The organism is Roseivivax sp. CAU 1753 (assembly GCF_054482575.1).
On the sequence record NZ_JBTLRF010000002.1, the window covers coordinates 389595 to 446973 of the forward strand.

Genomic DNA, 57379 nt, shown 5'->3' on the forward strand with positions numbered 1-57379 from the left:
CGCCCGAGCAGGGCGATCTGCTGCCGACGTTCCGGGGCGTGTGACAGAGGTCGCAGGTCAGGCGCCACTTCGGGACTCACGGTCGGGACACACGGTCGGGACTCACAATTGGAACAAAAGTAGAACATACTGCCGGGGAAAGCTGATGATTCCCGCATTGTGTTCCCATGTCCGTCGAACTGAGCATCACCTCGAACTTCACCTTCCTGCGCGGTGCGTCGCACCCCGAGGAATATATGGAACGTGCCGCGCTGGCGGGGCTCGACGCGATTGCCGTGGCTGACGAGAACTCGGTCGCGGGGATCGTGCGGGCCTATCAGCGCGCGCGAGAGATCGCGCGCGTGGTGGCCGAACGCGCCGATGCCGAGGCGGTGGACGGCCCCATCGGCCCGCCCGCGCCCGAGGGCTGCGCCCCGGCACCGTCGCTGGCCATCCGCAACGTGCCCCGGCTAATCCCGGCGGCGCGGCTGGTCCTTGCCGAGGGGCTGGAAATCACCGCGCTTGCCGCCACGCGCACCGGCTGGGCGCGGCTTTGTCGGCTGATCTCGAAGGGGCGGCTGCGCGCGCCCAAGGGACAGTGCGATATCCGGCTCGAGGACCTTCTGGACGACGCCGAGGGCCTGGAACTGGTCCTGTTCGGCCCCGAGGTCGCGGATGAGCCGAACTGGACGCCGCTGGCCCGCAGGCTTGTGGCGCGGTTTCCGGACCGTACGCATCTGGGGTTGGCCCCGCGCTACGACGGCGGCGATGCGGCGCGCCTCAATCGGCTGGCACGGCTGGCGGCGGCGCTGGGCATCGAGACGGTGGCCTCGGCGCGCCCGCTGATGCATCACGGGCGGCGGCGCAAGCTGGCGGACGTGCTGAGCGCCGTCAGACTGGGCTGCCGCGTCGACGCGCTGGGCCGCGCGGCGCTGGCCAACGGCGAACAGCGTCTGCGGTCGGCGCCCGAGATGCGCCGCCTGCTGGGGCGGCACGCGGACGCGCTGGACCGGGCGGGGCGGCTCGCGGCGCGCTGCACCTTCGACCTGGGCAGCCTGCGCTATGAATACCCCTCCGAGATCACCGACGGAGAGACCGCCGATCAGCGCCTCGCGCGGCTGGCCCGCGAGGGGCTGAACTGGCGCTATCCCACCGGCGCGCCCGGGAAGGTGCGCGGCCTTCTGGAGCATGAACTGGCGTTGATCGCGCAGCTGGCCTATGCGCCCTATTTCCTGACCGTGCGCGATATCGTGGCCTTCGCGCGCGACCGGGGCATCCTGTGCCAGGGGCGCGGCTCGGCAGCCAATTCGGTGGTCTGCTACGCGCTGGGCGTGACCTCGGTCAGCCCCGAGATCGGCACCATGGTGTTCGAACGTTTCGTCTCGGAGGCGCGCGACGAGCCGCCCGATATCGACGTCGATTTCGAACATGAGCGCCGCGAAGAGGTGATCCAGCACATCTACGAACGCTACGGGCGGCATCGCGCGGGCCTCTGCGCGACGGTGATCCATTACCGCGGCAAGCGCGCGGTGCGCGAGGTAGGCCGTGCCATGGGCCTCAGCGAGGACACCATCGGCGCGCTCAGCTCGCAGCTTTGGGGGTTCTTTTCGACCAATGGGCTCGAGGAGGCCCGGATGCGCGAGATCGGTCTTGATCCGGACGACACACGGCTGCGCCTGACGATGGAACTGATCTACGAGGTCATCGGTTTCCCGCGCCACCTGTCGCAGCATGTGGGGGGCTTCATCATCACCGAGGGCCGCCTTGATGAACTGGTCCCGATCGAGAACGCGACGATGGAGGACCGCACCGTCATCTGCTGGGACAAGGACGATATCGACACGCTGGGCATCCTGAAGGTGGACGTGCTCAGCCTTGGCATGCTGACCTGTATCCGCAAGGCGTTCGATCTGATGCGGCAGCATCACGGGGTCAGGCACACGCTGGCGACGCTGCCGCCCGAGGATCCGAAGGTCTATGACATGCTGTGCCGGGCCGACAGCATCGGCGTCTTCCAGGTCGAAAGCCGTGCGCAGATGAACTTCCTGCCACGCATGCGTCCGCGCAGCTTCTACGACCTGGTGATCGAGGTGGCGATCATCCGCCCCGGGCCCATTCAGGGCGACATGGTCCATCCCTATATCCGGCGGCGCAACGGCGAGGAAACGGTGAGGTTTCCGTCGGACGCGCTGGGCGAGGTGCTGGGCAAGACGCTGGGCGTGCCGCTGTTTCAGGAACAGGCGATGCAGATCGCCATCATCGGGGCGGGGTTTTCGCCGTCCGAGGCAGACCGTCTGCGCCGGGCGCTGGCCACCTTCAAGAAACATGGCAACGTGTCGGAACTGCGCGACCGGTTCCTGCGGGGGATGCGGCGCAACGGCTATGACCAGGAATTCGCCGAACGGTGTTTTTCGCAGATCGAGGGATTCGGATCCTACGGCTTTCCCGAAAGCCACGCGGCAAGCTTCGCGCTGCTGGTCTATGCCTCGGCGTGGATCAAGTGCCACCATCCCGGGATCTTTGCCTGCGCGCTGCTGAATGCGCAGCCGATGGGCTTTTACGCACCCGCGCAGATCGTGCGGGATGCGCGCGAACACGGGGTTCCGGTGCGGCCCGTGGCGATCAACGAAAGCTACTGGGACAACGTGATGGAGCCGGACGGGCAGGGCGGGCTCGCGCTGCGGCTGGGTTTCCGGCAGATCAAGGGCTTGCCCGAGGAGGACGCCGCCTGGATGTGCGCCGCGCGGGGCAACGGCTATCTGTCGGTGCGCGATGTCTGGCGGCGGGCGGGGCTGGAACCGCGGGTGGTGGCGCGGCTGGCGGAAGCCGATGTGTTCGCGGCGCTGGGGCTTTCGCGGCGCGAGGCGCTGTGGGAGGCCAAGGCGCTGGCCGGTGACAAGCCGCTGCCGCTGTTCGCGGGCGACATGGAGGGCGAGGGCATCGTCGAGCCTGCCGCCCACCTGCCGCAGATGAGCGAGGGCGAAGAGATCGTCGAGGATTACGTGGCCATGCGCCTGACCCTGCGGCGGCATCCGGTGGCCTTGCTGCGGCCACTCCTGACGCCGCAGCCGGGGTGAGGTGCCAAAATCTTGGTCAAGATTTTGAGTCGCCGGGATGTCGAGATCTCAAAAATTTGTTGAAATTTTTGCGCGCGTTCGTTCGGTTATCGACGCAGTATTCGCGTGCCGCCCCTTGGCCCCTGTTCCGACCCCCAACGGAGTACTCCAATGATCGCCATCATCTTCGAAGTGATCCCCGCCGAGGGCCGCCGCGACGATTACCTCGACATCGCCGCCGAGATGCGGCCCCTGGTCCACGAGGTCGAGGGTTTCATCAGCGTCGAGCGGTTCCAGAGCCTGACCGACACCGACAAGCTGCTCTCGATCTCGTTCTTCGAGGACGAGGCCGCGGTGCAGCGCTGGCGCACGCTTTCGGCGCATCGCAGCGCCCAGGCCAAGGGGCGCGGCGGCGTCTTTTCGGACTATCGGCTCAAGGTCTGCCACGTGCTGCGCGACTACGGCATGTTCGACCGCGAGGACGCCCCCGAGGACAGCCGCGCGGTGCATCACGCGTAGGCATAGACCAGCAGGGCAACCCCGAGACCCAGGCGGTAGATCACGTAGGGCGTAAAGCTGACCGACCGCAAGAGGCGCATCATCAGCGACAGCGCGGCCAGCGCGGCCCCGAAGGCCATCGCCGCACCGATGGCGCAATCGCGCAGCGGCAGGGGATCGGGGCTGGTGATCGCCTCGAGGCCGAGCAAGCCGCCAGAGGCAAGAATGGTGGGAATGGACATCAGCATGGCCAGCTTTGCAGCACTCTGGCGGTCATAGCCCAGCTGCCGCCCGCCGGTGATGGTGATGCCCGACCGCGAGGTGCCGGGGATCAGCGCCAGCACCTGCCACAGCCCCATGATGACCGCGTGGCGCAGGGTCCAGTTTTCAGCGCGCGCGGTTTCCGCGCCCCGGCGGTCGGCCCAGTAGAGCACCACGCCGAAGACGATCATCGCCCAGCCGATCACCGCGACCGACCGCAACGCCTCGTCAAAGCCCGACAGGCGCAGCAGCAGGCCCGCGGCCATCACCGGGATCGTCGCGATCAGCAGGCAAAGCGCCAGAAACGCGCCGGCGGTGTCGATCTTGCCGCGCAACAGTCGCATCGTGCCGGCCAGAGCCACGCGCACATCCGCCCAGAAATAAAGGATCACCGCCAGAAGCGTGCCCACATGCACCGCCACATCCAGGGCCAAACCCTGATCTTCCGCGCCGGTCAGCTGCGGCAACAGGATCAGATGGCCAGAGGACGAGACCGGCAAGAACTCTGTAATGCCCTGAATAAGCGCAAGAATCAGCAGGTGGAAAAGCGACATGAGCGATGAACCGCACTAGGGGAAAGCCTGAGGCCCTGCTATAAACGCCCTGTTTTCAAAAGGAAGCGCGAAAATAGGTAAAAAATCGGACCTAATTTTCAGCGCCAAAGCGAAAAAAAGATTGATCCGCAGTAAATTTCTTTGATAAAGGTCAGCTTTGCTGACTTTTATTCTTCTTCACCGCCGTATATCACGGCGCAATCCGGAAATACGAGGACGTCTCATGGCCAAGCAGCCGATGCTCAAGTTCGTCTCAGTCGAACGCGATATGCCCGACAAGCGCAAGGCCGAAGCGCGTCGCGAAGACTTCCATGAAATATATGCCGAGTTTGCCGACCAGAAGGCCGCCGAGCAGGCCAGTCGCTGTTCGCAATGCGGCGTGCCCTATTGTCAGACGCATTGCCCGCTGCACAACAACATTCCCGACTGGCTGCGTCTGACCGCCGAAGGCCGTCTGCAAGAGGCCTACGAGCTCAGCCAGGCCACCAACACCTTCCCCGAGATCTGCGGCCGCATCTGCCCTCAGGACCGGCTTTGCGAAGGCAATTGCGTGATCGAACAGTCGGGCCACGGCACCGTCACCATCGGCGCGGTCGAGAAATACATCACCGACACCGCCTGGGAGAAGGGCTGGGTCAAGGACATCGTGCCCGCCCAGGAGCGCGCCGAGAGCGTCGGAATCATCGGTGCGGGCCCCGGCGGACTTGCCGCGGCGGACGTACTGCGCCGCGCCGGTGTGCAGGTCACGATCTACGACCGCTACGACCGCGCGGGCGGGCTGCTGACCTATGGCATTCCCGGCTTCAAGCTGGAAAAGGACGTCGTGATGCGCCGCAACGCGCAACTTGAAAAGGCGGGCGTCACCTTCGTGATGAATTGCAGCGTGGGTGACGACATCTCGTTTGCGGACATCCACCAGAAGCACGACGCGGTGATCATCGCCACCGGCGTCTACAAGACCCGCGACCTGCAGGGCCCCGGATCGGGTGCGGCGGGGATCGTCAACGCCATCGATTTCCTGACCGCGTCCAATCGCAAGAGCTTTGGCGACGACGTGCCCGAGTTCGAATCGGGCGCGCTGAACGCCGAGGACAAGCGCGTCGTGGTGATCGGCGGCGGCGACACGGCGATGGATTGCGTCCGCACCGCGATCCGGCAGGGTGCCACATCGGTGAAATGCCTGTATCGCCGCGACCGCGCCAACATGCCGGGCAGCCAGCGCGAAGTGCAGAATGCCGAGGAAGAAGGCGTCGTTTTCGAATGGCTGACCGCGCCCAAGGGTTTCAAGGGCGATCCGGTGGAGGCCGTCATCGTCGAAAAGATGCGCCTTGGCGCGCCGGATGCCACCGGCCGCCAGTCGCCCGAGGTGATCGACGGGTCGGATTATGACGAACCTGCCGACCTGGTGATCAAGGCGCTGGGCTTTGAGCCCGAGGCGCTGCCGACGCTGTGGGATCAGCCCGAACTGACGGTGACCCGCTGGGGCACCATCAAGGCCGATTTCACCACCGGCAAGACCGCCCTGGACGGTGTCTATGCGGTTGGCGACATCGTGCGCGGGGCCAGCCTCGTGGTCTGGGCCATCCGCGACGGTCGCGATTGCGCCGATGCGGTTCTGGCGCAGTTCAACGCCGCCAGCGCCATCGCGGCAGAGTAGCGGTCATGGCGTCGAAGACCGGACATTGCCTGTGCGGGGCGGTGCAGTTCACGCTGGCGGAAGCGCCGACCGAATACGGCGCGTGCCATTGTACCATGTGTCGTCGTTGGTCGGGCGGGATCGAGCTGGGCATCGAAGCCCTGCCCGATGCGATCGCGTGGTCAGGTGAAGACAACATCCAGACCTACCAAAGCTCGGAATGGGCGGAACGCGGATGGTGCCGAACCTGTGGAACCAACCTGTTCTGGCGGCTGACCGCCCCCGGTCCGATGCATGGCATGCTTGCGCTGAGCTGCGGCGCACTGGACGACGCGTCCGGCATGACCTTCGCGCAGGAGGTCTATATCGACCACAAGCTCGACAGCCATGCATTCGCCGGCACACGAAAGAGGCTGACCGAGGCCGACATCAACGCAATGGTGGCCGCTATGCAGGAAAGCCCTTCCGAATGATCAATGCCTATCGCAGAACCGGCGCGCTATCGGGGCACTGCATGTGCGGTGCGGTCACGATCGCGATCGTTGGCGGCTATGTCGCGGCGGTCGGCCTGTGCCATTGCGGCATGTGCCAGCGCTGGAACGGCGTTGCCTTCGGCTGCTTCTCGGCGTCCCCCGAGGCGGTGACGATCAGCGGCCCGGTCAAGCGCCATGCGTCGTCGGATTTCGCAGAACGCGCGTTCTGCGCCACCTGCGGCAGCCATCTGTGGATGCGAAACACGCAGCCCGAAGACGACTACGAATTCATGCCCGGACTCTTCCCCGGTGCGGCGGATTTCCCGCTCGTCTCCGAGGTCTATGTCGATCAGGCACCGTCCTATTTGCCCTTGTCTGGCGATCACAAGCGCGCAACCCGCGCGGAATACGAAGCGAAAAACCTCTTCGTCGAAGGAGATGCTCCATGACCAAATACGATGCCAACTGGGCCGCCGAGACGGAAGCCAAGCGTAAGTGGCTCGCCGAGAACGGGCTATATTCCGAAAACGAAGAGCATTCGTCCTGCGGTGTCGGCCTAGTCGTTGCCATAGACGGCAAGAAAAGCCGCAAGGTCGTCGAGGCGGGGATCACCGCGCTGAAGGCGATCTGGCACCGGGGCGCTGTCGATGCCGACGGCAAGACCGGCGACGGGGCGGGCATCCACGTGCAGATCCCGGTGAACTTCTTTTACGACCAGATCGAGCGGACCGGCCACACGCCACGCAAGGACCGTCTGATGGCGGTGGGCCAGGTGTTCCTGCCGCGCACCGATTTCGGCGCGCAGGAAACCTGCCGGACCATCGTCGAATCCGAAGTGCTTCGGATGGGCTATTACATCTACGGCTGGCGCCATGTGCCGGTGAATGTCGAATGCCTGGGCGAGAAGGCCAATGCCACCCGCCCCGAGATCGAGCAGATCCTGATCTCGAACACCAAGGGCGTCGACGAGGAAACCTTCGAGCGCGAGCTTTACGTGATCCGTCGCCGCATCGAGAAGGCCGCCGCCGCCGCCGGTGTAAGCCAGCTTTATATCGCCTCGTTCAGCTGCCGGTCGATCATCTACAAGGGCATGATGCTGGCGCAGGACGTGGCCGAGTTCTATCCCGACCTTCTGGACAAGCGTTTCGAGAGCGCCTTCGCGATCTACCACCAGCGCTATTCCACCAACACCTTCCCGCAGTGGTGGCTGGCCCAGCCGTTCCGGATGCTGGCCCATAACGGCGAGATCAACACCCTCAAGGGCAACATCAACTGGATGAAGTCCCACGAGATCCGCATGGCCTCGAGCACGTTCGGCGACATGGCGGGCGACATCAAGCCGATCATCGCCTCGGGCGCATCGGATTCCGCGGCACTTGACGCGGTGTTCGAGGTGCTGGTGCGGGCAGGGCGCAACGCCCCCATGGCCAAGACCATGCTGGTGCCCGAATCCTGGTCCAAGCAGGCCGAGGAACTGCCGCAATCCTGGCGCGACATGTATTCCTACTGCAACTCCGTGATGGAGCCGTGGGACGGCCCCGCCGCCCTGGCGATGACCGATGGCCGCTGGGTCTGCGGCGGGCTCGACCGCAACGGCTTGCGTCCGATGCGCTACGTCGTGACCGGCGACAACCTTCTGATCGCGGGCTCCGAGGCGGGCATGGTTCCCACCGACGAGGCCACGGTGCGCGAAAAGGGCGCGCTTGGCCCCGGCCAGATGATCGCCGTCGACATGGAAACCGGGACGCTGTTCCACGATGTCGCGATCAAGGACCGTCTCGCCGCCGCGCGGCCCTTTGGCGAATGGGTCGGCAAGATCGCCGAGCTTGATGAGCCGCTGTCAAAGGTGCAGGAGACCGCGCAGCTTGAGTCGGCAGAGTTGCGCCGCCGCCAGATCGCGGCCGGCTATACCATCGAAGAGATCGAGCAGATCCTGATGCCGATGGCCGAGGACGGCAAGGAAACCGTGGTCTCGATGGGCGATGACACGCCGTCGGCGGTGTTGTCCAAGCGCTATCGCCCGCTGTCGCATTTCTTCCGGCAGAATTTCAGCCAGGTGACCAACCCGCCGATCGACAGCTTGCGCGAGTTCCGGGTCATGTCGCTGAAGACGCGGTTCGGCAACCTCAAGAACGTGCTCGACGAATCCTCGGCCCAGACCGAGATCCTGGTGCTGGACACGCCCTTTGTCGCCAGTGGCCAGCTCGAGGCGCTGAAAGGCTACTTCAACGCCGAAATGATCGAGATCGACTGCACCTTCCCCGCGGGGGCCGGGCCCAACACGCTGCGGGACAACCTGGATCGCATCCGCGCCGAAGCCGAAGACGCGGTGCGGTCGGGCGCCGGGCACATCACGCTCAGCGACTATCTGGCGGGTGCGGATCGCGTCGGCATGCCGATGATCCTGGCCACTAGCGCGGTGCACAGCCACCTGACCCGAAAGGGGCTTCGGACCTTCTGTTCGCTCAATGTCCGCTCGGCGGAATGTATCGACCCGCATTACTTCGCGGTGCTGATCGGGGCCGGTGCGACGGTGGTAAATCCCTATCTCGCGGAAGAGACCATCGCCGACCGCATCCGCCGCAACCTGATGGACGGCACCCTGACCGAGGCGATGAAGCGCTACCGCGACGCCATCGATCTTGGCGTGCTGAAGATCATGTCGAAGATGGGCATCTCGGTCGTGTCGTCCTATCGCGGCGGTCTCAACTTCGAGGCCGTGGGCCTGAGCCGCGCCATGTGCGCCGAGTTCTTCCCCGGCATGGTGTCGCGCATCTCCGGCATCGGTGTCTCGGGCATCCAGACCAAGGTCGAAGAGATCCACGCGCTCGGGTTCCGGGGCGGTCAGGACGTGATGCCCATCGGCGGTTTCTACAAGGCCCGCAAATCGGGTGAGACCCACGCCTGGGCGGCGCAGACGATGCACCTGATGCAGACGGCATGCGACAACGCCTCCTACGAGACCTGGAAACAGTATTCCAAGGCGATGCGGGCCAATCCGCCGATCCATTTGCGGGACCTGTTGAACATCAAGCCGCTGGGCGCGCCGGTGCCGCTCGAGGAGGTCGAGAGCATCACCGCGATCCGCAAACGCTTTGTCACGCCCGGCATGTCGCTGGGGGCGCTGTCGCCCGAGGCGCACAGGACCCTGTCGATCGCGATGAACCGGATCGGGGCGAAGTCCGATTCGGGCGAAGGTGGCGAAGACCCCAAGGACTTCACGCCCGACAGCAATGGCGACAACCGGTCGGCCAAGATCAAGCAGGTGGCCTCTGGCCGGTTCGGTGTGACGGCGGAATACCTGCTCGCTTGCGAAGAGCTTGAGATCAAGGTCGCGCAGGGGGCGAAGCCCGGCGAGGGTGGCCAGCTGCCCGGCATGAAGGTCACCGAGCTGATCGCCCGGCTGCGGCTGTCGACGCCGGGGGTGACGCTGATTTCGCCGCCGCCGCACCACGACATCTACTCGATCGAGGATCTGGCGCAGCTGATCTATGACCTCAAGCAGATCAACCCGCGGGCCAAGGTGACCGTCAAGCTGGTGGCGTCCTCGGGCGTCGGCACGATTGCGGCGGGCGTAGCCAAGGCCAAGGCCGACGTGATCCTGATCTCGGGCCATAACGGCGGCACCGGCGCTTCGCCCGCGACCTCGATCAAATACGCGGGCCTGCCGTGGGAAATGGGCCTGACCGAGGCGCATCAGGTGCTGTCGATGAACAAGCTGCGGTCGCGGGTCACGCTGCGCACCGATGGCGGATTGCGCACCGGGCGTGACATCGTCATGGCCGCGATGATGGGGGCCGAGGAATACGGCATCGGCACCGCCGCGCTGATCGCGATGGGCTGCATCATGGTGCGTCAGTGTCAGTCGAACACCTGCCCTGTGGGGGTGTGCACGCAAGACGAAGCGTTGCGCAAGAAGTTCACCGGCAATGCCGACAAGGTGGTGAACCTCATCACTTTCTACGCCCAGGAAGTGCGCGAGCTTCTGGCGGAAATCGGCGCCCGGTCGCTCGACGATGTGATCGGACGCGCCGATCTTCTGAGCCAGGTCAGCCGTGGCTCGGACCATCTGGACGATCTGGACCTGAACCCGCTGCTGATCCGGGTCGATGGCGGCGATATCGCGCGCTTCGACCGCACCGGACCCCGCAACGAGGTCGACGACACGCTCGATGCGGAAATCGTCAAGGACGCCGCGCGCTTCCTCAATGACGGCGAAAAGATGCAGCTGTCCTACGCGGTGCAGAATACGCACCGGACCGTGGGCACGCGGGTCTCAAGCCACATCGTGCAGCGTTTCGGCATGCGCAATACGCTTCAGCCCGATCACCTGACGGTCAAGCTGACCGGTTCGGCGGGGCAGTCGCTGGGCGCTTTCGCGGCCCCGGGCCTGAAGATCGAAGTGTCCGGCGATGCCAACGACTATGTTGGCAAGGGCCTGTCGGGGGGGATCGTGGTGGTGCGCCCGCCGATGCATTCCCCGCTCGTGGCGTCGGAAAATACCATCATCGGCAACACCGTGCTTTACGGCGCGACCAACGGGTATCTTTACGCGGCGGGCCGTGCGGGCGAACGGTTTGCCGTGCGCAACTCAGGCGCCAGGGTGGTTGTCGAGGGCTGCGGATCCAACGGCTGCGAGTACATGACCGGCGGCATCGCCGTGATCCTGGGCTCGATCGGGGCGAACTTCGGCGCGGGCATGACCGGCGGCATGGCCTATCTCTACGATCCCGAGGGCCAGGCCAACACGCTGATCAACCACGACGGGCTGGTGACATGCGCGGTCAGCGTGGCGCATTGGGAAGCCGAGCTGAAGGTCCTGATCGAGACCCATCTGGCCGAGACCCGCAGCCTCAAGGCGGCGGACATCCTGCAGAACTGGGACGTCGAGAAGGCCAATTTCCTCCAGGTCTGCCCGACAGAGATGCTCGACAAGCTGCCACATCCGCTCGGCATCGAGGATCAGGCGGTTCCGGCAGAATAGCCCCCTGCCTGTCACCGACCATGGGGCCGCGCCGGATACCTTCGGCGCGGCCCTTCTTCTGACCGGCGGGGGGCGCGAAAGTCGGCGCTTAGCGGAATCGCCGAACGGGTGTAGACTGCCTGCGCATTCCTCGCATGGCGGAGTATTCTCATGACCGCGAATGACCTCGGCATCCTCGTGGGCACCACCAAGGGCGCCTTCATCCTGAACGGCACTTCGGACCGCGATGCCTGGTCCGTGTCCGGGCCGTTTTGCGACGGTTGGGCCATCAACCACCTTGCGGCGGACCCCGAGACCGGAACGATCTGGGCGGCAGGCGGCGGGGAATGGACCGGAGCCGGGGTCTGGCGCTCGGATGACGGTGGTGACAGCTGGGCGCTGACCCGGCTGACGCGCGGCGTGAACGACGACTGGGCCGCCAACGATCCGGACTTTGCCAAGGCCATCGGCTGGACCGATGCGCCCTTGCCCTTCGGTGATGAATTCAGCCAGATCTGGTCGCTGAACTACGCCCATGGGGCGCTGCACGCAGGCACCAAGCCAGCGGGGCTTCTGGTCAGCCGGGATCGCGGTGCGCACTGGGACAAGGTGTCGTCGCTGACCGATCATCCGTCGGCGGAACACTGGAACCCGGGTGCCGCGGGCCTCGTGCTGCACACCATCGTCCACGATCCGGACGACCCGCAGAAAATGTGGATCGCCATCTCTGCCGCCGGGGTCTTCGCCACCGAGGATGGTGGGGCCACATGGGAACGCCGCAACCGGCTGTCCAACGCCGAGGCTTGCGGCCATCACGATCATCCCGCCGCCCCGCGCGACGGCGAGACCGGGCATTGCGTCCACAACATGATGCGGGCGCCGGGGCCGGGTGCGGTGCTCTACCAGCAGAATCATCACGGCGTCTGGCGCTCGTCCGATGGCGGGCGCTCGTGGGACGATATCACCGAGGGGCTGCCCTCGACCTTCGGGTTTCCGATCCGCGTGCATCCGCGCGATCCGGACGTGATCTGGACCCTGCCGCTAAATGGCGACAGCGTGGGCCGCTATCCGCCCGATGCGGCAGCGGCGGTCTGGTGTTCACGCGATAGCGGGCAAAGCTGGGAAGCGCAGCGCAACGGGCTGCCGCAGAACGGCTGCTTCTTCACCGTGTTGCGTCAGGCCATGGCGGGCGACCGGCAGGACCCGGCGGGTATCTATTTCGGCACAAATTCGGGGTCGGTTTTCGCCACCCGGGACGAGGGCGCCGAATGGGTCGAGATCGCGCGCCACCTGCCGACCGTGCTGGCCGTGGAGGTGATGGAGCGGCACTGAGCGCGCGACGGGGCGCGTTGTCCCACAAGTAATTGTTGCCGGAGACGAAACAATCGGCCCGTCGGGTTGGGATTGCTCGCAAATACCGGACAATGCGCGCGCCATGCTGACCGCGACGCGGGGGTGACATTTCCACCGCGCCTCTTGCGACCGGCGCGCGAATATCTTTTCGTCGCGCCCTGCCAAGGCTAAGAACAAGGCATGGCAGTCAAGACCAGCACGTCGCGCAAGACATCCAAGGCAAAGCCCCGCATCCGCCCGGTCCGGTTTCTGCTGAAATGGACCTTCCGGGCCGGTCTGGCGGTGGCGCTACTTCTGGCGTTGGCCGTCGGGCTTTACCGTGTGGTGGACCCGCCCACGACGCCCTACATCATGGCCGAGGCGCGTCGGCTTGACGGCGTGGCGCGCGACTGGGTCGATGCCGATGATATCGCCCCGGTGATGTTCCGGTCGGCGGTGGCGGCCGAGGACGCTAATTTCTGCACGCACTGGGGCTTTGACATGGGCGCGATCCGCGATGCCATCGAACAGGGCGGCACGCGCGGGGCCTCGACCATATCGCAGCAGGTCGTCAAGAACGTCTATCTCTGGCACGGGCGCAGCTGGCCGCGGAAGGCGCTCGAGGCGCTGATCACCCCCGCGATCGAGGCCGCATGGCCCAAGCGCCGGATCCTAGAGGTCTATCTGAACGTGGCCGAATTCGACGAGGGCGTGTTCGGCGTGCAGGCAGCGGCCAAGCACTACTTCGGCACCACCGCGCGCGATCTGACGCCGGTTCAGGCGGCGCGTCTGGCGGCGATCCTGCCGGACCCCAAGGGCCGCTCTGCCAGCGATCCGTCGTCGTTCGTGCGTCGCCGCGCGGCATCGATCCGTGACGGTGCGGCCACCATCCAGCGCGATGGGCGCGCTGCCTGCTTCGAGCCAGCATAACACCGCCGTCCGCGACGCCGTTTCACATACGAGGTGTTGTATCGTCCCCGCCTTGGGGGGTAAGACCAAGGGGAATTTCAAGAAAACGCGTGTTTCCAGATGGCCAAGCTTTATCACGTGCCCCTTTCGCCCTTTTGCCGCAAGGTCCGTCTCAGCCTCGCCGAGAAGAAGATCGAGGTGGAGCTGGTCGAAGAGCGGTATTGGGAAAAGGACCCCGATTTCCTGCGCCGCAACCCTGCGGCCAAGGTTCCGGTTCTGAAGATCGACGGCAAGACCATGGCCGAAAGCGCGGCCATCTGCGAGTGGATCGAAGAGTCCTATCCCGAACCGTCCCTGATGCCCAAAAGCCCCGATGCCAAGTACGAGATGCGTCGGATCATCGGCTGGTTCGACGACAAGTTCCATTCCGAGGTGACATCGAAACTGCTTTACGAGCGGGTCAACAAGAAGGTGATGAAGGCGGGTTTCCCGGACTCGGGCAACGTCAAGGCCGGGGCGAAGGCGATCAAATACCACCTCGACTACATGGCCTGGCTGCTGGATCACCGCCGCTGGCTGGCGGGCGATGCCATGACCCTGGCCGATTTCGCAGCTGCCGCGCATCTGTCGTCGCTCGACTATATTTCGGACGTGGACTGGAACCGGCAGGCGGCGGTCAAGGACTGGTACGCCAAGATCAAGTCGCGCCCGGCGTTTCGCCGGATCCTCGCCGACCAGATGCCGGGATTTCCGCCGCCGGCGCATTATGCCGACCTGGATTTCTGAACCTCGCATCGGTCGTGTCGTGATCGGCCTGCCGGGCGGGGTCGCGGGGGTCGCATGACGTTGACCGAAAAACTCAAACATGAGGCCGTGGCGGTGGGCTTTACCGCCGCCCGGATCTGCGCGCCGGATGCCATTCCGGAGGTCCCCGCGCGTCTCGGGCAGTTTCTGGACGCGGACCGGCACGGGCAGATGGGCTGGCTGGCGGACAGGGCGGTCTGGCGTGGCGATCCGCGCGCGCTGTGGCCAGAGGCACGGTCGGTCATCATGCTCGGCGAAAGCTATACGCCCGAGCACGATCCGCTGGCCATCCTGTCCGAGTCGGAAAAAGCCGCGATCTCGGTCTATGCGCAGAACCGCGATTATCACGACGTGGTCAAGAAACGCCTCAAGCGGCTGGGCCGCTGGCTGATCGACGCGGCAGCGCGCGACACCGGCACCGCGCCCGAGATCAAGGTGTTCGTCGATACCGCCCCGGTGGCGGAAAAGCCGCTGGGTCAGGCCGCCGGGCTGGGCTGGCAGGGCAAGCACACCAACCTCGTCAGCCGCGAGATGGGATCCTGGTTCTTTCTGGGCGCGATCTTCACCACGCAGGACCTGAAGCGCGACACACCCGAACGGGACCATTGCGGATCGTGTCGCGCCTGTCTCGACATCTGCCCGACCGATGCCTTCCCGGCCCCCTACCAGCTCGACGCGCGGCGGTGCATTTCCTACCTCACGATCGAGCACAAGGGGCCGGTGCCGGAAGACCTCCGCGCGAAGATGGGCAACCGAATCTATGGCTGCGACGATTGCCTTGCGGTCTGCCCGTGGAACAAGTTCGCCGCAGAGGCCCGCGAGGCAAAGTATCACGCCCGCGCCGATCTCTTGGCCCCGGACCTCGCCGACCTGGCGACGCTTGACGACGGGGCTTTCCGGGCGCGTTTTTCGGGCTCTCCGATCAAGCGGATCGGGCGCGACCGTTTCGTGCGGAACGTGCTGTACGCGATCGGAAATTCCGGGCGTCCGGCATTGCGTCCGGTGGCCGAGGCGCGGACGGGCGATGCCGACGCCACGGTGCGGGACGCGGCGGGCTGGGCCGTGGCGCGGCTGACACCCCGGGGCTAGGGCCCGCATTCCCTGGCCCGGGATGGGGCAAGACCACGCAGCCCTTTTTTTTCCGGCCTGGCCGCCCATCTTATAGGGATCATTAAACACGCAAGGGGGGCCGCATGGCCGAGTATCGCAAAGACCCCGACGCAATTGCCGCTCTCGACCCCGAGAGCTACCGCGTCACCCAGGAAAACGGCACCGAGCGGCCCGGCACAGGGGCCCATCTGGGCAACAAGGAGCCGGGCATCTACGTCGATATCGTGTCGGGCGAGCCGCTATTTGCCTCATCGTCTAAATACGAATCGGGCTGTGGCTGGCCCAGCTTCGTGACGCCCATCGCGCCCGAGAATGTCGCTGAATTGCGCGACACCTCGATGGGGATGATCCGCACCGAGGTGCGCTCGAGGCACGGCGACAGCCATCTCGGTCACGTGTTTCCGGACGGACCGGCAGACCGGGGCGGGCTGCGCTATTGCATCAATTCCGCGGCGCTGCGCTTTGTGCATCGCGACGACATGGACGCAGAAGGCTATGGTGCCTATCTGGACCAGGTGGAGGATCCGGCATGAGCGATCTGCAACGCGCTGTCCTCGCGGGCGGCTGTTTCTGGGGCATGCAGGACCTGATCCGCAAGATGGACGGGATCAGCAAGACGCGCGTCGGCTATACCGGCGGCGACGTTCCCAACGCGACCTATCGCAATCACGGCACCCATGCGGAGGGCATCGAGATCTGGTTCGATCCCGACCGCATCTCGTATCGGCGCATCCTGGAATACTTCTTCCAGATCCACGACCCGACTACCCTCAACCGGCAGGGCAACGATACCGGCATGTCCTATCGGTCGGCCATCTACTACGTCGATGCCGATCAAAAGGCGGTGGCGGAAGACACCATCGCCGATGTTGAGGCATCGGGCATCTGGCCCGGCCGCGTGGTGACAGAGGTCGCACCGGCGGGCGATTTCTGGCAGGCAGAGCCCGAGCATCAGGACTACCTCGAGCGTATCCCGAACGGTTATACCTGTCATTTCCCGCGTCCGGACTGGGTGCTGCCCAAGCGCGACGCGGCGGAATAATCTCTCCCTCTTCGAAGATGGGGTGCGCCCTGCGGCGGAACCGCAGGGCGCGTTCATCAGGAAACGTGTGCTTACGACCCTCGGGTCAACGCCAGTTTGCGGCACGAGAGCTTTCCAGAAGCTTAACGCAAAACCGAATCCGCATTAACGTCCGCTTAACCCGCCGGTCGCTATGCTGGCCCTATGGCAAAAGACGGTTTCTCCGAGATGCAGGGCACTTTGTTCGATCCGCCACGCCGCGATGCGGGCGGTCCGATCCTGCCGTCCTACCTGCGCGATCACCGTCAACGCCTGCGGGACCGCTTCGTGGCGGGTGGTGCCGACGCTGTGCCTGATTACGAAATGCTGGAACTGGTGCTGTTCCGCGCCATTCCGCGCCGCGATGTCAAGCCGCTGGCCCGCGCTCTGATCGATACATTCGGTGACTTCGCGCGCACGGTGTCGGCCCCGCAGGCGCGGCTTCTGGAAATACCGGGCGTCGGTGCCGCGGTGATCTGCGAACTGAAGATCGTCGAGGCCGCGGCCCAGCGGCTGGCGCGCGGCAGGGTGCTCAACCGGTCCGTTGTCTCAAGCTGGGATGCGCTGATCGACTATTGCCACGCCGCCCTGTCCCACAAGGAGATCGAGGAATTTCGCGTGCTCTTTCTCGACCGCAAGAACGTCGTGATCGCGGACGAGGCGCAGGCGCGGGGGACGGTCGATCATGTGCCGGTCTATCCACGCGAAGTGATCAAGCGCGCGCTCGAACTCAATGCCTCGGCGCTGATCCTGGTCCACAACCATCCGTCGGGCGACCCCGACCCGTCGCCTGCCGATATCGACATGACCGAAGAGATTGCCCGGGCGGGTGCGCCGCTGGGCGTGACATTGCATGATCACCTGGTGATCGGAAAACGCCGCGAGCTGAGCTTTCGGGCCGAGGGGCTGATCTGAGGCGGGTGGCCTCAGTCCAGCCAGATTTCGACGCGCCGGTTCGCGCCGCGGCCCCATGTGGTGTCGTCGCAGGCCATCGGCATCGTCTCGCCGAAGGCATCCGCGCGGGTGGACAGATGCGCGGTATCCGCCGCCTCTGCGGCATCGAGCACGGCCCTGCGTACCGCTTCGGCGCGTTTTCGCGCGATGGCGAGGTTGGCCGCCGCAGGTCCGACGCCATCGGAAAACCCGGCGAACAGGATGTCGCGCGTGTCGTAGATCCCGGCCTCGATATCCGCCGCAAGGGTCTGCACATTGGCCCGCGACTGCGCGTCCAGCCGTGCCGATCCCGGTTCGAACCGGAACGAGGTGGTCAGCCGGGTCCGAGGCCCGAGCGCGGCTTGCAACCGCTTCAGCTCGGCCAGTCCGGTTTCGCCCTCTGCCACGGCGATCGCATTGGCCAGTCGCGCGCCCTGGTCGGCAATCGGAACCTCTTCGCTGGCCTGATCGGTAAATCCGACGCGCCGGATCACGTTCTGTGCCGGACGCGACCCGGTATAGGCCAGAAAATCGCGCGCGATTTTCGGCAGACGCCGGGCGGGCAGGTAAAGGAACATCGGCGCGGTCAGGGGCCAGTCCTCGGTCTTGATCGTCCGGCGCGTGGCGCGCAGCGTAAAGCCGCAGGGGCCGGTCAGGGCCAGCGGACGGGCCAGCCCGGTCTCCGAAAAACTCGCGATGCCGATGCCGAAAGGATCGACCGCGACGGCGGCGGCCAGCACCTCTTGCGTGGCATGGCGGATGATCGTGCCCGCGACACCATCCGCGCGGGCATCCATCAGGCGGCTTTCGATCGACTGCGCAAGCCCCGAGGTGACCGCCGGCAGATGCAGCGTGATCGGCGCGTCGGGGCCGCCGATGGCGGACCAGTTGTCGATCCGCCCCGCCAGCAGCCCCTCAAGCGCCGCCAGAGAGATGGCCTGCACAGGGTTCGCGTTCGCCACCACCGGCACCATCGCATCGAGTGCCAGCACCCGCGCCCATTTTGCCTGATGCAGGTCGCCAAGGCCCGACTGCGCGGCGCGGGACGCCTCGTCGCGGCGAATCTCGCGCAGCGCCATCACCATGTCTGCATCGTCGGCCAGCAGGTCGGCAAAGCCCTTGTCGGTATTGCTGGAGTCGATGAGGAACCGCGCCAGTGCCTTGCCGGTGCCGGGGTTCTCGAGGGTGTAGGTCGTGCGCAACGGCGATATGGTATTGCGGTTCGCGACAAAGCCCTCTCGCAGCGCGAAGCCCTCGATCAGGGCGGGCAGCAGGATGTTCCCGATGGTGCTGGACCCGGAAATCCGCATCTCGGCGACGAAGTCGGTCAGCGACGGGCAGGCCACCCCTTCGCAGCGGACGCCGGAACTGTCGACGGTCAGTTCGCCGTATTGCGATGCGATGCGGTAGAATTCCCCGTCAAAGCCCAGCAGCGTGCCGGTGATCGACACGCCGCCATCCTGCGACCGCAGCACCACGTCCTCTGCCGTGGCGGGGGTCGCGGTGAGGCCTAGCCACACCAGACTTGCGGCACCAAGCGCCGCATGCATGACATCTCTGACGATATGCGGGATGGCGCGCCCCCTCGGTCCTTTCCGGTATCGCGGCAGAGTGTCCGCGCCCGGTCGGGGAAGTTCAAGTGGCCGCGGCGCAGAAGATCAGCGGGCTGCGACCTCGATGTCGCGGACCATCTCGTCGAGTACCAGGAAGTCGCCCACGGCGTCGCATTCGGGCATCGACAGCGTCAGGTCCTGCACGGTCAGCGAGGATCCGGTGCGCAGTTGCAACATCTGTGCCTCGACATCGCCGGCGCAATTGGCCGCGGTCACTTCCGCCTCGACGGTCAGCGCGATGTCACCATTCACCCGGGCCGTGCCCGCGGGGAAGGAATAGATCTCGGCCAGCAGCGGCTCGGGTGCGTCGGCGTCGCCAAGGCGCGTCAGGAACCCGCCTTCGCCACGGGCCGCAGCTTCGATCGAACCGCGCGCGCCGGACCAGACATGGCCTTCGGCAAAGTAGTCCGCGCCCATTTCGCGCGCATGCAGCTGAAGCCCGCTTTGATCACGCCATTGCAGCGCGACGCGGTCGTAGAACGCCAGCGAAGACACCTGCGTCTGGACCACCGCGCCATCCCCGGATGCGTAGGACAGGATGAAGACCGCCTGTTCCGACAGCGCCGGAACCACCAGTGCCAACGACCCGTCAGGCTGCATCGTCGCGGTGAACATCATGCCGGAATGGTGCACGGTCAGGCGTTCCGATCCGTGGCAGGGTGCCGTGATCGCCAGCGACACCAGCGCACCGGCGGTCGGCTCCGCGGTGGCGGCGATGTCGCAATCGAACCCCGAGCGCGCGGCCTCGGCGGGCAGGGTCGCATCCGATGTCGTCCCGGTATCGACGGCGGCAAATTCGACGACCGCGTCAGGCAGGACCGCTCTGGCCGCCGCATCGCCGGGCATCTCGGGCAGGACAAGGCCCGCCATTCCGGTCGCGGCGGAGGTCTGCAAGCTGGGCGCTTCGGCATCGACCGGGGCTGCGGTATCGACGATGCCGGTCACTTCTATCGGGCCTGTCGGGCCAGAGCTGAAGGGCATGCCAAACTGCATCACATAGCCAATGGCGAAGGCGCAGGTCGCGGTGCCAACGGCAAGGAGTCGGGTCTTGGGATTGGCCATCGAAGCCTCCGTAAGACGGTTACATTCCCATAGTCTATGGCCCCCAAAGGTGGCCAGTATGGGGCGCGCATGTGCACAGGCTTGGGCGTTTCCAAGGCAGAAACAATCCGGCGCAAAGGCGCGGTCGGCAATGGGGCCGCAACAGGCAGCGGACGTCTGTGCGGCTCAGGTGATGACCGTCCCGGCTTCCGGGTCGTAGTCATAGGCAGCGAGCGCCGAAGCCTCGTACCGCGCGACCCGGTCGAACATGGCGCGGTCCCATGTCAGCGCCATTGCCGGGCTGACCCCATGGGCGGGCGTGTCGAAGATCGCCGCGTCCGGAATGCCAAGGCCCAGGTCGCGGTTCAGCGATGCGAGGTCGTCGCGGATCGTTTCGTTCTGCAGCACCCGCGCGTTCGATCCGGCGCAATAGGCCGCATACATCCCCGACACGAACCCCGGCGCCCGCGACGTGACCTTGTCGAGGAACGTGTTGAAGTCGTCGTCCCGGGTGCCGTTGAGCGGTGACATCACGTGCCAGTTCGCCGCCTGTCCCGGATGGCCCCAGTCGCGGAATGCCTTCGAGGACTGGTACTTGAACCAGCTTTCGTACCAGCGCATCGGGTGGCGGACCACGGCGACATATGTCAGCGGGCCGCGCGGCAGGACGCGGCGCTTGAAGAATGCGCCCTTGGCCTGCCGCACCTGACCGGCGATCAGATCATAGGTCGCGTGCTTGTGGCTGACCGGTGCAACCACGAGGCCCTGGTCCTCGAGCACCTTGGTCAGCCAGTTGCCGCCCGTCTTCGGGATATGCAGGTAGACCAGGTCCTGTCTGAGCAGTAACGCCATGTGCCGTTTCCGATACGGGGTCGTCAGGACCGGCGCGCGCCGCGGGCCCGCATCATGCCAGCCGTCCGTGGCAATGCTTGAACTTGTTGCCAGAGCCGCAGGGGCAGGGGCTGTTGCGACCGGGATTGCCCCAGGTGTCGGGATCGGTTTCGTCGAAACCGTCGACCAGGGGCGTGCCCGCCGCGACCGCTGGCCCGGCGGCCTCGGCATCGGCGTGGGCGGCACCGGCGGGGGCCGCGTCGGCGGCCGCCTGCGCCTGTGCCTGCTGACGGCGCATCTCGTCGAGCAATTGCTGCCGCTGTTCCTCGGACATCGGGCGGATCTGCGACAGCTTCTGGGTGACATCGGCGCGCAGGCTGTTGAGCATCGATTCGAACAGCTGGAAGCTTTCGGTCTTGTACTCGTTCAACGGATCGCGCTGGGCATAGCCGCGGAACCCCACGACCGAGCGCAGATGCTCGAGCGTCAGAAGGTGTTCGCGCCACTTGCCGTCGATGGTCTGCAACAGAAGCTGCTTTTCGATCTGGCGCATCGCCTCGGGGCCGAACGCCGCGGCCTTTTCGGCCATCATCTCGTCGGCGGCCTTGGTGATCCGTTCGCGCAACTCGTCGTGGTCGACGCCGTCCTCTTCGGTCCAGGCGGCAATCGGCAGGTCAAGCGCCAGCGCGTCCTTGATCGCGGCGTCAAGCCCCTCGGCGTTCCATTGGTCGGCATAGGTCTTGGGCGGCGCGTAGGTATCGACCAGGTCGTCGATGACCTCGTCGCGCATGTCGTCGGTGACCTCCGACAGGTCGTCCGCTTCCATGATTTCGCGGCGCTGGCCGAAGATCACCTTGCGCTGGTCGTTCATCACGTCGTCGAACTTGAGCAGCTGCTTGCGGATGTCGAAGTTGCGGCCCTCGACCTTGGATTGCGCGCGCTCGAGCGATTTGTTCACCCAGGGGTGAATGATCGCCTCGCCTTCCTTCATGCCCAGCGACGACAGCACCTTGTCGAGCCGCTCGGACCCGAAGATGCGCATCAGGTCGTCATCGAGCGACAGGAAGAACGACGACCGACCGGGGTCGCCCTGACGACCCGACCGACCGCGCAGCTGGTTGTCGATGCGGCGGCTTTCATGGCGTTCGGTGGCCAGCACGAACAGGCCGCCCGCCGCCTTCACCTTTGCCTCGTCCTCGGCCTGTTCGGCCTCGATGCGGGCGCGAATCTCGTCGGGGTGGCCGTCGGGATCGGCGCTCAGCGCCTCCTGCACCTTCATCTCGAAGTTGCCGCCGAGTTTGATGTCGGTGCCGCGACCGGCCATGTTGGTGGCGATGGTGATCGCGCCCGGCAGGCCCGCGTCGCCAACGATCTGGGCTTCCTTCTCGTGCTGGCGGGCGTTCAACACGTTGTGCGGAAGGTCCGCGTCCTTCAGAAGCTGCGACAGCATCTCGGACTTCTCGATCGAGGTGGTGCCGACGAGGACCGGCTGGCCCTTTTCATGCGCCGCGCGGATTTCCTCGACGATGGCGGTGTATTTTTCCTGCGCGGTGCGGTAGACGCGGTCGTCCTCGTCGATGCGCGCGATCGGCTTGTTGGTGGGCACTTCGACCACGCCAAGACCGTAGATTTCGGCAAACTCGTCGGCTTCGGTCGAGGCGGTGCCGGTCATGCCCGACAGCCGTTTGTAGAGCCGGAAGTAGTTCTGGAAGGTCACGCTGGCGAGGGTCACGTTCTCTGGCTGGATCTGCGCGCCTTCCTTGGCCTCGATGGCCTGGTGCAGCCCGTCCGACAGGCGGCGACCGGCCATCATGCGACCGGTGAATTCGTCGATCAGCACGACCTCGCCGTCGCGGACGATGTAATCCTTGTCGCGGTGGAACAGCTTGTGCGCGCGCAGGCCCTGGCTCAGGTGGTGTACGATGGTGGTCGATTCCGGGTCGTAAAGCGACTGGCCCTCGGGCACGAAGCCCGCCTCGACCAGACGCTCTTCCAGAAACTCGTTGCCCTCGTCGGTGAAGGTGACGTTCCGGGTCTTCTCGTCGATGGCGTAGTGGTCTTCGCTCAATTCGGGGATCAGCTTGTCGATGCCGGTATAAAGCTCCGACCGGTCTTGCGAGGGCCCCGAGATGATCAGCGGCGTGCGCGCCTCATCGATCAGGATCGAGTCGACCTCGTCCACCACGGCGAAGTTGTGGCCGCGCTGATACATCTGGCTCAGCTCGGACTTCATGTTGTCGCGCAGATAGTCGAAGCCCAGCTCGTTGTTGGTCGCATAGGTGATGTCGGCCTCGTAGGCGGCCTTCTTCTCGTCGTCGGGCTGGCGCGGGTAGACCACGCCGGTGGTCAGCCCGAGCGCGCCATAGACCTTCGACATCCAGTCCGCATCGCGGCGCGCCAGGTAGTCGTTGACGGTGACGATGTGCACGCCCTTGCCAGACAGCGCATTCAGATAGGCCGGGAAGGTCGCGACCAGGGTCTTGCCCTCGCCGGTCTTCATTTCGGCGATGTTGCCCTGATGCAGGAAGATGCCGCCCATGAGCTGCACGTCGAAGGCCCGAAGGCCCAGGGCGCGGCGCGCGGCCTCGCGGCAGTTGGCGAAGGCTTCGGGCAGAAGATCGTCCAGCGCCTCACCATTGGCGGCGCGGGTGCGCAACTCGGCGGTCTTGGCGATGATGCCCGCGTCGTCGAGCGCCTCGTACTCCGGCTCCAGCGCGTTGATCTTCTCGACCAGCGGGCGGGTCGCCTTGATTACCCGGTCGTTCGGGGTGCCGAAGACCTTCTTTGCGAGTGTTCCGAACCCTAGCATACGCTCTCTTTCGCCTGTCACTATCTCGTGTGCCGGCAACTGCTTGCCCGTCTTGCACCGAGCCCATACACAAACGCAGAGAAAAGACCGGCTGCCGACAGCCAATTGGCGATGTAAGCGTCGGTCCTGTGAGTGTCAACGCTGCCCTCCAAGGGGCCGCAGAAAGAGGTGTAAACATGCCCCGACTGAGCCTGAAACTTGCAACCGCGGCGCTGATTGCCGTGGCGGCCCCCGCGTTCGCGCAGGATGAGGCCGCCGGCGGGGAGGCAGATCTGTCCACCGTCATGGCCACGGTCAACGGCCAGGAGATCACGCTCGGCCACATGATCATGGTGCGCGCGAGCCTGCCGGAGCAATATCAGCAACTGCCCGCGGATGTGCTGTTCAATGGCATCCTCGACCAGCTGATCCAGCAAGAGGCACTGTCGCAGTCGGATGGCGCGGTCGCGACCGACACCGTCAGGATCGCGCTGCAGAACGAAGAGCGCGCGCTGCTGGCCTCCGAAGCGGTGAACACCATCTCGGACGGCGCTGTCAGCGAAGAAGCCATCCGGGCGGCCTATGAGGCGGAGTTCGCCATCGAAGGCGGCGCGACCGAATACAACGCGTCGCACATCCTCGTGGAGACCGAGGAAGAGGCGCAGGCGCTCGTCGCAGAGATCGAAGGCGGCGCGGATTTCGCGGAGCTGGCCAAGGAAAAGTCGACCGGACCGTCGGGCCCCGGTGGCGGCAGCCTCGGGTGGTTCTCTGCCGGTCAGATGGTGGCCGAATTCCAGACCGCGGTGGAAACACTTGAACCCGGTGCGGTGTCCGCCCCGGTGAAGACCCAGTTCGGCTGGCACGTGGTCAAGCTGAACGAGACCCGCCTGAAGGAAGCCCCCGCCCTCGAGGAGGTGCGCGCCCAGCTTGAGCAGACGCTGATGCAACAGGTCGTCGAAGAGGCGATCGAGGCGCTTGTCGCCGATGCCGAGGTGACGCGCCCGGGGGCCGAGCTGGACCCCGAACTGCTGACCCGCGTCGATCTGCTGAACGGAGAGTAAGATGGCCAAGATCACCGGTCGCTCGCCGCTGGCACCCGAGGCGTTCCCGAATCTGCCGGTGATCAAGGGCGTCCGGTTCGCCACCGTCGCGGCAGGGGTGCGCTATGCCGGGCGCACCGACGTCATGCTGGCCCATCTGGCACCGGGATCGAGCGTCGCGGGCGTGTTCACACGCTCGGCCACCCGGTCGGCGCCGGTGCTCGACTGCCAGACCAAGATCGGGCTCGATCCGAAGGAGGGCGACGGTGCCGCGATTCTGGTGAATTCGGGCAATTCCAACGCCTTCACCGGGCGCGCGGGCGACGCCTCGGTGCACGCGCTCTGCGAAGCCGTGTCGACGGCAATGGACCTGCCGCCAGCGCGGGTCTTCACCTCGTCGACCGGCGTGATCGGCGAACGGCTGCCGCATGACCGCATCACCGCCAAGGTCGCCGATCTGGTGGCGGGACTGTCGGAAACCGGCATCGAGGCGGCCGCATCGGCAATCATGACGACCGACACCTTCCCCAAGGGGGCCTCTGCCGAGATCGAGCTGGGCGGCCGGACCGTCAGGATCGCGGGCATCGCCAAGGGCTCGGGCATGATCGCGCCCGACATGGCGACGATGCTGGTCTACATCTTCACCGACGCCGCCATCGCCCGCGCGGAGTTGCAGGAGATGGTGTCGTCGATCAACGCGCGGACCTTCAACTGCATCACCGTGGACAGCGACACCTCGACGTCGGACACGTTGCTGATGGGGGCAACGGGCGCCTCGGGCGTGCGGGTGACGACAGCGGACGCGGCTTTCGTCGACGCGCTGTACGGGGTATTCCGCGATCTGGCGCATCAGGTGGTCAAGGATGGCGAAGGGGCGACGAAATTCGTCACCGTCGCGGTGACAGGCGCGGCAAGCGATGCCGACGCCCGGACCCATGCGATGTCGATCGCGAACTCGCCGCTGGTCAAGACCGCGATTGCCGGGGAAGACCCGAACTGGGGCCGGATCGTCATGGCTGTCGGGAAATCCGGCGCGGCCGCGGACCGGGACCTGCTGTCGATCCGCTTCGGCGATGTGCTGGTGGCCGAGAAGGGCTGGGTTTCGCCCGAATACCACGAGGACCAAGGCGCGGCGGTGATGCGCGCGCCCGAAATCGACATCAACGTGGATCTGGGGCTGGGCAGCGGGGCAGCGACGGTCTGGACCTGCGATCTGACCCATGGCTACATCTCGATCAACGCCGACTACAGATCCTAGGCGCGACGTCGCGGACCGCGGACATCGTGCCGGGGCGAAGACGCTGTCGGCCGCGCAAGGCGCGGGCGCGGGCTCTGTTGCTGGCCTCCGTGACCCGGTGCCTCCGGGCGCGTGGATCGCGGGCATATGTCCCGGGTCGACGAGGTCGCGGCGCAGGGCCGGGACCGGAACGCGCCCCCGGGCCCCGGACCCGATCCGGGGCCTCGTCGGATGCCGCGGTCCTACTCCGCCTCGGGGTCCCAGCCGGACACCGCCTTGACCTCGACGAAGTCATGGATGCCCCAGGACCCGCCCTCGCGGCCATTGCCCGACTGTTTCATGCCACCGAAGGGCGAGCCCGCCGCGCGTTCCTCGCCGTTCATCTCGACCATGCCTGACCGCAGCTTGCGCGCCAGTCGGTTGCGCCGCGCGCCATCGGTGCTTTGTACGTAGTTGGTCAGCCCATAGGGCGTGTCATTGGCCAGGCGCAGCGCCTCGCCCTCGTCGGCGAACTTCATGATCGACAAGACCGGCCCGAAGATTTCCTCGCGCGCGATGGTCATATCCGGGGTCACGTCGGCAAAGACCGTGGGCCGCACGAAAAAGCCCTTGTTCATGCCTTCGGGCAGGCCCGGTCCGCCCGCGACCAGCCGCGCGCCCTCGTCGATACCGGTTTGGATCAGCCCCTGGATCTTGTCCCACTGGGTGCGGTTGACCACGGGCCCGATGTGGCGGCCTGCCTCGGAGGCGGGGCCGACCGACACCTTGGCCGCGACCTCTGCCGCCTCGTCGACGACGCGGTCATAGGCCGAGGCCTCGACCATCATCCGCGACGGCGCGTTACAGCTTTGCCCGGAGTTCTGCATCATGTGCAGCACGCCGCGCTTGACCGCCTTGTCGTCCGCATCGGCGAAGATCAGGTTCGCCCCCTTGCCGCCAAGTTCCAGGTGCACGCGCTTGAGCGTGTCGGCGGCGGCCTTCGAGATCAGCGTGCCCGCCCGGGTCGAGCCGGTAAAGCTGACCATGTCCACATCCGGGTGCGACGAAAGCTGCGACCCGACGCCCGCGCCATCGCCGTTCACCAGGTTGAAAACCCCCTTGGGCCAGTCCGCCGCGGCGACGCATTCGGCAAAGATCAGTGCCGAGATCGGGCTTTCCTCTGACGGCTTCAGCACCATCGTATTGCCCGCCACGGCGGCGGCGCCGACCTTCAGGGTGATCTGGTTCATCGGCCAGTTCCACGGTGTGATCAGGGCCGCGACACCGACGGCTTCGTGGATGATCCGGTCGTTGGGCGCGTGATCGCCCAGCGGGGCCTCCCAGGCGAATTCCCTGGCGGCGCGGATGAAGTTCTTGAGGTGATAGGCCCCCGCGCCGAACTGGTTGCGGCTGGCCAGATCGATGGGCGCGCCCATTTCCTGGCTCATGGCCTTCGCCATATCGTCGGCGCGCGCCTTGTAGGCGTCAAGCAGCCGCTCAACCGCCGCGATCCGCTCGGCCACAGGGGTATCCATCCAGCCGGGCAGGGCCGCCCTGGCGGCGGCGACGGCGGCATCGGTATCGGCCTGACCACCCAGCGAAATGGTCGCGAATGCCTCTTCGGTAGAGGGGTCGATGACCTGGTGATCCGTGCCGTCGAGGGCATCCACCCAGGCGTTGTCGATGAAGAATTTGCGCTTGTCGAGCATCGTGCTCTCCCGTTTCAAAAGGCAGGGGTCCGGGCCCGTCTGCCCGGACATCAGATCATAACATCCGCCATTCATGACGCTCCAAATCGGGGGATGCAATGGCGGCACGCAGGTCCTAGATACAACGAAGACGCAATCGCTAAACGGAGGCTCCTCATGGCCCTGCGCATCAACGACACCATCCCCGACCTGACCGTGGACACCGACCACGGCACGCTCAGCCTGCACGACTACATCGGTGACAGCTGGGCTGTCCTGTTCTCGCATCCCAAGGATTTCACCCCGGTCTGCACCACCGAATTCGGTGCTGTCGCCCGGCTCAAGGACGAATGGGAAAAACGCGGCGTGAAGGTCATCGGCGTCTCTGTCGACGATGCCGAAGAGCACAAGCGCTGGAAGAAGGACATCGAAAGCACCGCGGGGGCCAAGGCGTTCTTCCCGATCATCGCCGACACCGAACTCGCGGTTTCCAAGGCGTTCGACATGCTGCCCGCCGAGGCTTACCTGGCCGACGGTCGCACCCCGAACGACACCGCCACCGTGCGCGCCGTGTTCATCATCGGCCCCGACAAGCAACTCAAGCTGTCGATGACCTATCCGATGAACGTCGGGCGCAACTTCGCCGAGGTGCTGCGCGCCATCGACGGGCTGCAGACTGCCGCCAAGCACACGGTTGCGACCCCGGCCGACTGGAACGTCGGCGACGACGTCGTGATCCCCACGTCGGTGTCCGACGAGGACGCGCGCGAGAAGTTCGGCCAGTATCAGACCGTGCTGCCCTACCTGCGGATGGCGAAACTGCCCGCCTGATCGCGGACGGCGGGCGTCCGCCGCTGCACAGCGCATGTGCGATACAGCGCCGTTGCAGGACTGGTGGATGCCTTTGAGCGACGTATCTAGTAGACAGCAGACCCGACGTGGTGCCATTCCGCGTCGGGTTTTTCTTTCCACTCCGTGCGTCTGGACCTCTTATGACCGCCATGCCCGATCAACCCGCCCGCGATTCCGCCTCCGTGTCCAACTCTGCGGCGCGCCCTGCCGGATCCGCGTCCGAGCGGCTGCCCTATTGGGAATTCGTCGCGATGGTGGCGTTCCTGATGGCGCTCAATGCGGCGGCGATCGACATCTATATCCCGGCGCTGTCCGATATCGGCGCGGCCCTGGCGGTGACCGACCCGAACGCGAGCCAGCTGGTTATCGGCTTCTACGTGATCGGCTTCGGCGCGAGCCAGGTGATCTACGGGCCGCTGTCGGACCGGTTCGGGCGGCGGCCGGTGCTGTTTGCCGGACTTGCGATCTATTGCGTCGCGGCCATCGCGGCGGCCTTTGCCATCTCGTTCGAGGCGCTGCTGGGGCTGCGTCTGATCCAGGGGATCGGGGCGGGGGCAACCCGCGTCGTGGCGTTGTCGGTCGTGCGTGACCGGTTCAAGGGCGAGGCGATGGCCTCGGTCATGTCGCTGGTGATGATGGTCTTCATGGTGATGCCGGTCTTCGCGCCCAACCTCGGCTCCGTGGTGCTGATGTTCGGCGACTGGCGGCTGCTGGCGGGGGTGATGTTCCTGTTCGGCGGCACCGCCTTCGTCTGGAGCTATCTGCGCCTGCCCGAGACCCTGCGGCCCGAAGATCGCCGCGAACTGACCGTGGCGCGCGTCCTCGAGGCATTCCGCATCATCTTCACCAACCGCCGGGCTTTCGGCTACACGCTGGCGACCGGGGCTTTCTTCGGCGTGCTGTTTTCCTTCGTGAGCCAGGCCGAGCAGGTCTATACCGAGGTCTACGGCATCGGTCCGGAGTTCACCCTGTATTTCGCGCTGGTCGCCTGTTTCATGGCCGGAAGCAGCTTTGCCAACTCGCGCCTTGTCCGCATCGTCGGCACCCGCCGCCTGAGCCACGGCGCGCTTCTGGGCTTTGCGATGCTTGCGCTTTTGCACTTTGCCCTTGCGGCACGCTTTGACGGCGCGCTGCCGCTGTTCTGGTTCATCCTTCTGCTGATCCCGCAGTTTTGCTTTTTCGGCTTCATCCCGTCCAACTTCAACGCGCTCGCGATGGAAGAGCTGGGCCATGTGGCAGGCACCGCGTCGGCGGTTCTCGGCACGGTGCAGACTTTGGGCGGCGGGCTGATCGGGGCCGCGCTGGGCTATCTCTATGACGGCACGGTGCTGCCGATGTTCGGTGGTTTCGCGGCCTTGGGCTTCTTGTCGCTGAGCCTTGCGGCCTATGCCGAGAACTGGAGCCTGTTTCAGCGCCGCCGCGCCTGAGGACGCTTGGCACCGGCACGTCATTCGCGTATCGCGCAAGGGACCCCGGTGAGGATTACGCCCATGCCCCAGCCCTTCGAGATTGGCGACATCACGGTTGCACCCGGAACGCGCGCCTCAGTCGATCTGCCGGTATCGGTCCTGTCGGATCACACGCCGGTCCACCTGTCCGCCGAGATCGTGCATGGACGCCGCCCGGGGCCGGTGATGTTCGTCTCTGCGGCGGTGCATGGCGACGAGGTCATCGGCGTCGAGATCGTGCGCCGCGTGCTCGGGGCGCAGCACCTGTCGCGACTGGCAGGAACGCTGATCGCGGTGCCGGTGGTGAACACCTTCGGCTTTCTGAACCATTCGCGCTATCTGCCCGACCGGCGCGATCTCAACCGGTGTTTCCCCGGCTCGGCGCATGGATCGCTGGCGGCACGGCTGGCCGATATCTTCATGACAGAGATCGTGTCGCGCTGCGATGTCGGCATCGATCTGCATTCGGCGGCGGTGGGCCGCACCAACCTGCCGCAGATCCGGCTGACGCCGAACGATGCGCGTCTGGCCGAACTGGGCCGCGCCTTTGCCGCGCCGGTTACGATGACATCGCGGGTGCGCGACGGGTCGCTGCGGGGGGCGGCGGACACGGCGGGCGTCGACGTGCTGCTCTACGAGGCGGGCGAGGGCCTGCGCTTTGACGAGACGGCGGCGCGTGCGGGCGTGGCCGGGATCCTGCGGGTGATGCAGAGCCTTGGCATGATCGGCGGGCGCGGCGTACCCAAGCCGCGCGGCGCATCGGTGTTCTGCGACGGGTCGTCCTGGGTGCGCGCGCCCTCGGGGGGATTGTTGCGGACGTTGAAGGCGGCGGGCGACTATGTCGATGCGGGCGCGGTGCTGGGCATCGTGTCGGACCCGTTCGGGCACATCGACGAAGAGATCACCGCCGCCGAGGCGGGCATCGTCATCGGGCGCACCAACCTGCCGGTGGTCAACGAAGGGGATGCCTGTTTCCACATCGCCACCCCGGCGCGGCCGCTGGCACCCGACGCCTTGTCCGACCATCTGGAACTGCCTGCGCTTTACGACGAGGACGAAATTATCTGAGCCTGCCTCAGGCCCGGTGATACGGCGTGCCCGCCAGAATCGCCGTCGCCCGGTAAAGCTGCTCTGACAGCATCACCCGGGCCAGCATGTGGGGCCAGACCATCGCGCCGAGCGACAGGCTGAAATCCGCCGCGTCGCGCAACCCGGGGTCGATCCCGTCGGCCCCGCCGATGACAAAGGCGACGTCCTGCCGCCCGGTGTCGCGCCATCTGGCGATCTGGTCGGCCAGACCCGGCGAACTCAGCGCACTGCCGCGTTCGTCCATGCAGCACAGCACCGCGCCGGTCGGCACCGCGCGCCGCAGCAGGGCGGCCTCTGCCGCCATGCCGCCGCCCTTCCTGTCCTCGACCTCGACAACGGAAACCGGGCCAAGGCCCATGCCCCGCCCGGTTTTTCCCGCTCGGTCGAGATAATCGTCGACAAGCGTCTTTTCAGGCCCCTTGCGAAGCCGTCCGACGACGCAAAGGTGCAGCCGCACCTACTGGGCTTTGGCCGTGGTGACCGCAGGCGCCCACATCTTCTCGATCTGGTAGAAATCGCGCACTTCCGGACGAAAGACATGCACGATCACGTCACCGGCATCGATCAGCACCCAATCGCCGGTCTCGCGACCTTCGACCTTGGACAGGATACCGAAACGGGCCTTGAGGTCATCCGCCACCTTTTCCGAAATGGCCGCGACCTGACGCGAGGACCGGCCAGAGCAAACCACCATGTAATCGCCGAATGACGTCTTGCCGCGCAGGTCGATCTGCACGATGTCTTCGGCTTTCATGTCATCAAGAGTTTCGAGGATCGCATCGAGGAATTGCTCGCTCGATGGATTTACTGGGGTATGGCCCGTCATCGGGCCCCCAAGTTCAGCGGCACGGGCCGCAGAAGCGTAGGGCAACAGGACATCGTCCTCCTTCGTACATAGTCACCGGATTCATCCCCCGGCGCATGGGATGCAACCAAGATAACACCGCGAGGGCCAAATCTCAATAAGTGCGGGTCACGCACCGTAGGGAACCCACACGGTCTTGACCTCGGTCGCGGCCTCCAGAAAGGCCCGCGCCGCCCCCGCATCGCCCATCCAGTCGCGCGCCTGGCCATGGTTGACCCATGTCCGCTTGAGGTTGCCTGCCGCGCGCCGCTCGATCTCGGCCGAGATGTCGGCGCCGGAAAAGGACCAGACCGCATCCACATCGGCGTGATCGGCCAGCGTTGCCGCCAGCGCGTCATGCGGGCCGGTCAGCAGGTTCACGGCACCCGCCGGCACATCCGACGTCTCGAGGATCTGGGTCAGTTCCTGCGCGATCAGCGGAAACGCCTCGGAGGCGACGATCACCAGCCGGTTGCCCATCGCCAGCGCCGGGGCCATCGCCGACACCAGCCCGGCCAGCGGCGCGTCGTCGGAACAGAGCACGCCGATCACGCCGGTGGGTTCGCGCAGCGCCATGGCCAGCCCGCGCATCGGCACCGCGCGGGCCTCTCCTGCGAACTTGTCGGCCCAGGCGGCGGCCTCGAACAGCCGCGAGGTTGCCGTCTCGACCTCGGCCTTGCCGCCCTTCTTGCCGGTCATGCGGTCGATGCGCCCCGCCAGCTCATCGCCCCGCGCCGACAGGTTCTCGCCCAGATAATAGAGTACCTGCGCGCGGTTATGCGCCGTCGCGCCAGCCCAGCCTGTTGCGGCGCGTGCGGCCTCGACGGCGTTGCGCACATCCTTGCGGTTGGCAATGGGGGCCTGTCCCAAGAGGTGCCCCTTGCCGTCGAACACCGCCTGCGCATAGCCGCCATCCGGGCGCGCCTGCTTGCCGCCGATATAGAGCTTGGCGGTCCGGTCCACCGGCTGCGGTTCGGCCACGTCGCCCTGGAACGGCGCGATGCGCTTGAGCGCCTTGGTCTTGCCCGCGGGCTTGGTGTAGGCCATCAGCCCCTCGGGCCCGCCTTCGCGGCCAAACCCGGATTCGCGCATGCCCCCGAACGGGGCGGCAGCGTCGAACATGTTGGTGCCGTTCACCCAGACCACGCCCGCCATCAGCCGCGGCGCGATGTCGAGCGCGACATTGATGTTTTCCGACCAGACCGTGGCCGCCAGCCCGTAGCGCGTGTTGTTGGCGATCTCCACCGCCTCTGACGGGGTGCGGAAGGTGGTCGAGACCAGCACCGGGCCGAAGATTTCCTCTTGCATCAGGGGCGAGGCGGGGGCCAGGTCCGAGATCAGCGTCGGCGGATAGTAACGGCCCTCGGGCACCGACTGCGCTGCGCGGTAGATCGTGCCGTCCGACTGGTCCACCAGCGCTGCGATCCGGGCGCATTGCTCGGGGTGGACGATGGCACCCACGTCGATGCTCTTGTCCAGCGGATCGCCGATCCGCAGCTTGTCCATCCGGGCGCGCAGCTTGGCGTGAAACCGCTCTGCGATGCCTTCTTGCACAAGCAGTCGGGACCCCGCGCAGCAGACCTGCCCGCCGTTGAACCAGATCGCATCGACCAACCCCTCGACCGCGGAATCGATATCCGCATCCTCGAAGACCACATAGGGCGACTTGCCCCCCAGCTCGAGCGTCAGGGCCTTGCCGGTCCCTGCGGTGGCCGCACGGATGCGCCGCCCCACCTCGGTCGAGCCGGTGAAGGCAATCTTGTCGACCTCGGCCGCGACCAGCGCCGCACCGGTGTCGCCATCGCCGGTGACGATGTTCACGACGCCCGCGGGCAGCCCCGCCTGTCGGCAGATATCGGCAAAACACAGCGCCGTCAGCGACGTCCATTCGGCGGGCTTGAGGACCACCGTATTGCCCATCGCCAATGCCGGAGCGATCTTCCACGCCAGCATCAACAGCGGAAAGTTCCACGGCACGATCTGGCCGCAGACGCCCTGCGCCACGCGCCCCGGCATCTGCTCGTCGATCAGTTGCGCGCAGCCCGCGTGATAGTAGAAATGCCGCTGCGCCAGCGGAATGTCGATATCCCGCGCCTCGCGGATGGGCTTGCCGTTGTCCAGCGTCTCGAGCACTGCCAAAAGCCGCGCATGTTTCTGGAGCAGTCGGGCGATGGCATAGAGATACCGCGCACGCGCCGGACCGCCCAGTTTTTCCCACCTGGGCTGGGCACGTCGGGCCGCCGCGACCGCCGCAGCGACGTCCGCCTCGGTGCCCTGGGTGATCAAGGCCAGCACCTCGCCATTGGCGGGGTTCGTGGTCTCGAAGGTGGCACCCGGCTTGCCGAAGGCGCCGTCGATGAAATGGCCGAACCGCGCCCCCTGGTCGGTGATCCAGGCCAGCGCGTCGCCCGCCGCCTCGGGGGCCGCGCCGTATTCCATGTTCTCGAAAATCTCCGTCACGCCCATGATCGTCCCCCGGCCCTCAGGCCATCGCATGTCGCCAGCTTGCCGAATAGGCACCGGTAACGTGGTGTTCCAATTGCCGCTCGATATCGCCCAGAAGACTGGAAGCACCAAACCGGAAGAGATGCGGCGACAGCCATTCGCGCCCCAGTTCTTCCCTGATCAGCGCAAGATAGGTGATCGCGTCCTTCGCCTTGGAAATGCCGCCCGCGGGCTTGTAACCGACGCGGAAGCCGGTCGCATCGTGATAGTCGCGGATCGCGCGGATCATCACCAGCGACACCGGCAGGGTGGCATTGATGCTTTCCTTGCCGGTCGAGGTCTTGATGAAATCGGCCCCCGCCATCATGCAGACAAGGCTGGCGCGCGCGACATTCTGCAGGGTGCCCAGCTCGCCTGTGGCCAGGATCGCCTTCACATGCGCATCGCCGCAGGCCTGACGGAAGGCCCGCATCTCGTCGTAGAGCGCCTGCCAGTTCCCGGTTAGCACGTGACGGCGCGAAATGACGATGTCGATCTCTGACGCCCCCGCCGCGACGCTCTCGCCGATCTCGGCCACGCGCAGGTGAAACGGCGACAGCCCGGCGGGAAACCCGGTCGAGACCGCCGCCACGGGCATTCCCGAGCCGTCGAGGAACCGCACAGCGGGCGCGACCATGTCGTGATAGACACAGACCGCGCCAACGGTCAGGCCAGGCAATCCCAATGCGTCCAGCAGATCGGCCCGGACCGGCTGGCGGGCCTTGGCGCATAGACGACGAACGCGCCCTTCGGTGTCGTCGCCCGCAAGCGTGGTCAGGTCGATGCAGGCAATCGCTCGGGCAAGCCAGGCCGCCTGATGGTCCTTCTTGACACTGCGCCGCCCCGGCAACGACGCGGCACGCCGCTCGATCGCCGAACGGTTCGCGGTCGCGCGCATCACCCAGTCGAGATCCAGCGCAAGCCCCGGGTTGCGCGGCTCGACAATCTGGGGCAGATGCGCGGTCTGGGTCGCATGGGTGGCCTGCATGACGCCTCCCTCCTGTCGATGTTCGATGATGACGCTCGCACGGTGCGGCACCGGGGGCAAGATATGCCGCGCCGTCACGCGGGATCCGACGTAGAGGCGCAGTGCAAGCCCTGCGCCTGCGAGAGGCGCTGCTTCTCGCGCTCTCCGGAGTATTTCTGGTCCGATCGTGAACAGACACGAAGAAATGCCCCGCCTTCGATAACGAAGACGGGGCTTGGTGTGACGGGGTCACGACCGGACACGGCCATCGGCGCTCCCGCCTGTACCGCAAGACGAGGATCGCCGACCAAGCTTAACAGAGCGTTACGACCGGACGTCAAATACTCCCGCCGGAGGCAAAACCGGAGCCCGAGGCCCCTGGCCTCGGGTGACATGACCTGTGCAGGCGTGCCTGCACAATCGGATCAGCAGCCGACGTCGATGATCGCGCGGGCCAGTTTCGGGATGGTTTCGGCATTGAGGCCGGCAATGTTCATCCGGCTGTCGCCGACCATGTAGATACCATGCTTGTCGCGCAGCGCCTCGACCTTGTCGGGGCCGACGCCCAGCCGGGAGAACATGCCGCGGTGCTGCGCCAGGAATCCGAAGCGGTCGGAGCCCGAGAGCTCGCGCAGCTCGGTCGCCAGTTGCTCGCGAAGGCGCAGCATGCCGAGACGCACGTCCTCAAGCTCGGCTTGCCAGTCGGCGCGCAGGTCGGCATCGCCCAGCACCATCAGCACCAGGCGCGCGCCGTGATCGGGCGGAAACGAATAGTTCTGGCGGTTGAGATAGGCCAGGGTTTCCTGGTTGCGCTGTTGGCGACCGTCTTCATGGGCGATGGCCATCAGGCACCCGGTGCGTTCGCGGTAGATGCCGAAATTCTTCGAACACGAGGCCGCGATCAGCGTCTCGGGGCAATGCGCGGCCACCAGCCGGGTCGCGGCGGCATCGGCGTCAAGCCCGTCGCCGAAGCCCTGGTAGGCGATGTCGATCATCGGCACCGCACCGTGCTTGTTCAACAGGTCCGCGACGGCCTTCCACTCTTCGATATTGAGATTGGCGCCGGTCGGGTTGTGACAGCAGCCATGCAGAAGAACCACGTCGCCCTTCTTCACCTTGGCCAGGTCCGCCATCATGTCGTCGAAGTCGACGCCGCCGGTCTCGCTGTCGAAGTAGCGGTAGGGGGTGAAGGGGATGTCCATGTGCTTCAGGATCGACAGGTGGTTGGGCCATGTCGGGTCCGAAACGTGGACGCGCGCGTCCGGATTGGCCATGCGAATGAGATCGAAGGCCTGGCGCACGGCTCCGGTGCCGCCCGGGGTCGCTGCCGTCGCCACCTTGTCCATCGCGACCGCATCGCCCAGCACCAGGTCGGCCATGCGCTGACCGAACAGCGGATCGCCCGCAAGCCCGGTATAGGACTTGGTCTCTTCGGTTTCCCAAAGCTGGCGTTCGGCGGTCTTGATCGCACGCATGATCGGCGTCTTGCCGGAGGCGTCCTTGTAGACACCGACGCCGAGGTCGATCTTGCCCTCGCGCGGGTCCGCCTTGTAGGCCGCCATCAGCGCGAGGATCTTGTCGGCGGGTTGTTCCTTGAGATTTTCGAACATCAGTCGTCTCCGGTTGCGACGGGCAGGGTGGGGAACTGGCCCCATTCGGACCATGAGCCGTCATAAAGAGAATGGTCGTGCTTGCCGAGCCGATCCATGGCCAGGCTCAGGATCGCGGCGGTGACCCCCGAGCCGCAGGTGGTGATCGCGGGCCGTGCAAGATCGACGCCAGCCGCCGCGAACGCGGCCTTCAGCCCCTCGGGGTCCTTCATCGTGCCGTCGTCGTTCAGCAGCGTGGCGTAATGCACGTTCTTCGATCCGGGAATATGCCCGGATCGCAGGCCCGCCCGGGGTTCGGGATCTTCGCCACGAAAGCGGCCCGGCGAGCGGGCATCGATCACCTCGTGGGTGCGCAGTTTCATCGCCGAGGAGACCTGCGTGACATCGCGCACCATCTGGGCCTGACGTCGCACCGTCATGTGCCGGTCGCGGATGATCGGGGGCATGTCCTCGACCGGGCGCTTTTCGGCCAGCCATTTCGGAAAGCCACCATCGAGCACGGCGACGTCGGAATGGCCCATCAGGCGGAACAGCCACCAGATCCGTGCCGCCGAAAACAGGCCCGCGCCGTCATAGACCACGACCTGGTGGCCATCGCCCACGCCCATGGCGCGCATCCGGCTCATGAATTTCTCGGGCGGCGGCACCATGTGCGGCAAGTCCGAGCGCGCATCGCTGAGATCGTCGATATCCACGTGCCGCGCGCCGGGGATATGCGCGGCGTCGTATTCGGCTTTGGCATCGCGCTTTTCGTCGGGAAGATACCAGCTTGCATCGAGGACCCGAAGATCGGGGTCTTTCAGATGCGCATCCAGCCAGTCGGTGGACACAAGGGTCCGGGGATCGTCGGTCGGCATGGCCACCTCGGTCTCGTCACTTCACTGCGCTTCGTGCTTAATCGCCCGCGGGCACCGAGGCAAGTTCAGCCATGGTCCTTCATCAGCCGCTGCTTCTGCCGGTTCCAGTCGCGTTTGGCCTGGGTTTCGCGTTTGTCGGCGACGTTCTTGCCCTTGCCGAGGGCGATCTTGATCTTGGCGATGCCGCGATGATTGAAATAGAGCACCAGCGGCACCAGCGTCATGCCCTTGCGCTGGGTCTCGTTCCAGAACCTCGCCAATTCGCGCTTGGACGCCAGAAGCTTGCGCGGGCGGCGATCCTCGTGGCCGAACATCGCCTGATCGTAGGGTGCGATGTAGGAATTGATCAGCCACAGTTCGCCGTTCTTCACCTCGGCATAGCTCTCGGCGATATTGGCCGAATTCCGGCGCAGCGACTTCACTTCCGAACCGTGCAGCATGATGCCGCATTCGACATCGTCCTCGATGGCATACTCAAAGCGCGCGCGCCGGTTCTCGGCGATCACCTTGTAGTTTTCGTTTTCGCTTTTCTTGGCCATGGTCGCCTTGGCTAACGTCTCTGTCGGGTGCTGTCCATGGCCCGATATGGGGTCGGTGCGCGGCGAATTCAGCCCCCGGCGGCGCGGATTTCGTCAAGGTAGGGCACCTGGATGCCGCGTTTCTCGGCGCTTTCGGCGACCGCGTCCTGCATCGCCTTCGACCGACGCAGGAGGCGGCGGAAGCGTTGTTCGTCAAGTGCCAGCAGCGTGCAGGGGGCGATGGCGCGCACCTCGGCGCGACGGGCGGACTGGGTAAGCATCGCCAGCTGGCCGAAAAGTTCGCCCCGGCCAAGCCGGTAGGCGATGCCGCGCGACCGCAGCTCTACCGCGCCGGAGGCGATGAAATAGACCGTGTCGGCGGCGGAATTGCGGCTGATGATCACGTCGCCCTCGGCGGCGTAGCGCGTCACCAGAGCCTTGGAGAGGCGGCGCAGGCTGGGTTCGTCCAGTTCAGAGAACAGCGGGAATTGCCGCGCGATCTCGGCCTTTTGCAGCACGATATCGAGGGCGGGGCGTTTTTCTTCCTGCGCGGCGCGGCGTTGCAGGCGCTGCATCAGGTCGGTGTGCAACTCGATCCCGATCAGGCCCTCGTCCTGCAACTCGTCATATTCGCGTTTTTCCATGCGCAGCGCGGTACGGCGGATGAAGCGGCGCTCAAGCTCTTCGGCATAGCCCGGGTATTGCAGGCGCAGGCCGTCCAGCGCCTGTTCGACCATCTCGGTGCGTCGGGCCAGCAATTCGTGCAGCAGGTCGGCCACCCGGCGGCCATGGATGCGGCGGATCCGCCGGTCGATGAAGCCGTCCAGATCGCGCAGCACGAGACCCTGCAGCAGCAGCACCTCGAAGCGGTCCGCCGTCAGCCGCGCCAGCGGGCGCGATATCTTCAGCCGGTTGAACAGCCAGACGGCCAGTCGGAACGAGGTGTTCAGCCCGACAGAGCCGCGCGCGGCGCGCCGGTAGCCGACGCGTCCCGATTGCCGTGCGGCTTCCACCAGCCGGTCGGTATCGGTCAGGATCCGGTCCGCCAGACGGGTCGAAACGGCGCGTTCGCGGATACGCTCGATCACGATATCCCGTTCAGCCGAGGCCAGCGCCACCAGCCCCAGCGTGATGCGGTCGCGGTCGAGCACATCTTCGGAGTTTTCGGCGGCCTTGACCGCACCGTCCAGCCGTTCGCCGAAGGCCTTGGCCTCGGACCGTACGGTTTCGTGCGAAAGATCGTAGTTTTTGGTGGTCTCGGCCACGTCTTCGCGCACCGCCTGCAACGCCACGGCGACGACCTGCTTGGCCAGTGCCGCATCCAGCGCCGACAACTTGTCGAGCCCGAGCTTGCTGATCACCCAACGCAGGCTTGAACCCTGCACAACCAATGTGAACAGGGTGTAGCCGGTGGCCAGGATGCCCACCATCCGCCGCGTTTCGGGCGGCACCCGCAGGCTTTCGGTCACCGCCAGGGCCAGCACCAGCGTCACCGCGCCGCGCAGGCCACCCCAGAGGATCGCCGCGCGATAGGGCGGCTCGACCGCCGGGGACAGGCGCAAGAGGCTGAGAAGCGGCAGCAGGCCGAACAGGATCACCGCACGCGCCGCCAGCGCGGCCAGCGCAACGAACAGGATCAGCCCGATATCGGTCAGGGTCACGTCGCTCAGCAGGCGCGGGATCAGCAGCGCGGCCAGCACGAAGATCAGCGCGCCTGCCCAATGCGACAAGAGGTTCCAGATCTCGCGCATGTTGACCCAGCTCGTCGGGCTGATCGATCCGGGGGCGGTGACGGTCATGGTCATGCCTGCCGCCACAACCGCGATCACCCCCGAGGCCCCGAGCACTTGTTCGGCGGCGATATAGGCCAGATAGGGCAGCGCCACCGAGATCGAGATCTGCGCCGCCTCGTGCCGGTCGAAGAACGACATCAGGAACACCATCGCGCGGGCCAGCACGATGCCCACCGCCACGCCGCCGCCGATCAGCCCCGGAAAGCGCAGCAGGGCATCCTGCCAGGACGGCTCGGGCACGCCGCGCATCACGAAACCCATCAAGAGGCCGAACAGCGCGATGGCGGCGGCGTCGTTCATCAGGCTCTCGCCCTCGATGATCCGCGCCAGCCTGCGCGGTGCCGCGATGGACCGGAAGATGGACACCACCGCCGACGGATCGGTGGTCGAGATGATCGCGGCCAGCAGCAGGCAGGCCACGAGGTCGATACCGCTGACCCAGGACAGCGACCAGCCCACCACGAAGGTCGAGAAGAACACCGCCACCACCGCCAGCACGAGTATGGGCACCCAGTCGTCGGCCATCCGTCGCAGGTTCATGCCCAGCGTGACCTGGAACAGCAGCGTCGGCAGAAAGACGTAGAGGAAAACGTTTGACCGGATCGGGAAGTTCAGGATCGCGGTGGCAACCGGGTTCAACGCGTCGGTGATGTCGGTGCGCAGGAAGAACGACGCCGACAGGCCGATGACGATACCGATCCCGGCAAGGATCACCGTATAGGGCAGCCGGGCGCGTCCGGCGAGCGGCTCGGCCACACCCAGAATGAAAAACAGTCCCGCGATGATCGCGGTGATCACAACGACATCCATGCCTCTGAGCTATCGTCTTGCGGGGCGAAGGGACATATCAAATCTGCGCGGCTGTTGCGGAATTTACCGGTTCTGCGCGGGGTGTCCGAGGTCTTCGGGGTCATGCCCGCGATCCTGACGGGGGAGTCCGGGGCCTTCGAGGCCCGGGCGGAGCGAGCGGATCGGGCGGGGCGGGGCGGGGTCGCGCGGAAAGCCATCGGGCCCGCGGGATCGCCGGACGGCGCGGGCCGTCGCGGCGGCGTCGCGCCGCCTTGATACCGGTCGGCACAAAAAGACCCGGGCGTCGCCGCCCGGGTCGCTGTCTTGGCAAGGCGTAAGCGTTGCGCTCAGCCGGTGGTGAAGTCGGGATAGGCTTCCATGCCCAGTTCCGTCATGTCGAGACCGGTGATCTCTGCCTCTTCCGACACGCGGATGCCCATGGTGACCTTCAGGACCATCCAGACGATGCCCGACACCACGAAGGTGAAGGCGCCGATTGCAACGATGCCCAGGATCTGCGCGCTCCAGTTGCCGGTGTAGAAGGCCACGGCCAGCGTGCCCCAGATACCGGCGCAAAGGTGCACCGGGATCGCGCCGACGACGTCGTCGATCTTCAGCTTGTCAAGCAGCGGCACCGTGATGACCACGATCACACCACCGACAGCGCCGGTCAGAAGTGCCCCGAACAGCGACGGCGCAAGCGGTTCGGCAGTGATCGACACGAGGCCCGCCAGCGCGCCGTTCAGCGTCATCGTGAGGTCGGGCTTCTTGTAGAGAATCTGCGACAGGATCAGCGCCGCGACGGCCCCTGCTGCGGCCCCCATGTTGGTGTTCGCGAAGATGCGGCTGACGTCGGTCACATCGCCCACGGTGCCCATCGCCAGCTGCGAGCCGCCGTTGAAGCCGAACCAGCCCAGCCACAGGATGAACGTGCCGAGGGTCGCCAGAGCCAGGTTGGAACCGGGCATCGGGACGGTGCGGCCGCTCTTGTACTTGCCGATACGGGGTCCGAGGACCAGCGCGCCTGCAAGGGCGGCCCAGCCACCGGCTGCGTGCACCAGCGTGGAACCTGCGAAGTCCGAGAAGCCCGCTTCCGACAGCCAGCCGCCGCCCCACTGCCAGGATGCCTCGATCGGGTAGATCACGCCGGTCAGGACCGCGACGAAGATCAGGAAGGGCCAGAGCTTGATGCGCTCGGCCAGCGTGCCCGACACGATGGACGCCGTGGTGGCGCAGAACATCAGCTGGAAGAAGAAGTCCGATCCGACCGATGCGTAGTCAAGCGACGCATCCGCCGCTGCCAGGCCCACGGGCTCCAGCGAGGTGATCGAGAAGAACGGGCCGACGACACCTGCAACCGACCAGCCATCGCCGGGATACATCAGGTTGAAGCCGATCAGCCAGTACATGATCGCCGCGATCGAGAAGAGCGAGATGTTCTTGATCAGCTGCATCGTCACGTTCTTAGACCGCACGAGCCCGGCCTCGAGCATCGCAAAGCCCGCCGCCATCCAGAAAACGAGGAAGCCGCCGATCAGGAACAGCAGGGTGGTGAAGATATAGGCGTTCACGTCAGGGGCCGCCTCGGCTTCCTGTGCAAGACCGAGGCTGGGCAGCGCGATCAGCGCAGCAGCCGGGATAAGCGTCTTGAGAAGTGTCATGGTATTCCGTTTCCTTGAATTTGTCGCGCAGGGGCTCAGAGGGCGTCTGCGTTTGACTCGCCGGTCCGCACGCGGATCGCCTGACCCACGTCGAGGACGAAGACCTTGCCGTCGCCGATCTTGCCGGTCTTGGCGGTCTTGATGATCGTCTCGACGACCTCGTCGGCCATGGCGGCCGTGACCACGAGTTCGAGTTTGATCTTCGGCACGAAGTTCACCGCGTATTCCGCGCCGCGGTAGATTTCGGTGTGCCCGGACTGAGAGCCGAAGCCCTTGATCTCGGTCACCATCATGCCGCGCACGCCGATCGAGGTCAGAGCTTCGCGCACCTCTTCGAGCTTGAATGGCTTGATCGTCGCAATGATAAGCTTCACCTGTGTCCCTTTCCGTTTGGCAGGTCGGGGCCTGCATTCCGTCTGGCAGGTCGGGGCCTGCGTTTCACATGCCGAGGTAAGGGCGCGGAGAGACCGATTAGGAAGGTTTTCGCGGTCTCGTTCGGCGCAAAAACCGATCCATTTGCCTAAAAATAAGGCATTGATAGGTGAATGCCTATTTGGTAGGCACAAAATAGATGAATTATGCGGGCGATGCTGGTCCACAACCGGGCGGGAAATGACTATCTTGCGCCGAAACAACGAGGCGCCGGGCAGGGCAGATGAGTGATTCAGGCAAACGCAAAGGTCGGCTTGTGGCCGACCGACGCTATTTTACAAAGGCAAAACCCGCTGCCAGCAAACCTGCGGCGAAAAAGCCCACGCCCAAGCGGCGCAAGCCCGCGCGCAAGGTGCCCCGCAACCGGTTCGCCGCCTTCATTCTGGGCATCTTTCGATGGATCGGGCGGATCGTCTGGGTTGTCACGTCGCGGATCGCGCTGGTGTTCGTTCTGCTGGTCGGGCTCTGGGTTGCCTATACCTATGCCCAGCTGCCGCCCGCCGCGCAGATGCTCGACGGACGCGCGCAAGGCTCTGTCACGCTTTACGATCGCAACGGCGAGGTCTTCGCCTGGCGCGGCGACCAGTTCGGCGGCGTCGTCACCGCCGACAGCGTGTCGCGTCACCTCAAGCATGCGGTGATCGCCACCGAGGATCGGCGCTTCTACTGGCATCTCGGGATCTCGCCGCGCGGCGTCGCCTCGGCGGTGCGCATCAACCTGCGCGAAGGCCGTGGCCCGCTTCAGGGGCATGGCGGCTCGACCATCACTCAGCAGACCGCAAAGCTGTTGTGTCTGGGCGTGCGCTATGATCCCGAAGTGTGGGAGACGGAAGCGGATTACGTCAAGGATTGTCGGCAATCGTCGCTCGCCCGCAAGGCGCGCGAGGCGATCTATTCGCTGGCCATGGAGGCCAAGTACTCCAAGGACGAGATCCTCTCGATCTATCTCAACCGGGCCTATCTCGGGGCGGGAGCCTTTGGCGCCGAAGCCGCGGCGCAGCGCTATTTCTCGAAGCCCGCGGCGCTGTTGAACCCCGCCGAGGCCGCGATGCTTGCGGGTCTGCTGACCGCTCCCTCGACGCTGGCCCCGACCAATGACCTTGAACGCAGCCAGAACCGCGCCAACCTGGTGATCGGCCTGATGGACGAACAGGGCTATCTGACCGATGCCGAGGCGCGCGACGCCGTCGCCAACCCCGCGACGCTGTCCGAAGCGGCGGAACGGCGCTCTGGCGGGTATTTCGCCGACTGGGTTATGGACACGCTGCCGCCCTTCGCCGACGTCTCGTCGCGCGAGGATGTCGAGATCACGACAACCCTCGATCCGCGTCTGCAACGCGCCGCCGAGTCCGCGATCACCACCGTCTTCGAGGCCAAGGTCCGCGACGGCTCGAAGGCGCAGGCGGCGATCATCATCATGTCCGCCGACGGGGCCGTGCGTGCCATGGTCGGCGGGCGCAAGATCGGCGCGTCCGGCGTCTTCAACCGCGCGACCCAGGCCAAGCGGCAGACCGGATCGGCCTTCAAGCCCTTCGTCTACGCAACCGCGCTCGAGCTGGGTTATTCGCCCTATGACACCGTCGTCGACGAGCCGTTCTGCATGAACGTGCCCGGTTCAGGCCAGTGGTGCCCCGAGAACTATACCCGCAACTACGCCGGGCGGGTGACGCTGATCGATGCGCTGAAACGGTCGCTCAACATCCCTGCGATCAAGATTTCCGAAAGCGTGGGCCGCGATCTGGTGGCCAAGGTGGCGACGGATTTCGGCATCGACAGCCGCGTCGTCGATTCGCCCTCGGTGGCGCTGGGGGTGTCCGAGGCGACGCTGCTCGAGATGACCGGCGCTTTCGCGGGCATTCTGAACGGCGGCTCGTCGGTCAGCCCCTACGGCGTCACGCGCCTGCGCTATCAGGGCGACAGCGATCCGCTGCTGGATGTCGCGGGCGGCATCGGCGAGCGGGTGATCCAGGAAGACGCCGCGCGGCAGTTGGTCTTCATGATGGAAAAGGTGATCTCGGAAGGGACGGGTTCGCGGGCGCAATTGCCCGGGCGGCAGGTCGCGGGCAAGACCGGCACCTCGAACGAACAGCGCGATGCCTGGTTCGTCGGGTTCTCCGCCGATTACGTGGCGGGCGTCTGGATGGGCTATGACGACAACACGCCGCTGTCGGGCGTGACCGGCGGCGGCCTGCCCGCCGAGATCTGGCAAGAAGCCATGGTCCGGGTGCATGACGGTCTGCCGGCCCGCGATCTGCCGATGTCCGAACCCGCGCGCCCGCAGCCGCAGGTCCAGCAGCAACCCCAGCGTCAGGCGCAGCCGCAACCGCAACGCCAACCTCAGCGTCAGCAGCGGCGCGAACGCCCCAAGGACCCGGTCGAGGCGATCATCAATCAGGTGCTGCGCGATCTGTTCGGCAACTGACCCGACGCGGCGCGCGCGATTTCATCTGATCGCGCCGCTGTAAATGGACAGCTAACCAATGGTGGCATACCCTGTCGGCGATCCCGGAGGACATCGGAACGGTATGGGCGACAAGGTGGTATCGGCACAGGTGGAACTGGCCCGCGCACGGGCATCGGTGCGACGCGGGCTGGTGGCCGTGGCGCTGTTCAGTGCCGTGGTGAACATCCTGATGTTCACCGGCCCGCTCTACATGTTGCAGGTCTACGACCGGGTGCTCGGTTCCGGTTCGGTCGAGACGCTTGTGGCGCTGTCGGGTCTGGCGGTCTTCCTTTACGCGGCGATGGGTCTGCTCGACGGGGTGCGCGCGCGGGCGCTGTCGCGGATCGCGGGCGGGTTTCAGGCGCGGCTCGATCCGTTGGCCTTCCAGGTGGCGCTCGACCCCGAAGCGGCGAAGGACGGCGGCCCGGCCCCCGGCCCCGACGCGTTGTCGTCAATGACGCGCGGTCTGTCCTCGACGGCGGCGGCTTCGGTTTTCGACATCCCCTGGACGCCGCTTTTTCTGCTGGCGATCACCCTCTTTCACCCCTGGCTCGGGGTGCTGGCCACCGTGGGCGGCGTCACGCTGATCATCATCGCGCTGTCGCAACGCTGGCTGACCCGCAAGCGCGAGGCCGATTTCGCCACCTCCGCCCGCGCCAGCCTGCGGCTTGAAACCCTCGCCAAGTCAGAACGCGAGACGATCTTCGCGCTGGGCATGCGCCGGGCACTCGCCACCCGCTGGCAGGCCGAACGGCGGCGCGGGCTGAACGATCACGTCGCACTGGCCGATCGGGTCGGCGCCTTCAGTGCCACGGCCCGGGCGATCCGGTTGCTGCTGCAATCGGCGATGCTGGGTCTGGGGGCCTATCTGGCCATACAGGGTGTCGTCAGCCCCGGCGCGATGATCGCCAGTTCCATCCTGCTGGGCCGCGCGCTGGCCCCCATCGAAACGGTCATCGGCCAATGGCGGCTGCTGTCGGGCGCGCTGGCGGCCTCGGCGGCCCTGTCGCGCGCCATCCGCGATCGCCCCGCGGCACCCGAATTGCTGGCGCTGCCAGACCCCGAGGCGCGGGTCGAACTGCACAGCGTGACCATCGTGCCCCCGGGCCAGCCCGAACCGACCCTGCGCAGCGTCAGTTTCACCCTCGAACCGGGGCAGGCGCTGGGCGTCATCGGCCCCTCGGGCTCGGGCAAGACCACGCTGGCGCGCGCGCTTGTGGGCCTCTGGTCGCCGCGGATCGGCGATATCCGCCTGGGCGGCGCGCGGCTGGACCGCTACGAGGACGAACGCCTTGGCAGGCTTGTCGGCTACCTGCCGCAGCGGGTGGCGCTGTTCGACGGCACCGTCGCCGAGAATATCGCCAGGATGGACCCGGAACCGGACCACGCGGCGGTGCTGAAGGCGGCGCAGGCGGCCGGTGTGCACGACATGATCCTGCAATTGCCGCAGGGCTACGAGACGCCGATCACCGCACCCGGTGCGCCCTTGTCGGGCGGGCGGGTGCAGCGCATCGGGCTGGCGCGGGCGCTTTACGGCGATCCGGTTCTGCTGGTTCTCGACGAACCGGACGCCCATCTGGACCACCCCGGCGGCGAGGCGCTGAATGCCGCGATCCGCCACATCAAGGCGACGCGGGGCGCGGCGATCATCATGGCGCACCGCCCGTCTGCGATCGCCGAATGCGATATGCTGCTGATGCTCGAGAACGGTCAGCGAACGGCTTTCGGCCCGCGCGAGGAGGTGCTGCGCGCGCGGGTCTCGAACCACGCCAAGATCGCCACCGCCGCGCGCAAGACCGGCACCGGGGGGGGCGCATGACCGACCCGGGTTTCTCGATCCGCTCGACCGTGCTGGCGGGCCTTGCCGTGATCGCCCTTCTGGGGGCGGGGCTGGGCGGTTGGGCCGCGTCGGCAAAGATCGAGGGCGCGGTCATCGCCGCCGCCGTGATCGAGGTCGCCGCCGAAGAGATCGTGGTCCAGCACCCCGAAGGCGGCGTTGTTGCCGCGGTGTCGATCCGCGAGGGCGACACCGTCGCCGCGGGTCAGACGCTGTTGCAGCTCGACCCCACCCGCATCGACGCCGAGATTGCCGAGGCCGACAGCCAGTATTTCGAGTTTCTGGCCCGCCGCGCGCGTTACGAGGCGGAGCGCGACGGGCGAGATACGCTCGATTTCGTTGCGGAATTGCGCCAGCGCGGCGCGGAAGACCCGGATGTCGCCGAGCTGATGACCGGCCAGTCCCGCCTGTTCGAGGCCCGCGCGGCTGCCCTCATGCGCGCCGAGGAGGAACGCCGCCTGACCCGTGCCCGGCTTGACGCGGATCTGCGCACCATCGACACCGAACGCCGTGGCATCCTCATCGAGACCGAGATCGTGGCCGAGGAACTGGCCGACCAGCAAAGTCTGCTTGCGCAGGGACTGGTGCAGATGAGCCGCGTGCGTAGCCTGCGCCGCACCTCGGCGCAGCTTGACACACGGTTGGAATCGCTCGAGGCGCGCACCAGCGCCACCCGCACCCAGATCGAGGAAATCGCCGCGTCCGCCGCGCGCATGCAGGACGAACGCCGCGCCGAGATCATCGGAGAGTTGCGCGAGGTCCGGGCGCGCACCCGGCTGCTGGCGGCCCAGCGTGCCGCGTTGGCCGAAGACCGCAGGCGGCTTGAGATCGTGGCTCCGACCGCGGGCGTGGTGCATGATCTGCGCGTCACCGCCGCCCGCGCGGTGATTGCGCCGCGCGATCCGATCCTGACGCTGGTGCCGCAGGACGAGACGTTTCGCGTCATGGCGCGGATCGCCCCCGCCGAGATCGACCGCGTTTGGCCCGGCCAGCCGGTCACGCTGCGATTGACCGCGCTGGACCAGCGCACCACGCCGCGCATCGATGGCAACGTGGTCTGGGTGTCGGCGGATGCGCTGGTCGACCGCCAGCAGGGCACCGCCTATTACCGGGCCGAGATCACCTTTGCCGAGGATGCGCTGCCGGAGGGCATCAATCTGGTGCCGGGCATGCCGGTCGAGGCGTTTCTGCGCACCGGTGCCCGCACGCCGTTGTCCTACCTGCTCAAGCCGCTGACGGATTACATGAACCGCGCCTTCCGCGAGGCCTGACCGCCCCTGACCGGCCCCGACCGGCCCCGACCGACCTTGACCGGCCCCGAGACGGGCCCCGAGACGGGCCCGAGACCGGAAACCTGCTTTCCTGCCGCGCGTCCCGGGGGTAGCCTTTCGTCGAACAACCAAATGCGAGAGCGCCATGAGCAACGCCATCGAAACCCGCCTTTCCGATCTGGGCCTCACGCTGCCCGATGCCCCCATGCCCGCCGCCAACTACGTTCCTTACGTAAACAGCGGCGGCACGCTTTACGTATCGGGCCAGATCAGCCAGTCAGAAGACGGGCTGACGCTTGGCAAGCTGGGACAGGACATGGATGTCGGCGCCGGGGCCGAGGCGGCGAAATCCTGTGCGCTCAGCCTGATTGCGCAGGTCCGCGCGGCCTGTGACGGCGATCTGTCGCGACTTCGCCGGGTGGTGAAACTGACCGGTTTTGTCAATTCGACCGCCGATTTCACCGATCAGCCCAAGGTCATCAACGGCGCCTCCGATCTGATGGTTGCGGTCTTCGGCGATGCCGGGCGGCATGCGCGCTCTGCGGTTTCGGCGGCGTCCCTGCCTCTGGGGGTTGCGGTCGAGATCGAAGGCATCTTCGAGGTCGACTGACCATGAACCCGACCCTTCCCGCCGGGTTCCTCGACCGCCCGATCGCGCATCGCGGCTTTCACGACAAGACCCGCAACCGACCGGAAAATTCGCGTGCGGCCTGCGAGGCGGCGATTGCGAAGGGCTATGGCATCGAAATCGACGTGCAGTTGTCGCGGGACGGTCAGGCCATGGTCTTCCACGACTACGACCTTGAGCGGCTGACGGCGACGCCGGGTGCGATCCTGGCCCGGGATTCCAAGGCGTTGACCGCTATCCCCCTGCGCCACGGCGACGAGACGATCCCGACCCTGACCGATATCCTGTCGCTGGTTGCCGCACAGGTGCCGCTGCTGATCGAGATCAAGGATCAGGACGGCGAGATGGGCACCGATGTCGGCGCGCTCGAGGCGGCGACGGCCTCGGCGCTGGCGAACTATCAGGGCGAGGTCGCGCTGATGTCGTTCAACCCCCACAGCGTCGCGCGGGTGGCTCAACTGCTGCCCAACGTTCCGCGCGGGCTGACCACCGCCGCGTTCGAGCAGAGCGACTGGCCGATGCTGCCGGCGGCGGTGCGCGAACGGCTTGCCGGGATCCCCGATCTCGAGGATGTGGGCGCGGCCTTCATCTCGCACGACCGCCGGGCGCTTGACATGGCGCGGGTGGCCCAGATCCGCGAGGCCGGTCTGCCGGTGCTGTGCTGGACCGTGCGCAGCCCCGAACAGGAGGCCGAGGCGCGGCGTATCGCGCACAATATCACGTTCGAGGGATACGACGCTTGAAGCCCGGCCACCCGGGGCCAGATAAACTCCGGAAAGGCGACAGCCCATGGACGACACCCCTCCGGATCGGACGATCTCGATAGCGATGCATGCCAGCCTTGCGGACATTCCCGCAGAGGTCTGGGATGCCTGTGCCTGCCCCGAGGCGGCTGACGGGGGGCCGCCCGACGATCCGTTCACGACGCATCGCTTTCTTCTGGCGCTCGAGCAATCGGGCTCGGTCGGGCGGGGCAGCGGATGGGATCCGCGCTACCTGACCGCCGAGGTCGCGGGCGAGGTCATCGGCGTCGCGCCGCTTTACGTCAAGAGCCACAGTCAGGGCGAGTACATCTTCGACCACAACTGGGCGCATGCCTTCGAGCGGGCGGGCGGTCGCTATTACCCGAAACTCCAGATCGCGGTTCCGTTCACGCCCGCGACGGGCCGTCGCCTGCTGGCGCGACCGGGGTTCGAGACGACCGCCGAGGCCGCGCTGCTGCAGGGCGCGATCCAGCTTGCGGACGAAAACGGCCTGTCCTCGTTGCATGTGACCTTTTGCACGCCCGAAGAGGCGCGGCGCGGTGCCGCGATGGGCCTGCTGCCCCGCGTCACCCAGCAATTCCACTGGCTGAACCACGGCTACGACAGCTTTGACGATTTCCTGGCGTCCCTGTCGTCGCGCAAGCGCAAGAACATCCGCAAGGAACGGGCGCAGGCACAGGGTTTCGGCGGCACCATCCATCGCCTGTCGGGCGACGATCTGCGGCCCGAACATTGGGACGCGTTCTGGACCTTCTACCAGGACACAGGCGCGCGAAAATGGGGCACGCCTTACCTGACCCGCGCGTTCTTCGACATCGCCCAAGAGACGCTGCGCCGGGACATGGTGCTGGTCCTGGCCGAAAGGGACGGGGACTATGTCGCCGGCGCGCTGAATTTCGTCGGTCGGGATGTGCTCTATGGTCGCTACTGGGGGTGCCGCGAACATCACCCCTGCCTGCATTTCGAGCTGTGCTATTACCAAGCCATCGACATCGCCATCGAACGCGGGCTCGCGCGGGTCGAGGCAGGGGCGCAGGGCGAACACAAGCTGGCGCGCGGCTATCTGCCGACCGAAACCAATTCGCTGCACTGGATCGGCGATGCGGGTTTCTCGGACGCGGTGGCGCGCTACCTTGTCGAGGAACGCCGGGCCATCGCCGAGGACATCGAGGTTCTCACCGAATACGGCCCGTTCCGCAAAGCCAACCCGGAGGAGCAGGAATGACCGAGAAACTGACCGAGGCCGCCCGCAACAGCGATCTGAAGCCGCTGCTGAACGCTGGCTGGGCGCTGGAGGACGGGCGCGATGCCATCACCAAGCGCTTCAAGTTCGCCGATTTCGTCGCCGCGTTCGGCTGGATGACGCGCGCGGCCATCCATGCGGAAAAGTTGAACCATCACCCGGAATGGTCGAACGTCTACAACAGCGTCACGGTCACCCTGACGACGCATGACGTGGACGGCCTGTCGCCGCTTGACGTCAAACTGGCGCAGAAGCTGGACGCGCTTTGATCCGCTGAACCCAGGCGGCGGGTCGCCGGGCCGCGCGGACGTCCCCCGCGACCCGGTCTTCGATCGGCCCGCGCCTCAGATCGCCGCAAGCAGTGCCTCGCCCGCCGTCGCCTCGCAGACGCCGCGGCCTTCCTCTTCGTGGAAAACCTGCACGACGCCGTCCTCGACCACCATCGCGTAGCGGATCGAGCGGTCGATGAACCCGACCGGCGGTGCCGAGAACGCCATGCCCACGGACTTGGTGAAGGCGCTGTCGGGATCGGCCAGCATGGTAATGCCTGCCGCATCCGCCCCGGTCGTTTCGGACCAGACCTTGAGCACGAAGGGATCGTTGACCGCGAGGCAGATGATCTCGTCGATGCCCTTGGCGTCGAACTGGTCCTTGGTGCGGATGAAGCTGGGCACATGCGCGGAATCGCAGGTCGGCGTAAACGCCCCCGGCACCGCGAAGATCACCACCCGCCGTCCCCGGAGCCTGTCGCCAAGATCGACCTGTTCGGGCCCGTCCTCGCCAAGCCTGACCAGCGTGGCCCCGGGCAATGTGTCCCCTACGGATATCGGCATGGCACGTCCTTTCACGTTTGCGTCCTGTCAGGCCGGGATATAGGCGTATCTGCGAAAAGGAAAATGGCATTCGGGGGAAGGCAGGACATGGGCGATGTCGTCGTGATCGGGGCGGGTCAGGCCGGGGCGGCATGTGTCGCGCGCCTGCGTCAGAAGGGCTTTGCGGGCGGCATCACCCTGATCGGCGAGGAACCCGTTCCGCCCTATCAGCGCCCGCCCCTGTCAAAGGCCTACCTGCTGGGCGACATGGAGCTTGAGCGGCTGTATCTGCGCCCAGCGCAGTTCTACCAGGACAACGCCATCGACTTGCGCCTTGGCACGCCCGTCACCGGCATCGACCCCGCGGCGCGGACCCTGACGCTCGGGTCCGAGACGCTGGCTTATGACGATCTGGTGCTGGCCACCGGTGCACGTCCGAACCGTCTGCCTGCGGCGATGGGCGGCGATCTGGGCGGGGTCTTCACGGTGCGCACCCTGCGGGACGTCGATGCCATGGTGCCGCGGTTCGTCACCGGCGCGAGGGTGCTGATCGTTGGCGGCGGCTATATCGGGCTTGAGGCGGCGGCGGTGGCAGCGAAGCGCGGCCTCGACGTCACGCTGGTCGAGATGGGCGCGCGCATCCTGTCCCGCGTCGCCGCCCCCGAGACCTCGGATTATTTCCGCGCGCTGCACGCACGGCACGGGGTCGACATTCGCGAAGGCACGGGGCTGGTGTGCCTCGTGGGCGACGCCGGTCAGGTAAGGCGGGCCGAGCTGTCGGACGGCAACATGCTCGACGTGGATTTCGTCATCGTCGGTGTCGGCATCACCCCCGATACCCGTCTGGCCGAGGCCGCGGGCCTGGCGATCGAGAACGGCATCCGCACCGATGCGGCCGGGCGCAGCTCGGACCCGGCGATCTGGGCGGCGGGCGATTGCGCCTCGTTTCCGTATGGCGACGGACGCCTGCGTCTTGAAAGCGTCGGCAATGCCATCGACCAGGCGGAATGCGTGGCCGACAACATCGCGGGCACCGCGCGCGCCTATGAGGCCAAGCCCTGGTTCTGGTCGGATCAATACGACACCAAGCTGCAGATCGCGGGCCTGTCGACCGGCTATGACCGCATCGTGACGCGGCAGGGCGCGGCGGACGCGGTGTCGTTCTGGTATTTCACCGGCCCGCGCCTGATCGCGGTGGATGCGATGAACGATCCGCGCGCCTACATGGTCGGCAAGCGCCTGATCGAGGCGGGCAAATCGCCGGATCCGGACGCGGTCGGCGATGTCGCGACCGACCTCAAGGCGCTGCTGCAGGCGTGAGGATCATCGCGGGCACATATCGGGGCCGGGCGCTGGCGGCGGTGGGCAAGGGCGATCCGGGCGCGCATCTGCGGCCCACCACCGACCGGGTGCGCGAAAGCCTGTTCAACATGCTGGCGGGGGGGCGCTTTGGCGATCCGTTCAGCGACGCCATCGTGCTCGATCTGTTCGCGGGCACGGGCGCGCTGGGGCTCGAGGCGCTGTCGCGCGGCGCGGCGCAAGTCACCTTCGTCGACGACGGGCGCAAGGCGCTGTCGATCCTGCGCCAGAACATCGCGCTGCTTGGGTGTGCCTACGCGACCCGCATCGTCCAGCGTGACGCGACACGCCTGCCCGACGCCGCCGCCCCCGCCACGCTGGTCTTCCTCGATCCCCCCTATGGCAAGGGTCTGGGCGCGAAGGCGCTTGGCGCGGCGCGCGACGGCGGATGGATCGCGCCCGGTGCCCTGATCGTGTGGGAGGAAAGCACCCCGCAGGCCCCGCCCGAGGGCTTCCTGCCCCGCGAGAGCCGCCGCTATGGCGACACCCACGTGACGCTGCTCGAGGCCGGATAAAAAGCGCTGGCCAAGGCCGATCCGGCCCCTTACCGTCTTATTCAAATTGTTGAATATCGGGAGGAACCTCATGTCCTGGCACCCCAGCCGCCGCGATCTTCTGAAAACCGCCGCCGCCATGCCGGCACTCATACTGCCAGCCTCGGGCGCAAGCGCGGCGCTGGGCGGACCCGCCGCCGCGAACCCGGCGCATTTCCGGTTCACCCTCGGCGATGCGAAGATCACCGTCGTCTCTGATGGCTATTTCGAACTGCCGACATCGGGGCTGGGCGTCAACGCCGACGAAGGCGCGGTGCAGGACTTCCTCGCCCGGCACTTCCAGTCGACGGAACTGGGGTATTCGCACACCAACCACGTCGTGATCGAGCAGGGCGCGCACACCATTCTGGTCGATATCGGGTCGGGCGACCGGTTCCTGCCCACGGTCGGGCGCCTGTTGGGCAACCTGTCGGATGCGGGCATCGACGCGGACGCGATCACCCATCTGGCGATCACCCATGCGCATCCCGATCACGTCTGGGGCATTCGCGACGATTTCGACGAGGCGCTGCTGCCGGACGCCGAGAAGTTCATCGGCGAGGCGGAATATGCCTATTGGATGCAGGATGGTCTTGCCAGCCAGGTCGCGCCAGAGCGGCAGCAATTCGTCGTGGGGGCGCAGAATTCGCTGTCGACCGACGGGTTGGAGTGGACGCAGGTTGCCGACGGCACAGAGATCGCGCCGGGCCTGCGCATGATCATGACCCCCGGCCACACGCCCGGACACATGAGCCTGATCCTCGAGGCAGGCGGCGAACAGTTGATGATCCTGGGCGATGCGATGACCCACGCCTATCTCAACTTCTCGCATCCCGACTGGTACAACGAGATCGATCACGACGGCCCCGAAACCGCGGCGACGCGGCGGCGGCTGCTGGACATGGCGGCGGCGGATGGCATGGCGGTGCTGGGCTATCACTTCCCGTTCCCCGGGGTCGGCCACGTCATGCGCGAGGGCGACGCCTATCGGTTCGTGCCCGCGCTCTGGCAATGGGAGTGACGGACCGGCGCAAGGACCCGCACAGGACGGCAGATGGCCGGACAGCGCTTGGCTGGTTGACACCCGGCCCGCCGTGCCGCGCGATCCGGCCCGCCCACAGGCTATCGCGGTGGGCGGGCCGATGATCACGCCGCCTCCGTTCCGATCCCGAGATCCGAGACGGCAAGGCCGCTGCCGGTCACGCCACGCGCCGCAGCCTACCCGTATGTCGGGTGGAACCTGCCTGCCGGAGAGGACGTGAAGATGTCGACGCCGTCGGCGGTGACGCCGACCGAATGTTCGAACTGCGCCGACAGGGACTTGTCGCGCGTGACCGCCGTCCAGTCATCGGCCAGAACCTTGGTCGCATGGCCGCCGATATTCACCATCGGCTCGATGGTGAAGAACATGCCCTCTTCCAGCACCGGCCCGGTGCCCGCGCGACCATAGTGCAGCACGTTGGGCGGGGCGTGGAACACGCGACCCAGCCCGTGGCCGCAGAAGTCGCGCACCACCGACATGCGCTGCGCCTCGACATAGGTCTGGATGGCGTGACCGATATCGCCGAAGGTGTTGCCCGGCTTGACCGCGTCGATGCCCATCATCAGCGCGTCATAGGTGACCTGGATCAGCCGCTCGGACTTGCGCGGCAGCTTTCCGGCCACATACATCCGGCTGGTATCGCCGAACCAGCCATCGACGATGACGGTGACGTCGATGTTCAGGATGTCGCCATCCTTCAGCTTCTTGTCGCCGGGAATGCCGTGGCAGACCACGTGATTGACCGAGATGCAGGTGGCGTGCTGATAGCCCTTGTAGCCGATCGTCGCCGAGGTCGCGCCCTCTTCGGCGATGCGGTTGCGGATGAAGTCGTCGATGGCACCGGTGGTCTGGCCCACATCGACCAGGTCCGCCGCCTCGTCGAGCAGCTGCGCCGCGAGGCGGCCTGCCTTGTGCATGCCGGCAAAATCGGCAGGCTCGTAGATGCGGATGCCATCTCGGGTCAGACGGCCTCGGGGCGCTTCATTCACACCGGGTCTCCATTCGTTTGTCGACGGTTATTGTAATGCCTCGCGACCGGCTTTGCCAACCGAATGCCGCATCGCAGCTTGCACGGACCCGTGACGCGGCGCGCATCAAGGCGCGGTCGGGCGATCATGGCGCCACGAAGGGCAGGATCGGCCCCGCAGTGATGCCCTCCGGCGTGATCTCGGTGCCAAGCGCCATTGCCTCGACACCGCGCGCCCGGGCATCGGCAAAGGCGGTGGCATAGGCGCTGTCGATATCGGCGGCCAGGGTCACGCGGGCGGCATCGTTGCGGGCCACGAGATAGAGCATGACGGCGCGGTGCCCGGCCTCGGCCATCGCAGCGAGGTCGCCCAGATGCCGGGTGCCGCGCGCGGTGACACTGTCGGGAAACTCGGCCAGGCCGGGGCTGCGCGACAGGGACACGGACTTGACCTCGACATAGGTGTCGGTGCGGCGGTCATCCTGCAACAGGAAGTCGATGCGGCTGCCGTTACCGTATTTCTGCTCTGGCCGGATCGCGCCGTAGCCGGTCAGCCCGGGCACCATGTCGGCCTGCAACGCGGCGCGCACGACGCGATTGGCCATGCCGGTATCGACGCAGACCAGCCCGCCGCCCGGCACCTCGACCAGTTTCCAGCTCCAGTCCAGCTTTTTTCTCGGGTCGTCGTTCGGTTCCAGCCAGATCCGCGCGCCCGGTTCGGCCAGCCCCGACATCGCGCCGGGATTGGCGCAATGGGCCACCACCTCGCGCCCGTCGTCCAGCCGCGCATCGCAGAGGAAGCGTTTGTAGCGACCGATCAGCCGGGCCGGGACGAGAGGGGTTTGAAAGCGCATGGCACCGGCCTATAGCTAGGACACGTACGAAGGCCAAGGAGAGAGACGATGGCAAACCCCCGCGCCGCAATGCTGGTGATCGGCGATGAAATCCTCTCGGGCCGGACCCGCGATGCGAACATGCACTTCCTCGCCGGGGAGTGCACCAAGCGCGGCATCAACCTTGCCGAGGTGCGCGTCGTATCCGACGACCGAGATGCGATCGTGGCGGCGCTGCGGGCGTTGCGCGACAGCTTCGATGTGGTTGTGACCTCGGGCGGCATCGGGCCGACCCATGACGACATCACCGCAGACTGCGTCGCCGCGGCCTTCGATACGCCCATCGACGTGCGCGACGATGCCCGCGCGATCCTGGCCGCGCATTACGAGCGTACCGGCAAGGAGCTGAACGAGGCCCGCCTGCGCATGGCGCGGATCCCTGAAGGCGCGACGCTGATCGACAATCCGGTCTCGGCGGCACCCGGCTTTACCCTGGGCAACGTGCATGTGATGGCCGG

At 66.2% G+C, this 57379-nt stretch carries 49 protein-coding genes (2 of these 49 only partly in view); 30 read left to right on the plus strand and 19 right to left on the minus strand.

Annotated elements, in window-relative coordinates:
• The 3 genes from ACXYMN_RS06870 to ACXYMN_RS06880 form a co-directional block, all read left to right on the plus strand.
• Window positions 1-44: the 3' portion of a P1 family peptidase gene (locus ACXYMN_RS06870; RefSeq protein ID WP_459012895.1), read on the plus strand. The gene continues 952 nt to the left of window position 1, outside the view; 44 of the gene's 996 nt are visible here — the last part of the coding sequence; its start codon lies off the left edge, out of view; it ends in the stop codon at window positions 42-44.
• A gap of 123 nt (window positions 45-167) precedes the next feature.
• Window positions 168-3056: an error-prone DNA polymerase gene (locus ACXYMN_RS06875; RefSeq protein ID WP_459012776.1), complete on the plus strand. Its 2889-nt coding sequence runs from the start codon at window positions 168-170 to the stop codon at window positions 3054-3056.
• A 150-nt stretch (window positions 3057-3206) separates the two neighbouring features.
• Complete coding sequence (locus ACXYMN_RS06880; RefSeq protein ID WP_459012777.1) at window positions 3207-3554, plus strand: antibiotic biosynthesis monooxygenase family protein; 348 nt, start codon at window positions 3207-3209, stop codon at window positions 3552-3554.
• Here ACXYMN_RS06880 and ACXYMN_RS06885 read toward each other — a convergent pair.
• Window positions 3545-4348 (minus strand): undecaprenyl-diphosphate phosphatase, encoded by an 804-nt coding sequence (locus tag ACXYMN_RS06885; protein ID WP_459012778.1) that lies wholly within the window; start codon window positions 4346-4348, stop codon window positions 3545-3547. The two genes, ACXYMN_RS06880 and ACXYMN_RS06885, sit on opposite strands and share 10 nt — an antisense overlap.
• 223 nt (window positions 4349-4571) lie before the next feature.
• Between ACXYMN_RS06885 and ACXYMN_RS06890 the strand changes: the two genes are divergently transcribed.
• The 11 genes from ACXYMN_RS06890 to radC all read left to right on the plus strand — a co-directional run bounded on the left by ACXYMN_RS06890 (window position 4572) and on the right by radC (window position 17550).
• A complete protein-coding gene (locus tag ACXYMN_RS06890) occupies window positions 4572-6005 on the plus strand; it encodes an NAD(P)-dependent oxidoreductase (protein WP_459012779.1) in 1434 nt (477 codons plus the stop codon).
• 5 nt (window positions 6006-6010) lie between these two features.
• The gene (locus tag ACXYMN_RS06895) at window positions 6011-6457 is read left to right on the plus strand and encodes a GFA family protein (RefSeq protein ID WP_459012781.1); all 447 of its coding nucleotides are present in this window, start codon (window positions 6011-6013) and stop codon (window positions 6455-6457) included.
• Complete coding sequence (locus ACXYMN_RS06900) at window positions 6454-6906, plus strand: GFA family protein (protein WP_459012782.1); 453 nt, start codon at window positions 6454-6456, stop codon at window positions 6904-6906. The genes ACXYMN_RS06895 and ACXYMN_RS06900 overlap by 4 nt, the downstream gene beginning before the upstream one ends.
• Window positions 6903-11441 carry a glutamate synthase large subunit gene (gltB, locus tag ACXYMN_RS06905; RefSeq protein WP_459012783.1) on the plus strand — a complete coding sequence of 1513 codons (4539 nt, stop codon included), beginning with the start codon at window positions 6903-6905 and terminating at the stop codon, window positions 11439-11441. The genes ACXYMN_RS06900 and gltB overlap by 4 nt, the downstream gene beginning before the upstream one ends.
• A gap of 150 nt (window positions 11442-11591) precedes the next feature.
• Window positions 11592-12752 (plus strand): WD40/YVTN/BNR-like repeat-containing protein, encoded by a 1161-nt coding sequence (locus ACXYMN_RS06910; RefSeq protein ID WP_459012784.1) that lies wholly within the window; start codon window positions 11592-11594, stop codon window positions 12750-12752.
• Window positions 12753-12953: 201 nt separating this feature from the next.
• Window positions 12954-13682 carry a monofunctional biosynthetic peptidoglycan transglycosylase gene (gene mtgA, locus ACXYMN_RS06915; protein ID WP_459012785.1) on the plus strand — a complete coding sequence of 243 codons (729 nt, stop codon included), beginning with the start codon at window positions 12954-12956 and terminating at the stop codon, window positions 13680-13682.
• A gap of 99 nt (window positions 13683-13781) precedes the next feature.
• On the plus strand, window positions 13782-14447 hold the full coding sequence (gene fzlA, locus ACXYMN_RS06920; protein ID WP_459012786.1) for an FtsZ-binding protein FzlA: 666 nt from the start codon (window positions 13782-13784) through the stop codon (window positions 14445-14447).
• A gap of 54 nt (window positions 14448-14501) precedes the next feature.
• Window positions 14502-15554, plus strand: a complete 1053-nt coding sequence (gene queG / locus ACXYMN_RS06925; RefSeq protein ID WP_459012787.1) for a tRNA epoxyqueuosine(34) reductase QueG — start codon at window positions 14502-14504, stop codon at window positions 15552-15554.
• Window positions 15555-15658: 104 nt separating this feature from the next.
• Complete coding sequence (gene msrB / locus ACXYMN_RS06930; protein ID WP_459012788.1) at window positions 15659-16108, plus strand: peptide-methionine (R)-S-oxide reductase MsrB; 450 nt, start codon at window positions 15659-15661, stop codon at window positions 16106-16108.
• Window positions 16105-16617 carry a peptide-methionine (S)-S-oxide reductase MsrA gene (gene msrA, locus ACXYMN_RS06935; RefSeq protein WP_459012789.1) on the plus strand — a complete coding sequence of 171 codons (513 nt, stop codon included), beginning with the start codon at window positions 16105-16107 and terminating at the stop codon, window positions 16615-16617. The genes msrB and msrA overlap by 4 nt, the downstream gene beginning before the upstream one ends.
• A gap of 207 nt (window positions 16618-16824) precedes the next feature.
• Window positions 16825-17550 carry a RadC family protein gene (radC, locus tag ACXYMN_RS06940; RefSeq protein WP_459012896.1) on the plus strand — a complete coding sequence of 242 codons (726 nt, stop codon included), beginning with the start codon at window positions 16825-16827 and terminating at the stop codon, window positions 17548-17550.
• Between the two features lie 11 nt (window positions 17551-17561).
• Here radC and ACXYMN_RS06945 read toward each other — a convergent pair whose 3' ends face one another.
• The 4 genes from ACXYMN_RS06945 to secA form a co-directional block, all read right to left on the minus strand.
• Window positions 17562-19118 (minus strand): phosphate ABC transporter substrate-binding/OmpA family protein, encoded by a 1557-nt coding sequence (locus tag ACXYMN_RS06945; RefSeq protein WP_459012790.1) that lies wholly within the window; start codon window positions 19116-19118, stop codon window positions 17562-17564.
• A 108-nt stretch (window positions 19119-19226) separates the two neighbouring features.
• Window positions 19227-20243 carry a translocase gene (locus ACXYMN_RS06950; RefSeq protein WP_459012791.1) on the minus strand — a complete coding sequence of 339 codons (1017 nt, stop codon included), beginning with the start codon at window positions 20241-20243 and terminating at the stop codon, window positions 19227-19229.
• Between the two features lie 165 nt (window positions 20244-20408).
• Window positions 20409-21074 (minus strand): hypothetical protein, encoded by a 666-nt coding sequence (locus tag ACXYMN_RS06955; protein WP_459012792.1) that lies wholly within the window; start codon window positions 21072-21074, stop codon window positions 20409-20411.
• A gap of 52 nt (window positions 21075-21126) precedes the next feature.
• A complete protein-coding gene (gene secA, locus ACXYMN_RS06960) occupies window positions 21127-23862 on the minus strand; it encodes a preprotein translocase subunit SecA (protein ID WP_459012793.1) in 2736 nt (911 codons plus the stop codon).
• A gap of 176 nt (window positions 23863-24038) precedes the next feature.
• On the opposite strand from secA, the gene ACXYMN_RS06965 reads away from it, so the two are divergent.
• Entirely contained in the window at window positions 24039-24902 is an 864-nt protein-coding gene (locus tag ACXYMN_RS06965; protein WP_459012794.1) for a peptidylprolyl isomerase, read from the plus strand.
• Between the two features lies 1 nt (window position 24903).
• Window positions 24904-26139 (plus strand): bifunctional glutamate N-acetyltransferase/amino-acid acetyltransferase ArgJ, encoded by a 1236-nt coding sequence (gene argJ, locus ACXYMN_RS06970; protein WP_459012795.1) that lies wholly within the window; start codon window positions 24904-24906, stop codon window positions 26137-26139.
• Between the two features lie 221 nt (window positions 26140-26360).
• On the opposite strand, the gene ACXYMN_RS06975 is transcribed toward argJ, so the two are convergent.
• Complete coding sequence (locus tag ACXYMN_RS06975; protein ID WP_459012796.1) at window positions 26361-27806, minus strand: aldehyde dehydrogenase family protein; 1446 nt, start codon at window positions 27804-27806, stop codon at window positions 26361-26363.
• A gap of 156 nt (window positions 27807-27962) precedes the next feature.
• Here ACXYMN_RS06975 and ACXYMN_RS06980 point away from each other — a divergent pair, with 156 nt between their 5' ends.
• From ACXYMN_RS06980 to ACXYMN_RS06990, 3 genes are all read left to right on the plus strand, one after another.
• Window positions 27963-28616 (plus strand): peroxiredoxin, encoded by a 654-nt coding sequence (locus tag ACXYMN_RS06980; RefSeq protein WP_459012797.1) that lies wholly within the window; start codon window positions 27963-27965, stop codon window positions 28614-28616.
• A 161-nt stretch (window positions 28617-28777) separates the two neighbouring features.
• Window positions 28778-30064, plus strand: coding sequence for a multidrug effflux MFS transporter (locus ACXYMN_RS06985; RefSeq protein ID WP_459012798.1), 1287 nt, complete (start codon window positions 28778-28780; stop codon window positions 30062-30064).
• A 63-nt stretch (window positions 30065-30127) separates the two neighbouring features.
• Window positions 30128-31153: a succinylglutamate desuccinylase/aspartoacylase family protein gene (locus ACXYMN_RS06990; protein WP_459012800.1), complete on the plus strand. Its 1026-nt coding sequence runs from the start codon at window positions 30128-30130 to the stop codon at window positions 31151-31153.
• A gap of 7 nt (window positions 31154-31160) precedes the next feature.
• On the opposite strand, the gene rlmH is transcribed toward ACXYMN_RS06990, so the two are convergent.
• From rlmH to ACXYMN_RS07040, 10 genes are all read right to left on the minus strand, one after another.
• Window positions 31161-31631: a 23S rRNA (pseudouridine(1915)-N(3))-methyltransferase RlmH gene (rlmH, locus tag ACXYMN_RS06995; protein ID WP_459012801.1), complete on the minus strand. Its 471-nt coding sequence runs from the start codon at window positions 31629-31631 to the stop codon at window positions 31161-31163.
• Window positions 31632-32000, minus strand: a complete 369-nt coding sequence (gene rsfS / locus ACXYMN_RS07000) for a ribosome silencing factor (RefSeq protein ID WP_459012802.1) — start codon at window positions 31998-32000, stop codon at window positions 31632-31634.
• A gap of 147 nt (window positions 32001-32147) precedes the next feature.
• Window positions 32148-34484: an aldehyde dehydrogenase family protein gene (locus tag ACXYMN_RS07005; RefSeq protein WP_459012897.1), complete on the minus strand. Its 2337-nt coding sequence runs from the start codon at window positions 34482-34484 to the stop codon at window positions 32148-32150.
• Window positions 34485-34500: 16 nt separating this feature from the next.
• On the minus strand, window positions 34501-35490 hold the full coding sequence (gene deoC, locus ACXYMN_RS07010; RefSeq protein ID WP_459012803.1) for a deoxyribose-phosphate aldolase: 990 nt from the start codon (window positions 35488-35490) through the stop codon (window positions 34501-34503).
• Between the two features lie 404 nt (window positions 35491-35894).
• Window positions 35895-37079 (minus strand): amino acid aminotransferase, encoded by a 1185-nt coding sequence (locus ACXYMN_RS07015; protein ID WP_459012804.1) that lies wholly within the window; start codon window positions 37077-37079, stop codon window positions 35895-35897.
• The gene (gene sseA / locus ACXYMN_RS07020) at window positions 37079-37936 is read right to left on the minus strand and encodes a 3-mercaptopyruvate sulfurtransferase (protein ID WP_459012805.1); all 858 of its coding nucleotides are present in this window, start codon (window positions 37934-37936) and stop codon (window positions 37079-37081) included. The genes ACXYMN_RS07015 and sseA overlap by 1 nt, the downstream gene beginning before the upstream one ends.
• A 65-nt stretch (window positions 37937-38001) precedes the next feature.
• Window positions 38002-38475 carry an SsrA-binding protein SmpB gene (smpB, locus tag ACXYMN_RS07025; RefSeq protein ID WP_459012806.1) on the minus strand — a complete coding sequence of 158 codons (474 nt, stop codon included), beginning with the start codon at window positions 38473-38475 and terminating at the stop codon, window positions 38002-38004.
• Between the two features lie 68 nt (window positions 38476-38543).
• A complete protein-coding gene (locus ACXYMN_RS07030) occupies window positions 38544-41057 on the minus strand; it encodes a cation:proton antiporter (protein WP_459012808.1) in 2514 nt (837 codons plus the stop codon).
• A gap of 326 nt (window positions 41058-41383) precedes the next feature.
• Window positions 41384-42697: an ammonium transporter gene (gene amt / locus ACXYMN_RS07035; RefSeq protein ID WP_459012810.1), complete on the minus strand. Its 1314-nt coding sequence runs from the start codon at window positions 42695-42697 to the stop codon at window positions 41384-41386.
• 35 nt (window positions 42698-42732) lie between these two features.
• Window positions 42733-43071, minus strand: coding sequence for a P-II family nitrogen regulator (locus ACXYMN_RS07040; protein WP_459012811.1), 339 nt, complete (start codon window positions 43069-43071; stop codon window positions 42733-42735).
• A gap of 281 nt (window positions 43072-43352) precedes the next feature.
• Between ACXYMN_RS07040 and ACXYMN_RS07045 the strand changes: the two genes are divergently transcribed.
• The 7 genes from ACXYMN_RS07045 (at window position 43353) to ACXYMN_RS07075 (ending at window position 51584) form a co-directional block, all read left to right on the plus strand.
• Window positions 43353-45551 carry a transglycosylase domain-containing protein gene (locus ACXYMN_RS07045; protein WP_459012813.1) on the plus strand — a complete coding sequence of 733 codons (2199 nt, stop codon included), beginning with the start codon at window positions 43353-43355 and terminating at the stop codon, window positions 45549-45551.
• A 58-nt stretch (window positions 45552-45609) separates the two neighbouring features.
• Window positions 45610-47391 carry a type I secretion system permease/ATPase gene (locus ACXYMN_RS07050; protein WP_459012814.1) on the plus strand — a complete coding sequence of 594 codons (1782 nt, stop codon included), beginning with the start codon at window positions 45610-45612 and terminating at the stop codon, window positions 47389-47391.
• A complete protein-coding gene (locus ACXYMN_RS07055) occupies window positions 47388-48680 on the plus strand; it encodes an HlyD family type I secretion periplasmic adaptor subunit (RefSeq protein WP_459012815.1) in 1293 nt (430 codons plus the stop codon). Before ACXYMN_RS07050 ends, ACXYMN_RS07055 begins: the two co-directional genes overlap by 4 nt.
• A 145-nt stretch (window positions 48681-48825) precedes the next feature.
• Window positions 48826-49290, plus strand: a complete 465-nt coding sequence (locus ACXYMN_RS07060; protein WP_459012816.1) for a RidA family protein — start codon at window positions 48826-48828, stop codon at window positions 49288-49290.
• Between the two features lie 2 nt (window positions 49291-49292).
• Window positions 49293-50051, plus strand: coding sequence for a glycerophosphodiester phosphodiesterase family protein (locus ACXYMN_RS07065; RefSeq protein ID WP_459012817.1), 759 nt, complete (start codon window positions 49293-49295; stop codon window positions 50049-50051).
• A gap of 85 nt (window positions 50052-50136) precedes the next feature.
• A complete protein-coding gene (locus ACXYMN_RS07070; RefSeq protein ID WP_459012898.1) occupies window positions 50137-51297 on the plus strand; it encodes a GNAT family N-acetyltransferase in 1161 nt (386 codons plus the stop codon).
• Entirely contained in the window at window positions 51294-51584 is a 291-nt protein-coding gene (locus tag ACXYMN_RS07075) for a 4a-hydroxytetrahydrobiopterin dehydratase (RefSeq protein WP_459012818.1), read from the plus strand. The genes ACXYMN_RS07070 and ACXYMN_RS07075 overlap by 4 nt, the downstream gene beginning before the upstream one ends.
• Before the next feature lie 75 nt (window positions 51585-51659).
• Here ACXYMN_RS07075 and ACXYMN_RS07080 read toward each other — a convergent pair whose 3' ends face one another.
• A complete protein-coding gene (locus ACXYMN_RS07080) occupies window positions 51660-52148 on the minus strand; it encodes a redoxin family protein (protein WP_459012819.1) in 489 nt (162 codons plus the stop codon).
• Between the two features lie 87 nt (window positions 52149-52235).
• Between ACXYMN_RS07080 and ACXYMN_RS07085 the strand changes: the two genes are divergently transcribed.
• The 3 genes from ACXYMN_RS07085 to ACXYMN_RS07095 all read left to right on the plus strand — a co-directional run bounded on the left by ACXYMN_RS07085 (window position 52236) and on the right by ACXYMN_RS07095 (window position 55040).
• Window positions 52236-53447: an NAD(P)/FAD-dependent oxidoreductase gene (locus tag ACXYMN_RS07085; protein ID WP_459012899.1), complete on the plus strand. Its 1212-nt coding sequence runs from the start codon at window positions 52236-52238 to the stop codon at window positions 53445-53447.
• Complete coding sequence (rsmD, locus tag ACXYMN_RS07090) at window positions 53444-54001, plus strand: 16S rRNA (guanine(966)-N(2))-methyltransferase RsmD (protein ID WP_459012821.1); 558 nt, start codon at window positions 53444-53446, stop codon at window positions 53999-54001. Before ACXYMN_RS07085 ends, rsmD begins: the two co-directional genes overlap by 4 nt.
• A gap of 70 nt (window positions 54002-54071) precedes the next feature.
• Complete coding sequence (locus ACXYMN_RS07095; RefSeq protein ID WP_459012822.1) at window positions 54072-55040, plus strand: MBL fold metallo-hydrolase; 969 nt, start codon at window positions 54072-54074, stop codon at window positions 55038-55040.
• Window positions 55041-55237: 197 nt separating this feature from the next.
• Here the strand turns inward: ACXYMN_RS07095 and map are convergent, their stop codons facing one another.
• Together map and sfsA are read right to left on the minus strand one after the other, a co-directional pair.
• Complete coding sequence (map, locus tag ACXYMN_RS07100; protein WP_459012823.1) at window positions 55238-56050, minus strand: type I methionyl aminopeptidase; 813 nt, start codon at window positions 56048-56050, stop codon at window positions 55238-55240.
• 124 nt (window positions 56051-56174) lie between these two features.
• Window positions 56175-56882: a DNA/RNA nuclease SfsA gene (gene sfsA / locus ACXYMN_RS07105; protein ID WP_459012824.1), complete on the minus strand. Its 708-nt coding sequence runs from the start codon at window positions 56880-56882 to the stop codon at window positions 56175-56177.
• A gap of 48 nt (window positions 56883-56930) precedes the next feature.
• Here sfsA and ACXYMN_RS07110 point away from each other — a divergent pair, with 48 nt between their 5' ends.
• Window positions 56931-57379 carry the 5' portion of a competence/damage-inducible protein A gene (locus ACXYMN_RS07110; RefSeq protein ID WP_459012825.1) on the plus strand. It continues 274 nt past the right edge of the window, so 449 of the gene's 723 nt are visible here — the first part of the coding sequence; the start codon lies at window positions 56931-56933; the stop codon falls past the right edge of the window.

What these genes read in the sequence shown, in the direction of transcription:
- mtgA (WP_459012785.1), top strand. Translation starts at nt 12,954, where the DNA reads ATGGCAGTCAAGACCAGCACGTCGCGCAAGACATCCAAGGCAAAGCCC.
- ACXYMN_RS07085 (WP_459012899.1), top strand. Translation starts at nt 52,236, where the DNA reads ATGGGCGATGTCGTCGTGATCGGGGCGGGTCAGGCCGGGGCGGCATGT.
- ACXYMN_RS06900 (WP_459012782.1), top strand. Translation starts at nt 6,454, where the DNA reads ATGATCAATGCCTATCGCAGAACCGGCGCGCTATCGGGGCACTGCATG.
- gltB (WP_459012783.1), top strand. Translation starts at nt 6,903, where the DNA reads ATGACCAAATACGATGCCAACTGGGCCGCCGAGACGGAAGCCAAGCGT.
- ACXYMN_RS07075 (WP_459012818.1), top strand. Translation starts at nt 51,294, where the DNA reads ATGACCGAGAAACTGACCGAGGCCGCCCGCAACAGCGATCTGAAGCCG.
- ACXYMN_RS07045 (WP_459012813.1), top strand. Translation starts at nt 43,353, where the DNA reads ATGAGTGATTCAGGCAAACGCAAAGGTCGGCTTGTGGCCGACCGACGC.
- ACXYMN_RS07080 (WP_459012819.1), bottom strand. Translation starts at nt 52,148, where the DNA reads ATGCCGATATCCGTAGGGGACACATTGCCCGGGGCCACGCTGGTCAGG.
- ACXYMN_RS07060 (WP_459012816.1), top strand. Translation starts at nt 48,826, where the DNA reads ATGAGCAACGCCATCGAAACCCGCCTTTCCGATCTGGGCCTCACGCTG.
- ACXYMN_RS06965 (WP_459012794.1), top strand. Translation starts at nt 24,039, where the DNA reads ATGCCCCGACTGAGCCTGAAACTTGCAACCGCGGCGCTGATTGCCGTG.
- argJ (WP_459012795.1), top strand. Translation starts at nt 24,904, where the DNA reads ATGGCCAAGATCACCGGTCGCTCGCCGCTGGCACCCGAGGCGTTCCCG.
- ACXYMN_RS07065 (WP_459012817.1), top strand. Translation starts at nt 49,293, where the DNA reads ATGAACCCGACCCTTCCCGCCGGGTTCCTCGACCGCCCGATCGCGCAT.
- ACXYMN_RS06975 (WP_459012796.1), bottom strand. Translation starts at nt 27,806, where the DNA reads ATGCTCGACAAGCGCAAATTCTTCATCGACAACGCCTGGGTGGATGCC.
- deoC (WP_459012803.1), bottom strand. Translation starts at nt 35,490, where the DNA reads ATGCAGGCCACCCATGCGACCCAGACCGCGCATCTGCCCCAGATTGTC.
- ACXYMN_RS06950 (WP_459012791.1), bottom strand. Translation starts at nt 20,243, where the DNA reads ATGGCCAATCCCAAGACCCGACTCCTTGCCGTTGGCACCGCGACCTGC.
- fzlA (WP_459012786.1), top strand. Translation starts at nt 13,782, where the DNA reads ATGGCCAAGCTTTATCACGTGCCCCTTTCGCCCTTTTGCCGCAAGGTC.
- msrB (WP_459012788.1), top strand. Translation starts at nt 15,659, where the DNA reads ATGGCCGAGTATCGCAAAGACCCCGACGCAATTGCCGCTCTCGACCCC.
- ACXYMN_RS06980 (WP_459012797.1), top strand. Translation starts at nt 27,963, where the DNA reads ATGGCCCTGCGCATCAACGACACCATCCCCGACCTGACCGTGGACACC.
- ACXYMN_RS07070 (WP_459012898.1), top strand. Translation starts at nt 50,137, where the DNA reads ATGCATGCCAGCCTTGCGGACATTCCCGCAGAGGTCTGGGATGCCTGT.
- ACXYMN_RS07095 (WP_459012822.1), top strand. Translation starts at nt 54,072, where the DNA reads ATGTCCTGGCACCCCAGCCGCCGCGATCTTCTGAAAACCGCCGCCGCC.
- radC (WP_459012896.1), top strand. Translation starts at nt 16,825, where the DNA reads ATGCAGGGCACTTTGTTCGATCCGCCACGCCGCGATGCGGGCGGTCCG.
- ACXYMN_RS06890 (WP_459012779.1), top strand. Translation starts at nt 4,572, where the DNA reads ATGGCCAAGCAGCCGATGCTCAAGTTCGTCTCAGTCGAACGCGATATG.
- ACXYMN_RS07030 (WP_459012808.1), bottom strand. Translation starts at nt 41,057, where the DNA reads ATGGATGTCGTTGTGATCACCGCGATCATCGCGGGACTGTTTTTCATT.
- ACXYMN_RS06985 (WP_459012798.1), top strand. Translation starts at nt 28,778, where the DNA reads ATGACCGCCATGCCCGATCAACCCGCCCGCGATTCCGCCTCCGTGTCC.
- secA (WP_459012793.1), bottom strand. Translation starts at nt 23,862, where the DNA reads ATGCTAGGGTTCGGAACACTCGCAAAGAAGGTCTTCGGCACCCCGAAC.
- amt (WP_459012810.1), bottom strand. Translation starts at nt 42,697, where the DNA reads ATGACACTTCTCAAGACGCTTATCCCGGCTGCTGCGCTGATCGCGCTG.
- sseA (WP_459012805.1), bottom strand. Translation starts at nt 37,936, where the DNA reads ATGCCGACCGACGATCCCCGGACCCTTGTGTCCACCGACTGGCTGGAT.
- msrA (WP_459012789.1), top strand. Translation starts at nt 16,105, where the DNA reads ATGAGCGATCTGCAACGCGCTGTCCTCGCGGGCGGCTGTTTCTGGGGC.
- queG (WP_459012787.1), top strand. Translation starts at nt 14,502, where the DNA reads ATGACGTTGACCGAAAAACTCAAACATGAGGCCGTGGCGGTGGGCTTT.
- ACXYMN_RS06990 (WP_459012800.1), top strand. Translation starts at nt 30,128, where the DNA reads ATGCCCCAGCCCTTCGAGATTGGCGACATCACGGTTGCACCCGGAACG.
- smpB (WP_459012806.1), bottom strand. Translation starts at nt 38,475, where the DNA reads ATGGCCAAGAAAAGCGAAAACGAAAACTACAAGGTGATCGCCGAGAAC.
- ACXYMN_RS06885 (WP_459012778.1), bottom strand. Translation starts at nt 4,348, where the DNA reads ATGTCGCTTTTCCACCTGCTGATTCTTGCGCTTATTCAGGGCATTACA.
- ACXYMN_RS07005 (WP_459012897.1), bottom strand. Translation starts at nt 34,484, where the DNA reads ATGGGCGTGACGGAGATTTTCGAGAACATGGAATACGGCGCGGCCCCC.
- ACXYMN_RS06880 (WP_459012777.1), top strand. Translation starts at nt 3,207, where the DNA reads ATGATCGCCATCATCTTCGAAGTGATCCCCGCCGAGGGCCGCCGCGAC.
- rsfS (WP_459012802.1), bottom strand. Translation starts at nt 32,000, where the DNA reads ATGACGGGCCATACCCCAGTAAATCCATCGAGCGAGCAATTCCTCGAT.
- ACXYMN_RS07015 (WP_459012804.1), bottom strand. Translation starts at nt 37,079, where the DNA reads ATGTTCGAAAATCTCAAGGAACAACCCGCCGACAAGATCCTCGCGCTG.
- ACXYMN_RS06875 (WP_459012776.1), top strand. Translation starts at nt 168, where the DNA reads ATGTCCGTCGAACTGAGCATCACCTCGAACTTCACCTTCCTGCGCGGT.
- ACXYMN_RS07055 (WP_459012815.1), top strand. Translation starts at nt 47,388, where the DNA reads ATGACCGACCCGGGTTTCTCGATCCGCTCGACCGTGCTGGCGGGCCTT.
- ACXYMN_RS07050 (WP_459012814.1), top strand. Translation starts at nt 45,610, where the DNA reads ATGGTGGCATACCCTGTCGGCGATCCCGGAGGACATCGGAACGGTATG.
- ACXYMN_RS06945 (WP_459012790.1), bottom strand. Translation starts at nt 19,118, where the DNA reads ATGCATGCGGCGCTTGGTGCCGCAAGTCTGGTGTGGCTAGGCCTCACC.
- sfsA (WP_459012824.1), bottom strand. Translation starts at nt 56,882, where the DNA reads ATGCGCTTTCAAACCCCTCTCGTCCCGGCCCGGCTGATCGGTCGCTAC.
- ACXYMN_RS06895 (WP_459012781.1), top strand. Translation starts at nt 6,011, where the DNA reads ATGGCGTCGAAGACCGGACATTGCCTGTGCGGGGCGGTGCAGTTCACG.
- ACXYMN_RS06955 (WP_459012792.1), bottom strand. Translation starts at nt 21,074, where the DNA reads ATGGCGTTACTGCTCAGACAGGACCTGGTCTACCTGCATATCCCGAAG.
- ACXYMN_RS06910 (WP_459012784.1), top strand. Translation starts at nt 11,592, where the DNA reads ATGACCGCGAATGACCTCGGCATCCTCGTGGGCACCACCAAGGGCGCC.